The 57266-nt window shown below is 69.3% G+C and carries 54 protein-coding genes and 1 pseudogene (2 of these 55 only partly in view); 22 read left to right on the top strand and 33 right to left on the bottom strand.

The features are described from left to right. Positions 1-375 carry the 3' portion of a DUF6663 family protein gene (locus RYH80_RS17770; protein WP_370905423.1) on the top strand. 330 nt of this gene lie to the left of the window's left edge, so 375 of the gene's 705 nt are visible here — the last part of the coding sequence; its start codon lies beyond the left edge, outside the window; its stop codon occupies positions 373-375. Positions 376-449: 74 nt separating this feature from the next. On the opposite strand, the gene RYH80_RS17765 is transcribed toward RYH80_RS17770, so the two are convergent. Both RYH80_RS17765 and RYH80_RS17760 read right to left on the bottom strand, forming a co-directional pair. Further along, positions 450-920, bottom strand: a complete 471-nt coding sequence (locus RYH80_RS17765; protein WP_370905422.1) for a hypothetical protein — start codon at positions 918-920, stop codon at positions 450-452. 88 nt (positions 921-1008) lie between these two features. Continuing rightward, positions 1009-1368, bottom strand: coding sequence for a DUF5658 family protein (locus RYH80_RS17760; protein WP_370905421.1), 360 nt, complete (start codon positions 1366-1368; stop codon positions 1009-1011). 109 nt (positions 1369-1477) lie between these two features. On the opposite strand from RYH80_RS17760, the gene RYH80_RS17755 reads away from it, so the two are divergent. Together RYH80_RS17755 and RYH80_RS17750 are read left to right on the top strand one after the other, a co-directional pair. Continuing rightward, on the top strand, positions 1478-2707 hold the full coding sequence (locus tag RYH80_RS17755) for a sensor histidine kinase (protein WP_370905420.1): 1230 nt from the start codon (positions 1478-1480) through the stop codon (positions 2705-2707). Positions 2708-2812: 105 nt separating this feature from the next. Beyond that, complete coding sequence (locus RYH80_RS17750) at positions 2813-3658, top strand: hypothetical protein (protein WP_370905419.1); 846 nt, start codon at positions 2813-2815, stop codon at positions 3656-3658. A 119-nt stretch (positions 3659-3777) separates the two neighbouring features. Here RYH80_RS17750 and RYH80_RS17745 read toward each other — a convergent pair whose 3' ends face one another. Both RYH80_RS17745 and RYH80_RS17740 read right to left on the bottom strand, forming a co-directional pair. Beyond that, positions 3778-4182 carry a DUF4864 domain-containing protein gene (locus tag RYH80_RS17745; RefSeq protein WP_370905418.1) on the bottom strand — a complete coding sequence of 135 codons (405 nt, stop codon included), beginning with the start codon at positions 4180-4182 and terminating at the stop codon, positions 3778-3780. A 142-nt stretch (positions 4183-4324) separates the two neighbouring features. Then, positions 4325-5500: a hypothetical protein gene (locus RYH80_RS17740; protein ID WP_370905417.1), complete on the bottom strand. Its 1176-nt coding sequence runs from the start codon at positions 5498-5500 to the stop codon at positions 4325-4327. Positions 5501-5595: 95 nt separating this feature from the next. On the opposite strand from RYH80_RS17740, the gene RYH80_RS17735 reads away from it, so the two are divergent. Beyond that, positions 5596-5772 carry a hypothetical protein gene (locus RYH80_RS17735; protein WP_370905416.1) on the top strand — a complete coding sequence of 59 codons (177 nt, stop codon included), beginning with the start codon at positions 5596-5598 and terminating at the stop codon, positions 5770-5772. 109 nt (positions 5773-5881) lie between these two features. Here RYH80_RS17735 and RYH80_RS17730 read toward each other — a convergent pair whose 3' ends face one another. Beyond that, positions 5882-6289 (bottom strand): hypothetical protein, encoded by a 408-nt coding sequence (locus RYH80_RS17730; RefSeq protein WP_370905415.1) that lies wholly within the window; start codon positions 6287-6289, stop codon positions 5882-5884. A 238-nt stretch (positions 6290-6527) separates the two neighbouring features. Here RYH80_RS17730 and RYH80_RS17725 point away from each other — a divergent pair, with 238 nt between their 5' ends. Continuing rightward, positions 6528-6962: a hypothetical protein gene (locus RYH80_RS17725; RefSeq protein ID WP_370905414.1), complete on the top strand. Its 435-nt coding sequence runs from the start codon at positions 6528-6530 to the stop codon at positions 6960-6962. Between the two features lie 39 nt (positions 6963-7001). Here the strand turns inward: RYH80_RS17725 and RYH80_RS17720 are convergent, their stop codons facing one another. Then, positions 7002-7376, bottom strand: a complete 375-nt coding sequence (locus RYH80_RS17720; RefSeq protein WP_370905413.1) for a hypothetical protein — start codon at positions 7374-7376, stop codon at positions 7002-7004. A 119-nt stretch (positions 7377-7495) separates the two neighbouring features. Between RYH80_RS17720 and RYH80_RS17715 the strand changes: the two genes are divergently transcribed. Beyond that, complete coding sequence (locus RYH80_RS17715; protein ID WP_370905412.1) at positions 7496-10828, top strand: PAS domain S-box protein; 3333 nt, start codon at positions 7496-7498, stop codon at positions 10826-10828. 249 nt (positions 10829-11077) lie between these two features. Here the strand turns inward: RYH80_RS17715 and RYH80_RS17710 are convergent, their stop codons facing one another. From RYH80_RS17710 to RYH80_RS17680, 7 genes and pseudogenes are all read right to left on the bottom strand, one after another. Further along, entirely contained in the window at positions 11078-12061 is a 984-nt protein-coding gene (locus RYH80_RS17710) for a hypothetical protein (RefSeq protein WP_370905411.1), read from the bottom strand. Positions 12062-12238: 177 nt separating this feature from the next. Next, entirely contained in the window at positions 12239-13255 is a 1017-nt protein-coding gene (locus RYH80_RS17705) for a hypothetical protein (RefSeq protein WP_370905410.1), read from the bottom strand. A gap of 152 nt (positions 13256-13407) precedes the next feature. Continuing rightward, positions 13408-13635 (bottom strand): hypothetical protein, encoded by a 228-nt coding sequence (locus RYH80_RS17700; RefSeq protein ID WP_370905409.1) that lies wholly within the window; start codon positions 13633-13635, stop codon positions 13408-13410. A gap of 130 nt (positions 13636-13765) precedes the next feature. After that, positions 13766-14386 carry a hypothetical protein gene (locus tag RYH80_RS17695; RefSeq protein ID WP_370905408.1) on the bottom strand — a complete coding sequence of 207 codons (621 nt, stop codon included), beginning with the start codon at positions 14384-14386 and terminating at the stop codon, positions 13766-13768. A 113-nt stretch (positions 14387-14499) separates the two neighbouring features. Then, positions 14500-16275 (bottom strand): b(o/a)3-type cytochrome-c oxidase subunit 1, encoded by a 1776-nt coding sequence (locus RYH80_RS17690; protein WP_370905407.1) that lies wholly within the window; start codon positions 16273-16275, stop codon positions 14500-14502. A 200-nt stretch (positions 16276-16475) separates the two neighbouring features. Continuing rightward, positions 16476-16982: pseudogene (locus tag RYH80_RS17685) on the bottom strand (cytochrome c oxidase subunit II); the annotation flags it as partial. Positions 16983-16988: 6 nt separating this feature from the next. Next, a complete protein-coding gene (locus tag RYH80_RS17680) occupies positions 16989-18209 on the bottom strand; it encodes a halocyanin domain-containing protein (protein WP_370905406.1) in 1221 nt (406 codons plus the stop codon). A gap of 103 nt (positions 18210-18312) precedes the next feature. Between RYH80_RS17680 and RYH80_RS17675 the strand changes: the two genes are divergently transcribed. The 4 genes from RYH80_RS17675 (at position 18313) to RYH80_RS17660 (ending at position 23072) form a co-directional block, all read left to right on the top strand. Next, a complete protein-coding gene (locus RYH80_RS17675) occupies positions 18313-18531 on the top strand; it encodes a DUF8131 family protein (RefSeq protein ID WP_370905405.1) in 219 nt (72 codons plus the stop codon). Positions 18532-18733: 202 nt separating this feature from the next. Next, a complete protein-coding gene (locus RYH80_RS17670; RefSeq protein ID WP_370905404.1) occupies positions 18734-19504 on the top strand; it encodes a sulfite exporter TauE/SafE family protein in 771 nt (256 codons plus the stop codon). Further along, positions 19501-22359, top strand: a complete 2859-nt coding sequence (locus tag RYH80_RS17665; protein WP_370905403.1) for a heavy metal translocating P-type ATPase — start codon at positions 19501-19503, stop codon at positions 22357-22359. Before RYH80_RS17670 ends, RYH80_RS17665 begins: the two co-directional genes overlap by 4 nt. Beyond that, the gene (locus RYH80_RS17660) at positions 22356-23072 is read left to right on the top strand and encodes a DUF7546 family protein (protein WP_370905402.1); all 717 of its coding nucleotides are present in this window, start codon (positions 22356-22358) and stop codon (positions 23070-23072) included. Before RYH80_RS17665 ends, RYH80_RS17660 begins: the two co-directional genes overlap by 4 nt. A 59-nt stretch (positions 23073-23131) precedes the next feature. Here RYH80_RS17660 and RYH80_RS17655 read toward each other — a convergent pair whose 3' ends face one another. The 4 genes from RYH80_RS17655 to RYH80_RS17640 all read right to left on the bottom strand — a co-directional run bounded on the left by RYH80_RS17655 (position 23132) and on the right by RYH80_RS17640 (position 25905). Continuing rightward, the gene (locus RYH80_RS17655; RefSeq protein ID WP_370905401.1) at positions 23132-23512 is read right to left on the bottom strand and encodes a DUF7510 family protein; all 381 of its coding nucleotides are present in this window, start codon (positions 23510-23512) and stop codon (positions 23132-23134) included. Positions 23513-23659: 147 nt separating this feature from the next. After that, complete coding sequence (locus RYH80_RS17650; RefSeq protein ID WP_370905400.1) at positions 23660-23869, bottom strand: DUF7511 domain-containing protein; 210 nt, start codon at positions 23867-23869, stop codon at positions 23660-23662. A gap of 255 nt (positions 23870-24124) precedes the next feature. Further along, positions 24125-24451 carry a DUF7521 family protein gene (locus tag RYH80_RS17645; RefSeq protein WP_370905399.1) on the bottom strand — a complete coding sequence of 109 codons (327 nt, stop codon included), beginning with the start codon at positions 24449-24451 and terminating at the stop codon, positions 24125-24127. Positions 24452-24615: 164 nt separating this feature from the next. Further along, a complete protein-coding gene (locus tag RYH80_RS17640) occupies positions 24616-25905 on the bottom strand; it encodes a phosphatidylserine decarboxylase (protein WP_370905398.1) in 1290 nt (429 codons plus the stop codon). Positions 25906-26087: 182 nt separating this feature from the next. Here RYH80_RS17640 and RYH80_RS17635 point away from each other — a divergent pair, with 182 nt between their 5' ends. Both RYH80_RS17635 and RYH80_RS17630 read left to right on the top strand, forming a co-directional pair. Beyond that, on the top strand, positions 26088-27152 hold the full coding sequence (locus tag RYH80_RS17635; RefSeq protein ID WP_370905397.1) for a glycosyltransferase family 4 protein: 1065 nt from the start codon (positions 26088-26090) through the stop codon (positions 27150-27152). Between the two features lie 97 nt (positions 27153-27249). Continuing rightward, the gene (locus RYH80_RS17630) at positions 27250-27435 is read left to right on the top strand and encodes an HVO_2922 family protein (protein WP_370905396.1); all 186 of its coding nucleotides are present in this window, start codon (positions 27250-27252) and stop codon (positions 27433-27435) included. A gap of 45 nt (positions 27436-27480) precedes the next feature. Here RYH80_RS17630 and RYH80_RS17625 read toward each other — a convergent pair whose 3' ends face one another. Both RYH80_RS17625 and RYH80_RS17620 read right to left on the bottom strand, forming a co-directional pair. Continuing rightward, positions 27481-28173: a hypothetical protein gene (locus RYH80_RS17625; RefSeq protein ID WP_370905395.1), complete on the bottom strand. Its 693-nt coding sequence runs from the start codon at positions 28171-28173 to the stop codon at positions 27481-27483. A 7-nt stretch (positions 28174-28180) separates the two neighbouring features. Next, a complete protein-coding gene (locus RYH80_RS17620) occupies positions 28181-28816 on the bottom strand; it encodes a hypothetical protein (RefSeq protein ID WP_370905394.1) in 636 nt (211 codons plus the stop codon). A 207-nt stretch (positions 28817-29023) separates the two neighbouring features. On the opposite strand from RYH80_RS17620, the gene RYH80_RS17615 reads away from it, so the two are divergent. Further along, positions 29024-31093: a hypothetical protein gene (locus RYH80_RS17615; protein WP_370905393.1), complete on the top strand. Its 2070-nt coding sequence runs from the start codon at positions 29024-29026 to the stop codon at positions 31091-31093. A 23-nt stretch (positions 31094-31116) separates the two neighbouring features. Here RYH80_RS17615 and RYH80_RS17610 read toward each other — a convergent pair whose 3' ends face one another. From RYH80_RS17610 to RYH80_RS17590, 5 genes are all read right to left on the bottom strand, one after another. After that, positions 31117-31299, bottom strand: a complete 183-nt coding sequence (locus RYH80_RS17610; RefSeq protein ID WP_370905392.1) for a hypothetical protein — start codon at positions 31297-31299, stop codon at positions 31117-31119. A gap of 241 nt (positions 31300-31540) precedes the next feature. Then, a complete protein-coding gene (locus RYH80_RS17605; RefSeq protein ID WP_370905391.1) occupies positions 31541-33340 on the bottom strand; it encodes a hypothetical protein in 1800 nt (599 codons plus the stop codon). Continuing rightward, positions 33337-34659 (bottom strand): DUF58 domain-containing protein, encoded by a 1323-nt coding sequence (locus tag RYH80_RS17600; protein ID WP_370905390.1) that lies wholly within the window; start codon positions 34657-34659, stop codon positions 33337-33339. The genes RYH80_RS17605 and RYH80_RS17600 overlap by 4 nt, the downstream gene beginning before the upstream one ends. Then, positions 34656-35783 carry a DUF7269 family protein gene (locus tag RYH80_RS17595; protein ID WP_370905389.1) on the bottom strand — a complete coding sequence of 376 codons (1128 nt, stop codon included), beginning with the start codon at positions 35781-35783 and terminating at the stop codon, positions 34656-34658. Before RYH80_RS17595 ends, RYH80_RS17600 begins: the two co-directional genes overlap by 4 nt. Continuing rightward, the gene (locus RYH80_RS17590) at positions 35780-36892 is read right to left on the bottom strand and encodes a DUF4129 domain-containing protein (protein WP_370905388.1); all 1113 of its coding nucleotides are present in this window, start codon (positions 36890-36892) and stop codon (positions 35780-35782) included. The genes RYH80_RS17595 and RYH80_RS17590 overlap by 4 nt, the downstream gene beginning before the upstream one ends. Positions 36893-36948: 56 nt before the next feature. Between RYH80_RS17590 and RYH80_RS17585 the strand changes: the two genes are divergently transcribed. Further along, positions 36949-38109 carry a M48 family metalloprotease gene (locus RYH80_RS17585; protein ID WP_370905387.1) on the top strand — a complete coding sequence of 387 codons (1161 nt, stop codon included), beginning with the start codon at positions 36949-36951 and terminating at the stop codon, positions 38107-38109. Positions 38110-38153: 44 nt separating this feature from the next. Here the strand turns inward: RYH80_RS17585 and RYH80_RS17580 are convergent, their stop codons facing one another. Further along, positions 38154-38747 carry a hypothetical protein gene (locus RYH80_RS17580; RefSeq protein ID WP_370905386.1) on the bottom strand — a complete coding sequence of 198 codons (594 nt, stop codon included), beginning with the start codon at positions 38745-38747 and terminating at the stop codon, positions 38154-38156. A 227-nt stretch (positions 38748-38974) separates the two neighbouring features. Here RYH80_RS17580 and RYH80_RS17575 point away from each other — a divergent pair, with 227 nt between their 5' ends. Then, on the top strand, positions 38975-39709 hold the full coding sequence (locus tag RYH80_RS17575) for an endonuclease III domain-containing protein (RefSeq protein ID WP_370905385.1): 735 nt from the start codon (positions 38975-38977) through the stop codon (positions 39707-39709). Between the two features lie 64 nt (positions 39710-39773). Here RYH80_RS17575 and RYH80_RS17570 read toward each other — a convergent pair whose 3' ends face one another. Beyond that, positions 39774-40583 carry a carbon-nitrogen hydrolase family protein gene (locus RYH80_RS17570; RefSeq protein ID WP_370905384.1) on the bottom strand — a complete coding sequence of 270 codons (810 nt, stop codon included), beginning with the start codon at positions 40581-40583 and terminating at the stop codon, positions 39774-39776. A gap of 188 nt (positions 40584-40771) precedes the next feature. Here RYH80_RS17570 and RYH80_RS17565 point away from each other — a divergent pair, with 188 nt between their 5' ends. Further along, complete coding sequence (locus RYH80_RS17565) at positions 40772-42658, top strand: S9 family peptidase (RefSeq protein WP_370905383.1); 1887 nt, start codon at positions 40772-40774, stop codon at positions 42656-42658. A gap of 96 nt (positions 42659-42754) precedes the next feature. Here the strand turns inward: RYH80_RS17565 and RYH80_RS17560 are convergent, their stop codons facing one another. Continuing rightward, positions 42755-43465, bottom strand: coding sequence for a DJ-1/PfpI family protein (locus RYH80_RS17560; protein WP_370905382.1), 711 nt, complete (start codon positions 43463-43465; stop codon positions 42755-42757). Positions 43466-43811: 346 nt separating this feature from the next. Between RYH80_RS17560 and RYH80_RS17555 the strand changes: the two genes are divergently transcribed. Next, the gene (locus RYH80_RS17555; RefSeq protein WP_370905447.1) at positions 43812-45017 is read left to right on the top strand and encodes an SDR family oxidoreductase; all 1206 of its coding nucleotides are present in this window, start codon (positions 43812-43814) and stop codon (positions 45015-45017) included. Positions 45018-45120: 103 nt separating this feature from the next. Here RYH80_RS17555 and RYH80_RS17550 read toward each other — a convergent pair whose 3' ends face one another. Then, positions 45121-45753 carry a helix-turn-helix domain-containing protein gene (locus tag RYH80_RS17550; RefSeq protein WP_370905381.1) on the bottom strand — a complete coding sequence of 211 codons (633 nt, stop codon included), beginning with the start codon at positions 45751-45753 and terminating at the stop codon, positions 45121-45123. Between the two features lie 218 nt (positions 45754-45971). Between RYH80_RS17550 and RYH80_RS17545 the strand changes: the two genes are divergently transcribed. Next, a complete protein-coding gene (locus RYH80_RS17545) occupies positions 45972-47252 on the top strand; it encodes an ABA4-like family protein (RefSeq protein WP_370905380.1) in 1281 nt (426 codons plus the stop codon). Between the two features lie 47 nt (positions 47253-47299). Here the strand turns inward: RYH80_RS17545 and RYH80_RS17540 are convergent, their stop codons facing one another. Next, positions 47300-48985: an acetate--CoA ligase gene (locus RYH80_RS17540; RefSeq protein WP_370905379.1), complete on the bottom strand. Its 1686-nt coding sequence runs from the start codon at positions 48983-48985 to the stop codon at positions 47300-47302. 418 nt (positions 48986-49403) lie between these two features. Here RYH80_RS17540 and tatA point away from each other — a divergent pair, with 418 nt between their 5' ends. The 3 genes from tatA to RYH80_RS17525 all read left to right on the top strand — a co-directional run bounded on the left by tatA (position 49404) and on the right by RYH80_RS17525 (position 51366). Further along, positions 49404-49778, top strand: a complete 375-nt coding sequence (gene tatA, locus RYH80_RS17535) for a twin-arginine translocase TatA/TatE family subunit (RefSeq protein WP_370905378.1) — start codon at positions 49404-49406, stop codon at positions 49776-49778. 242 nt (positions 49779-50020) lie between these two features. Further along, positions 50021-50308 carry a hypothetical protein gene (locus RYH80_RS17530; protein WP_370905377.1) on the top strand — a complete coding sequence of 96 codons (288 nt, stop codon included), beginning with the start codon at positions 50021-50023 and terminating at the stop codon, positions 50306-50308. Beyond that, positions 50305-51366 carry an isocitrate lyase/PEP mutase family protein gene (locus RYH80_RS17525; protein WP_370905376.1) on the top strand — a complete coding sequence of 354 codons (1062 nt, stop codon included), beginning with the start codon at positions 50305-50307 and terminating at the stop codon, positions 51364-51366. The genes RYH80_RS17530 and RYH80_RS17525 overlap by 4 nt, the downstream gene beginning before the upstream one ends. Positions 51367-51428: 62 nt before the next feature. Here the strand turns inward: RYH80_RS17525 and RYH80_RS17520 are convergent, their stop codons facing one another. Both RYH80_RS17520 and RYH80_RS17515 read right to left on the bottom strand, forming a co-directional pair. After that, positions 51429-52520, bottom strand: coding sequence for a hypothetical protein (locus RYH80_RS17520; RefSeq protein WP_370905375.1), 1092 nt, complete (start codon positions 52518-52520; stop codon positions 51429-51431). A 1-nt stretch (position 52521) separates the two neighbouring features. Then, on the bottom strand, positions 52522-52752 hold the full coding sequence (locus RYH80_RS17515; protein ID WP_370905374.1) for a hypothetical protein: 231 nt from the start codon (positions 52750-52752) through the stop codon (positions 52522-52524). A gap of 230 nt (positions 52753-52982) precedes the next feature. Here RYH80_RS17515 and aceB point away from each other — a divergent pair, with 230 nt between their 5' ends. Continuing rightward, complete coding sequence (gene aceB, locus RYH80_RS17510) at positions 52983-54296, top strand: malate synthase AceB (protein ID WP_370905373.1); 1314 nt, start codon at positions 52983-52985, stop codon at positions 54294-54296. Positions 54297-54382: 86 nt separating this feature from the next. On the opposite strand, the gene RYH80_RS17505 is transcribed toward aceB, so the two are convergent. After that, positions 54383-55417 carry an alcohol dehydrogenase catalytic domain-containing protein gene (locus RYH80_RS17505; protein WP_370905372.1) on the bottom strand — a complete coding sequence of 345 codons (1035 nt, stop codon included), beginning with the start codon at positions 55415-55417 and terminating at the stop codon, positions 54383-54385. A 185-nt stretch (positions 55418-55602) separates the two neighbouring features. After that, positions 55603-57266 carry the 3' portion of an ATP-binding protein gene (locus RYH80_RS17500; RefSeq protein WP_370905371.1) on the bottom strand. The gene runs 523 nt beyond the window's last position, so the window shows 1664 of its 2187 coding nt (coding positions 524-2187); its start codon lies off the right edge, out of view; the stop codon is at positions 55603-55605.

The raw sequence follows: 57266 nt of genomic DNA, 5'->3' as shown, positions 1-57266 counted from the left end.
GCAGCGGCGGACGCCGAGAGTGCCGGCGACCCCGAACCGAGCTGTCGGACGATCCTCGACGACGGTGAGCCCGTCGGTGCGTGTTGTGTCCAGCCGCGCGATCCACTGCCCAACGGCGCGTTCGTCCCGACCGTCCTCGCGGGCCTGCTCCCGTTGGAGTCGCAGTTCGCCGCCGTCCCGGGCGTCGGAGACCCGGCGGCCGAGGCGCTGTTCCTCGACCCGGACCCGCCGGACGCGACGACCTACGAGTCCCCGTACGGAGTCGTCCTCCTGTTCACAGCGGCCGGCGCTGCGACGGCAGACCGGTTCCGAGAGGCCTACGACCTCCCGCGCGACACCGACACCCGCCCGGACTTCGATCCGTACGGAGTGTGAGTCCCCCCAATCTGCAGACTCCACCCCAAACTGCCGGAGGCAGTAGTGCCCTCCCGACCTGGTCGCCGATCAGATCAGAACAGCGACGACCCGACGGCGACGATGGGGACCGCGACGAGCACGTACACGGCCGCCGAGATGGCCCACCCGCGAGCGACGGCGGTGCGGCGGTTCGCGGAGAGACCGTCCGGTCGGGGCAACACCACGACGACGAAGAAGCCGACCATCAGCAGGAACAACACCGCTCCCGCGGCGACGACGCCGAGTGTACCCGGACCGAGCACGAACTCCGCGACGTACAGGAGGTAGACGAACAGCGGTCCGGTGAGGAGCCCGGCGAGGTAGTGGACGACCGAAGCGAGCCGTTCCGGTGCGCGATCCGGGTGGCTCAGCGTCAACACACCCGCCGCGACGGTCGGCGGCGTCTCACCCTCGCCGACGCGGGCCATCACCTGGTCCATCACCAGCGTCGCCACCACGCCGGCCACGAGTCCGATCGGGAACCGCACGACCGGCGAGACGACGGCGTCCGATTGGAGCAACATACGACGCGCTAACGTGGGAGCCGGTAAATCCGGTTCGATGGCGTTCCGGGACCGCGTCGTGCCGGAACCCCTCCGCGTCCGGGCCGCGCTACCGCAGGAACAGCCGGAGGTTGAACGCCGTCACGAACGCGCCGAACAGCGACAGCGTCACCGGCGGGAGGTAGTAGAGGAACCGGTCGCCGACGCGGTCGCCGTACACCGACACACCGATCGCGACGAAGAACACGAGCAGTTTCACCGCCACCAGCCCCCAGAGTCCGGCGGACTCGACCACGGACCGCAACAGGAGGTTCCCCTCCCGCACCCACGGGACGAACGAGACGAGTGCGAGCGTCGTCACCACGTCGCCGACGCCGTACGTCGTCGTCGCGACGACCCACAGCCGCGTGAACTGTGCCGGCTCGTGGTCGACGAGCCACTCGCGGTCCCAGAACCCCGACGGAGACATCTGCTCGCACCTCGCCGTGCGGGGTTGATACACCTTTCTCCCCGCGCTGCGAGCCGGCCACGACGGGGATTCAATCCGCCGGACGCCGAAGACGGCACCGAGAAGGCACGTGGACGAACACGACTACTTCCGCGACCTGTACGAACTCGTCGTCGACAGGTCACTCGACACCGACGAGACGATCGGACGGGTGTTGGCCGTCGGTTGCGAGCGCCTGGGTGCGGCCGACGGGTTCGTCACGTACACTGCCGACGGCGACTACGAGGTGCTGGCGTCGACGGTCGACGGCGGCGCGTTCGCTCCCGGGTCGGTGTCGGACCTCTCCGCGACGTGGTGTCGCCACGTCGTGGCCGACCGCTCGCCGCTCGCGGTCGCCGACGCGACGGAGACGGCGGCCGCAGACGATCCGGCGGTGACGGAGAGCGACCTCCGGTGTTACATCGGCGCACCGCTGGTCGTCGACGGGGAGACGTACGGGACGCTCTGTTTCGCGAGCGAGTCACCCCGTGCGGAGCCGTTCTCCGAGTCCGAGCGCCGGTTCGTCTCGCTGCTGGCGGCGTACGTCGGCGGCGAGATCGAACGCGACCGCCACCACCGCGAACTCCGCGCCGAGAACGAACGGCTCGACGAGTTCGCGGGCGTGGTCGCTCACGACCTCCGGAACCCACTCAGCGTCGCCCGCGGCTACACGGACTCGCTGTTGGCGCGCGCCGACGGGGAGGAGGCGGAACACCTCCGGACGGTCGACGAGTCACTCACACGGATGGCCGAGATGATCGACGACCTGCTCACACTGGCTCGCGAGGGGACGGACGTGGGCGAACGGGAGGTCGTCGCGCTCCGCGCCGTCACCCGCGACGCGTGGGACGGCGTCGCGACGGACGGGGATGAGGACGAAGACGGCGACGAGGACCACCGCTCCCCGACGCTCGTCGTCGACACCGAGGCGGTGATCTACGCGGACCGCTCGCGACTCCGGCAGCTGTTCGAGAACCTGTTCCGGAACAGCCTCGAACACGGTCCCGGCGACGTGACCGTGACCGTCGCGGACGCACCCGACGGCGACGGGTTCACGGTCGCAGACGACGCGGGTGGACTCCCAGCGGACGTGGCCGCGGACCCGTTCGGCGAAGCCGAGGGGTTCGGACTTGTGATCGTCGAACGGATCGTCGCGGGCCACGACTGGACGGTCTCGGTCGACTCGGACGACACCGGCACGACGTTCACCGTCGGCAACGTCGTCCACGCACCGGAGTCGGCCGGCGGCGTCGCCGGGACCGAGGGACGCGCGCCGTTCGAGGACTCGTCGGCCACGGACGAGTCGGCGCGAACCGACTGAGCGGAGCCAGCGTCACGCTCGCGAACGGCCACTCCCCGTCTCCACCGTCCGAGGGAGACGATCCGGCCCGAAACTACATACCTCTCCGTAGCGAACCCGAGAACGGTGAGAACGGCCGTTTCGAACGCTCTCCGCCGGGCCACACACGTCCTCGGGGCACGCAGCGGTGACGACTTCGAGCGGGTGTCGGCCGAACGAGTCGTCCGTCACTGGTTGACGCGCGAACTCGACGCGGCCGCGGACGACGAGCACGGAGGGCGGTCGACGGTGGACGACGAGCACGGAGTTCCGACACCGACGGGAACGGAACCACCACCGTCCACGGGGCTGGCGGACCGGCAACTCGGAGGACGGTCCACGGCGGACACGAGGGACCCCGACTCGCCTCGTGGCACCCCGAGTGGCGTCGGCGAGGACGGACAGACGAGGTACGCGGCGCTGGTGGACGCGTTGCTGTCGGTCAAACCGGGCGCGGCGACGTTCCTCGGACGACACCCGCCGTCGGCGTGGTACCGAACGACACTCTCCCCCGAGCGACTGTCGCGTCTCCACCCGGTCGCCGGACCGCCAGACCTCTCGTGGCGTGCGGTCGCGACGGACGGGACCCTGGCGAGCGTCGCCCGACGACGCCACCACGAGGGACCGGCACCGCTGCGACGCGCCGGGGTCGACGTCGAGGCCGTCGACCACTACACCGAGCGACTCGCCGCGGGCGACACACTCGACGCCGTGGTGATCCGGACCGACAGGGGAGCGACACCGTGGCTCGTCGCCGACGGCAACCACCGCGTCGTGGCTGCCGCTCGGCACCGACTGGCGAGCGGCGAGTACGAGCCACTCCCCGCATTCGTCGGTGTCTCGTCGAATTCCGTCCTCGAGCCACTCCTGGCCCGTCTGCGTGGCCTCCGTCGCCGACTCCGGGGACGACGCGTCGCGGAGCCGCGACGGTGATCGGTGGCCGGCACGACCCGGCGAACCGTGGCCGACACTCGCCGAAACCCTGCCGGTGATCCGGTGCTCCAGGTCGTTCCCACGCCGACGAGGCACGGCCGACGGTCCCAGACGACGCGTCAGTCGACGACGACGCGATCCGTCGTCCAACAGTCACGGAACTGGCCGGTCGACTGCAGTGAGAGGCCGAACAGGTACGTCACCGTCCGCCCGCGTGGGCCGGTGACCGTGACGCGCTGGCGAGCGACGTTGGCCGACCGCTCGACCGGCCCGGCGACCGCCTCCTCGTGGTCGATCATCGGCCGGTACTGGGGGCCGTGGACCATCTCGACGAACCGCTCACGGGGCCCGGTCACGCGCCGGTTGGCCGGGGAGGCGAAGTTGTAGGCGGTCGACACGCCGGCGTCCTCGAACGGGTCGTCGTTGTCTGCCAGCGCATCCAGTTGCCGAGCGACGGTCTCGCCGGGTCCCAGTTCCGGGTCGGGCGTCGGGAGGTCGTCGACCGGGTGGTCGGAGTCGGTCATCACCAGTGTCAGGGGCTCGACCGACTTCGGTACTTCGGCCACAGAACGGGCGAGAGTGGGATCCTGGGGGAACACCACCGACGAAGTCGAGGATCTGCTCCGTGACGGCAGGCCGCACCTCGATCGCGCGACCGCAGTCCGACTACGCCGTCCCGCCGACCGCGACTCCCTGCTCGAAGGGGATCCGGTCGAGGTAGACGTTGAACCGCGTGCTACCCTGCCAGGCACCGCTCACGTCGCTCGCTGCCGGCGGCTCGGTCGTCACCCGTCCCTGTTCGGTGCCGGCCTTCGAGACGTACAGCGAGTCGCCGACGCCGAACGTCCCCTGGTAGACCGACCGGTAGTACCCCGTGTCGTCGTACGTGTCGAGGTTCAGCTCGCCGCCGATCTCGGCGCCGTCCGCGAGTGTGATCTCCACGGCGGTCCTGTCGTTCACGAACTGCGAGGTGAACTGCGGGGCGCTGTCGCGTGCGGTGGCGAGCCAGTCCGGTTCCGACACCGTCGTCTCGCCGACGGCGGTGGTCTGGACGCCGAACTCCAGCGTCTCGGACTCGCCCGTCTCCGCCTCGTCGGCGGTCACGGTCGCGCTCAGCCGCCGGACGAACCCCGCCTCGGCGATCAGCCCGCGGCCGACGAAGCCGGTCACCTCGTACGGCTTCCGGAAGTAGCGGTCGATCGAACCCGCCGCCTCGAAGGCACTCTGCTCGGCGACACCCTCGCCGACGACCTCGAGGAGTCGACGTCCGTTCCGCTCGACGACACCCTCGACGGACCAGTTCCCCCCGGCGGCCAGCGCCGTGACAGTCTCCTCACCGACGGCACGCTCGCGACTGAACTCCGAGGGGATGTCCGTCTTGAAGTCGTACACACGTCCGCTCCCGACCAGCGCACGCAGGTAGTAGTTCCCGCCTTGGACGAACACGGTGCCGCCGAACCGGCCTGGCTGGATCGACATCCGGTCGGGCGTCACGCGGGCCGTGAACGACTCGAACGCCTGTTGTCTGTCCACCGTGAACGACTCGAACGCGAGTTTCGAGCCGTGCGCCCGGCCGAGCGCCTCGTCGAGCCCGTCTTCGCTCGTCCCCGGCGGGTACTCGAACGACTCCGGTGTCCCCTGGTCCGTCTCGGTGTCGGTCTCGGTCTCTGCGTCTGTCGCCGTCTCCGTCGGCGAGTCGGTCGGCGAGGCCGTCGCCGAGGCGGTCGCAGTCGCCGTGGCGCTCCGCGTCGGCGTCCCCGTCGCCGTCTGTCCGCCGGTCAGTCGGAGACACCCACCGGTGAGCCCCGTCCCGACCACTGCCAGCAGTCTCCGTCGATTCACGTCTCTGCGGTCGGCCCGGGGTCACTTGTATGGTCGGCCCCACCGATCAGAATCGAAAAAGACACCGAGTCGGCCGCCGTAGTGTAACTCGGACGATGGGCTTCCTCAAGCACTCGGTGAACGGACTGGTATCGCTCCTGATCAGCGTCGCCGTCACGGTGAAGTTGGCCGGCGACGACGACGGCCCGTGGGATCTCTCGGAGGTCGCACTCGCCGTGGCAATCTCGGCGTTCCTCTCCGGCTTCTTCACCAGCGTCTTCGCGAAGGACTGAGCGAGTCGCCGGTGCCGGGGACCCCCTTCGTCACACTCGGCACCGCCGACCGGTGGTGAGGCGGTCTCGGACAGTCGTCGCACGGTGCTCTCGCAGCAGCTCCGGACGGTCAGGGGAGTTCGAGTGTCCCCTCGTAGACGTGCGTCTCGCCACGACTCTCCACGTACCGGTACTCGCCCGGCGGTCGCACACCCCACGCGACCAGACGCTCGTCGATCGCGTCGACGATGGTGGTCACGTACGAGCCACGCCCACGCAGGGTCGCCGGTGTCTGTGTGTGTTCGGTGAGGAACCGACACCGAGCGGTCGCTGCCGCCGACGCAGGTTCGTCCGTCTCCGACGCGGGCTCGCGGCTTCCCGACGACACCGCCTCGCTCGCCCGTCCACGTTCGCCGGGGACGATCCGCACCCGCAGGTCGCTCCGGAGCCGCTCGCGCACCGGCGGCGGGTCTCCCTCCAGAATCCCACGCCCGAACGCGTCGAGTGCGGCCACTGCCTCGTCTGGCACGTGGTTCACGACTCACTCGACGACTGCGAGGGGTAAGTCACTCTCGGCGAGCCGCCACGCCCACCGCCACCGCCGATCCGACCCCAGTGCCGTGCGAGAACCCACGTGTGGGGCGCGCCTCGGCACCCAGTCCGAGCACTCGTGTGAGCGGCGCTCGGACACTGCGTCTGTGTAGTTCGTAGGTGTCCACTGTGGTGTCTCGGTAGTTAGCAACCGGTTGGACGTGGGTGGGCCACCGAGTAGTGTTGTGAGCAGCAGATCGCAGTACACCGCACGCACCGAGATCGAGACCGACGACGACACGGACGACACAGCCGAGATCGGCTACGACACGGACTCGGACGTGCTCTACGTCGACCTCTCGGGTCGACTCGACCGCGACACGGTCCGGCGAGCAGCCGACGAGGCGATCGCCGCCGCGGACCGTCTCGGCGAGACGTTCGACGCGATCACCGACCTCCGTGAGTTCGCCCCGCCCGCACCGGAGGCGGCCGAACCCATCGGCGAGGCACAGGCGGAACTGGTCGAGATGGGTCTCGACGAGGTCGTCCGCGTCACGGACGAGGACACCAGCGCGGTTGTCGTCAACGCCTTCGAGCGACGCTCGCGGAAGGCCGGCTACTCCGGCGACACGGCACCGGACCTCCAGACCGCAGAGCGACGATTGGGTGTCTCGAACTGAGTCGTGCCGAGCGGAGACGAGCGCCGCCTGCCGCGCCGGTCACCCGAACAGTCTGGCGAGTCTGTCGAGGAGCCCGGAGTCGCCGGACTCCGACTCGCCGTCCAGCAGCTCCGTCGCGAGCGCCTCGACTTCCGCGTCACCCAGCGTGTCGTCTTCGCGAGCCTCGGCGAGCCAGTCGCGCCACCCGGTCTCGTCGAGTCGACCGCTCTCTCCAGGCTCCCACTGGTCGGACAGCGCCTCACGGTCGGCGAAGGGGACGTCCATGTCGCCACCGCCCCAGTACAACGGCGACAGCAGGAAGGCGGGCTCGCCGTCCCCCTCGACCGGGACGAACCGGTAGGGGTAGCCGTTGTAGAGGAACACCTCGTCGACCCCGACGACGCTGCCGTCCGGCAGTTCCAGTGTCTCGGCCATTACCGACGAGTAGGGCCCCGACGGGCTTGAGTCCGTCCCCGAAGAGGTGTTTCGCCGACACCTAGAGACAGAGCCACACGGGCAAAACTTTTGTTCGCACATCGCAAGTCGACTGGCAGATGGGAACGGGTACGTCGACGAGCGGGGTGAGTGTCGTCGCCCTCGCGGACGACACCGGGAACTCGTCGATCGCTGCGGTGTTGTCGCAGGCAGACGGTGTGTCGGTTCGCCGCTGTGCGGACACTGCCGAGCTCCGAGAGACGCTGGAGACGGCGCCCCCCGATCGTGTGGTCGTCCACCACGACGCGGACGGCGTCGAGACCGTCGCCGCCGTCGGTGCGGTCCGAGAGGGACGACCCGAACTCCCGGTCACCGTCGTCACCGACCGCACGGTCCCAGACGGCGTGTTCGGACCGCGGACGACGGTCGTCCCCGCCGCCGACACGGACGGACTCGTCTCTGCGATCCGAGACACGGCCGCAGCGGGGAGACCCGCGGACGAGGGGCTCGCAGACGGCAGACACGCAGACGACGCCACAGACGGCAGACACGCAGACGACCTGGCCGCGTTCCGAGATCTCCACGAGATCACCGCCGATCCGGAACACGATGTCGACGAGCGGATCGACCGGCTGTTGCGACTCGGCGCGACACAGTTCGGGACGGACTACGCCTTCCTGGCACGAGCCGACCGCGACACCGGCGAGTACGAGGTGACGGCGTCGTTGAGCGGTCACGACCACCTCGAACCGGGAGCCGTCCACGACCTCTCGGACACGTACTGTCGACACGTGATCGAGGGAGACAGGGAGACGCCGGCGACGACACACGACACGCGGGCGGCGCTCTCGGCGACGGACCCGGCCCACGAGCAGTTCGGACTGGGCTGTCACGTCGCCGCCGAGATCGCCGTCGACGGCGAGGTGTACGGGACGCTGTGTTTCGCCGCCGACGAGCCGCGAGCGGCCCCGTTCTCCGCGACGGAGCGGCGACTCCTCCAGACGATGGCCGACTGGCTCGGCCAGACCTTCGAGCGCCAGCGCCGCGAGGCAGAGACACGAGAGACGCGCGACCGCCTCGCGCGGATCTCCGAACGTGTCACCGACGCGTTCTTCGCCGTCGACGAGGACTGGCACGTGACGTACGTCAACGAGGCCGGGGCGGCCGTGCTACGGGGTGCGATGGGAGCCGACTACACCGAGTCGGAACTGCTCGGCCGACACCTCTGGGAGGAGATCCCGCAGGCGGTCGACACGGAGTTCTACGCGCAGTACACCCACGCGATGGAGACCGGCGAACCGGTGTCGTTCGAGTCGGAGTACGCGCCGTTGGACACGTGGTTCGACGTACGAGCGTTCCCGGACGAAGACGGTCTCTCGGTGTACTTCACCGACGTGACGGACCGCAAGCGCCGCGAGCGCGCACTCGACGCCCTGCTCACGGCGAGCCGAGCGTTCATGCTCGCCGACGACGAGACGGAGTTGGCCGACCGCGTGATCGCGGCCGCACAGGAGGCGTTCGGCCACTCGCTCGCGTCGGTCAGACTCCACGACGAGGAGGCTGGGACACTCCCGCCGACACGCCTCTCCGAACACGCCGCCGAGGTCGTGCCGGACCCGCCGACGTTCGCCGACGACGAGGGGTTGGCCGGGCGCGCGTTCCAGTCCGGAGAGCCGGTCGTCGTCGACGACGTGACCGCGGAGACGACGCTGGACTACGGTCCGGTCGCGTCGGCGATGTACGTCCCGCTCGGCGACCACGGCACCGTCGCCATCGGCGCCGAGGAGCCCGCCGTGTTCGACGACCAACTCGTCTCGCTGGCAGAGTTACTCGCCGTGACCGCCGCCTCGGCGTTCGACAGACTCGCCCGCGAGACGGAACTGCGGGACCTCCAGCGGGCGGTCGCGAACGTCGACGAGATGGTGTTCCTGCTGGACGGTGACGGACGCTTCCGGCTCGCGACGGATCGACTGGCGGACGCGCTCGGCTACGGCGACGGTGACCTCGCCGGAACGCGACTGGCGGACGTGGTGGTTCCCGAGGACGCGGCCACGTGCGGCGACCACGTCGAGACGCTGCGCGACGCCGCGCCCCCCGCGAGCGTCTCCTTCGAGACGGGGTTCACGACTGCGACGGGGCAGGCGACACCCGTCGAGATCGAACTGTCGGCCGTCTCGACGCCACACGGTGGCGACCGGATCGCGGGTGCGGCGACGGACATCAGCGAACTCGCGGCGACACGCACGTCGCTGGAGACGGCACGCGACCGCTTCCGACGACTGTTCGAGAACCTGCCGGACCCGATCGTGGAGGTGGAGTACGTCGCGGGCGAGCCGATCGTGCGGTACCTCAACCCGGCGTTCGCGGACGTGTTCGGCTACGATCCGACGGCGGTGCGCGGCGAGAACCTCAACGAGTTCGTCGTCGGCGAGGCGGCGACGGGCGACCCGACGGTGATCGACGAGCGCGCGACCGCCGGCGAGACGATCCGGACGGAGGTGACCCGACAGACGGCCGTCGGCCCGCGGGAGTTCCTGTTGCAGGTGATTCCCCACCCGCGCGACGGCGGGACGTACGCTTTCGCCGTGTACACCGAGATCACCGAGCAGAAACAGCGCGAGCAGTACCTCCAGATCCTCAACCGGGTGTTGCGCCACAACCTCCGCAACGACATGAACGTCGTGACGATGATCGCGGAGGAGATCGCCGCGGAGTCGACGGACCCACGACTGTCGGCGTACGCCGACCAACTCGCCGACAAGGCGCGCGACGTGGCCTCCGTCTCGGAGAAGGCCAAGGAGATCGAGCGCGTCACGGGGGAGACGGTCGGCGAGATCCGTGCCGTCGACGTGGCCGCGCAGGTCCGCGAGGTGACCGCACAGGTCGCCGCAGACACCGACACCGAGATCGAGACGGACATCCCGCGTGAGGCCTGGGCGCGAGGGACACACGACCTCCAGCGGGCGGTGACGGAACTCGTCGAGAACGCGGTGGAACACGGCGCCGCGCCGACCGTGACCGTACGGACCGGCGAGCGATCGAGGACGGCGACCGACACCACCACGGCGATCGACGAGCCGACAGAGACCGCAGACGAGGTGGTGGAGACGACGACTGCGGAGCCCACCGAGGAGGTCGAGCCGACACCGTTCGCCGCAGTACCGGCCGACGAGATCGACCCGCCGGAGCCCGTCACCGACCCGGGTGAGACGGGTGATCCGGAGCGTCCCGTCCGGATCACGATTCACGACGACGGACCGGGAATCCCGGAGGCGGAGTGGGCGGTCGTCACCGGCGAGCGGACGATCACACAGTTGGAACACGGCAGCGGACTCGGCCTGTGGCTCGCGCGCTGGATCGTCGCCAGCGTCGGCGGCCGACTCGTCCGCCGCGACGCCGACGCCGACGGAACGACGATCGAAATCCGACTCGCGGCCGCCTCCCCGTCGTGAGTCGACCGGAGTGAGCGGAGGAGTCGAGGGAGCGCGAGGAAGGCGAGGAGGAGCGAGGGAGTCGAGGGAGCGCGAGGAAGGCGAGGAGGAGCGAGGGAGTCGAGGGAGCGCGAGGAAGGCGAGGAGGAGCGAGGGAGTCGAGGGAGCGCGAGGAAGGCGAGGAGGAGCGAGGGAGTCGAGGGAGCGCGAGGAAGGCGAGGAGGAGCGAGGGAGTCGAGGGAGCGCGGGAACCACGACCCCGGAGCCGACCTACAACAGCTTCTTCGCCATCTGCACGTAGCGGCCGGCGAGCGACCGGAAGTGGTCCAGGAACTCCCCACGCTCGTAGCTCTGCTCTGCCTCCTTCAGCCGCCGGTCGAACGCACGACTGTCGATCCTGATCCCCTCCGTCGTGTACTCGGCGAGCGTCTCCATGTCCGTCTCCGGACTCGGACGGTCGAAGGTCACGTCGTACTGTGCCACGTCCAGCGGCCACGACCCCTCGACGGAGGCGTCCCAGCGGGCGTACGCCACCGCGACGGCCGCGACGGACAGCCCCAGCCGCGCCTCCCCGATCGTCTCCAACGGACCGGGGATCGGCCGTAGTCGCTCGGCGGCGGTCTCCGTGTCCGGCAACACCTCGTCGTAGGCGGTCAGCGTCTCGACGACGAGCCGTGCCTGGCCGGGGTTCGGGAACGCCGGCAGCTCCGTGTCCGGGTCCGACGGCGACGGCGTCTCGTAACGGCCGTGGAGGAACGCACCCAGTTGGAGCAGGTGGTCACCGAACGGGATCATCACCGCCTTCTTCTCTTGGACGATGTCCTGTTTGATCAGCCGGTTCAGCGTGTCGCGACACTCCGAGAACTCCTCGCTCAGCCGCTCGACGCGGTCGTACACCTGTCGCCCGAGCGTGTACTTCCGGGCGACGTACTCGGCGAGGAGGTCGGCCGGGGTGTCGTAGGGATCGGGGAAGGTGCCCATCGCGTTCAGCGAGCGGTTCAGGTCCGCCATCACCTCGTCGTCCATGACGGTGCTGTGCTGGAACCGCTCGCCGTGAGTCCGGAGGTTGATCCGGTCGGCCGTCGGCTCGAAGAGGTCGTCGAGGTAGCCGTACGTCAGGTCGTAGTCGTCCGTCAACTCGCCGCCGAGCACTCTGGCCGTCGCCGGGTCGACGTCGTCGGTCACGAGGTCCGTCGCGTGTCTCGCCTCGTACCAGTGGACGGTCTCCTCGTCGTCCGACGCTCCGGTGCTCATCCGAATCCGCGTAACCGCCGCCCCGTCTTATGCGTCACGGTGGACGCACCCCGACGCCGGCTCGTACACTCGCGTGGTGCCCGAACAGAATCGCGTGTCGATCAGACGAGTGTCCCGTCGTCACGAGAGTGACACGTCACGTGTCGATCACCGCCGGAGTGACACGTCACGTGTCGATCACCGCCGGAGTGACTCCTCGTCGGGGTCGGTGACACGCGCCGCGATCTCGCGGTAGCGCTCGCCGATCTCGCGGAACCGGTCGAGGTAGACGCCGTCGTGGAACCGATCCGCGCTCTCGGCCAGTCGATCGTCGAACGCACGCAGGTCGTTGACGACTCCCTCCGTCTTGTACTCCGTCAGCGAGTCCATCCCCGTGACCGGACTCGGCTGGGCGAACGTCACCGGAAACACGTCGACACGCAGCGGCCACGTGTCCGGCGCCTGGGCGTCCCAGCGGGCGTACGCGACGGCGGCGAACGCGTGTGCGAGCGTCTCGCGGGCGGCGTCGACGCCGTCGACACCACCCGGTGGCGTCGCGAGCAGCGTCTCGTTGGCGCCCGCTCGCGGCAGTGCCTCCGCGTAGCCGGCCAACACGTCGGCGACGGCGCCGGCGCGCCGCGGGTCCGGGAACGACGGGAGATCACGCACCGGCGCCGCTCGTGGCTCGAACGTCTCGTACCGCTCGTAGAGGAACGCCCCGAGCGTCAACAGCTGCTCGCCCAACACGATCAGGACACCTCGAACCGCCTCGGCGGTCTCCTGGCGTGGGAGCCGGTCGAGTGCCTCCTCGCAGGTGGCGAGTCGCTCGTCGAGTTCTCTGATCCGCTCGAACTCGCGGCGACCCAGCGTGTACTTCCGGGCGACGTACTCCGACAGCAGGTCCGCGGGCGTCTCGTAGGCTCCGGGGAACGTCTCCATCGTCGCGAGCCCGTCGTCCAACTCCTCGTGTTCCGGTTCGGCGAGGAGGCCGGCGTGGCGGAGACCCCCGCCGTGTGTCGCCACCGACAACGCCTCCGCGGTCGGCGCGAGCTGTTCGTCGAGCCAGTCGTAGGTGAGTCGGAAGTCTCCGCCGAGTTCGACGCCCGCCACGCGGTCGGTCGCCGGGTCCGACGACTCGGGGAGTTCCGTCGACGCGTCGGGCGAGAGGAACCCCGGCGGCGACGCCACCTGTCCGGGGTCGTGATCCGACGCCATCTGTCACTCCCACCAGGAGAGCGAGCGACAAAGCCGTGACGGTCGGTGGTCGTCTCTTCCGGTGAACGTTCGTTCGAGAGCCGGTGACGAGGCGGTTCTCGTCTCGTCGCCACGCGGTGTCTGGAACGGACTTCGTGGCGCGGGCGGCCGGCTCAGGAGGCCTTGCGACTCTGCTGGAGGACGTGGCCGAGGAAGCCGACGCCCGGGACGAGGAACACACTGAGGTGGACCCACGACTCGTAGTCGACGTTCGTCGGCTTCGTCACGAGGAACAGGCCGTAGACGGCGGCCATCACCACGATCCACACGGCGGTCAGCGCCACGAACGGCACCGCGTCGCGCAACGCCTCGGCGGTCCTGTCACGGACGGTGTCTGTCACGCCCGGAGGATACCGTGGCGTGGTGAAAAACGACACGGCGACTGCGACGGTGTGCCGAGTCGCCAGATGCTGTGACGGCGTACGGACTCGCAGCCACCCGTCGATCCGGGACCACCGCTCTCGCCCGGAGTCACCCTTCGATAGGTGGCCGGGCGAGCGACACGTCGCGGTCGACGACGGTCTCGCCGCCGATTCGCTCGACGACTGCGACACGCTCGGGCATCGCGTCGGTCGGGAGTCGCCACGCGCCGGTCACCGCGCCCGACTCACCCGGCGCGATCGTACCGGTGCTCGATCGACTCGCGACGGTCGTCTCGTCGTACAGGACGAGTCGGCCCAACTCCACCGCGACCGGTTCGTCCGTCTCGTTCGCGACGGTGACGCGCAACAGGTAGGTCCGGTCGTCCGTCCCACGCACCACGGACCGGTCGACCGTCTCGACCGGCGCCGTCTCCGGCAGCAGTTCCGATCCGACGCCGACGGCGTCCGAGCCGGCGGCAGGCGTCACCGTCGCGGTCTGTGCCGTCCCGTCACGTCCGCCCTCGCCGTCGACCGACACCAGCCCGAGCCACTCCAGGATCATCGTCCCGAACGTGAACACCTCGACGACCACCGGGACCGCGAACGCCAGGATCGCGACCCACTTCAGGAGTCGCCGGCGGTCCGCCTCCTCGGGGTCGGTCGCGGCGTCTGGCGACGCCGAGTCGGTGGGGGCGTCCGTCTCTCTCGCGTCGTCTCCGGTCTCCGTCATGTGGTCTCTCTGCTCTCCGTCGTCGGTCGATCTCGGCTCGTCACCCGTCGTTCGGTTCCCGATCGCCACGGGGCCAGTGGTGACCCCGCGTGCGTGTCACCGACGGTGGCCGGTCACACCGGGAACGGTGCGCTCCCCGGGCCGAGGATGCCGTCGGCGACCATCGAGTACAGCGGCAGGCCGTACGCGAGGACCACCAACACGACGGCGATCCCGAACCACAGCTTCAGGTTGTCCAGCACCCGTGGGGAGTCGTCCGCCGTCGACATCGGCTCCGGCAGTTCGCCGTTGACGCGCAGTTTCGCGTTCGGCGGCGACAGCGTCCAGGTCGCGAGCATCACCGCGAGGAACATCGCGGCGCCGACGAACAGCAGCGTGCCGCCGACGGCGATCTGGGTCTGCATCTCAGCGATTCCCCCGACGACGGCGTCGTAGCTGAACTGCTGGTACTTCGGCTCCGCGGTCCGTCGTGGGACGCCGGCCAACCCGGCGCGGTGCATCGCGTTGCTCATCAACACCATCCCGACGAACCAGACGAACGGCTGGACCGCCGCGACGTTTCGCAACTGCAGCCGCTTGCCGGTGAGCTGTGGGACCAGCCAGTAGGAGATCGCCATCATCGTCAGGGCGAACGCCGTCCCGACTGTGAGGTGGAAGTGGCCCGGCACCCACAGCGTGTTGTGGATGAGGTAGTTGATGTTCATCCCCGCGTTGATCATCCCGGAGAACCCGCCGGCCGCGAACATGATCCCGGCGAGTGCGATTCCCGAGAACTCCGGCTTGTGCCACGGGAGCGCCTTGAGCCAGCCGAAGTACCCCTCGCCGCCGCGCTGGCGAGCGCCGTGTTCCATGCTCGCGACGACGGTGAACAGCGTCAGCAGCGACGGCAACAGCAGGAACATCGTGTTCGTCATCGCGACGAACTTGTACCCCGACGCGATGCCGGGGTCCGTGTACTGGTGGTGGAACCCGACCGGCGTCGAGAGGATCAAGAAGAGGACGAACACGACCCGCGCCAGCGGGTCCGAGAACAGCCGCCCACCCGACAGCTTCGGCAGCACGGAGTACCAGATCAGGTACGCCGGCAGCAGCCAGAAGTACACGACCGGGTGGCCGAAGTACCAGAACAGCGTCCGCGTGAGCAGCGGGTCGACCTGCCCGATCAGCCCCAGCGACCACGGGATGAGGAACACCACGACCTCGACGGCGACGCCGAGCGTCGAGAGGTACCACATCAACATCGTGGTCAACACCATGAACGACTGCAGCGGGATGCGAGCGTCCGGGTTCGCGGACCGCCACTCGCGGAACTGGCGGAACCAGTCCGCACCGGCGATCCACGACCCGACGATCAACAGCGCGGCACCCACGTAGAACAGCGGGTGCGCCTCCAGCGGCGCGTAGAACGTGAACAGGACGTCCGCGCTCGCCGGGATCTCGGGGAACAGCCCCGCCAGCACCGTGGAGGCTGCGAAGAGCGTCCCCAGCGACATCGTCCCGATCCAGGTCCACGTCAACCGCTTGCTGGTCGGTGCGACGCCGAGACTCCGGGTGTTGGCCCAGTGGAACAGGCCGGTGATGAGGAACGTCGTGAACACCAGCGCCAGCAACACGCCGTGGCCGGTGAGGATCGTGTAGTAGTCACTCGACGGGATCACCCGCACCACGTCGGTGCGGTGGAGTGCCTGGATCAGCCCGAACAGCGCGCCGATCCCGAAGGCGACGAACGCCACGCCGAACAGCACCCGGACCGCCTTCGCGGCGTCCGGGTAGCGGTCGACGAACGCGCGTCGCCGTCTCGTCCCGTCGTCCAACTCCGTGTACTGTTCGTCGGTCTCGCCGGCCGTCTCGCCCGGCGCGGTCACGTCGTCTGGGTGTTCGGTCGCCATCAGTCACCTCCCGACGCGCTCGTGGCGTCGGACTCGTCCGCGGTCGTCTCGTCTGCACTGGGCTGGTCTGCACCGTTCGTGTCCTCGGTCGTAGCACTCGTGTCGTCGCCGGTCGACTCGGCGGCCGCGCCGCCACTCTGCTCGACGGCCGCGGCGCCGCTCTGCTCGGCACCCACGTCGCCGCTCCGATCGGCCGGTGGTTCGAACTGTGACGCCGGCACGACACGGATCGTCCCGGCCATCTCGTGGTGAGCCGAGCCGCAGTACTCGTGACAGACGAGCCCGTACGTCTGGGTCTCGTCGAAGGTGACCGAGAACTCCGCGACCTGCCCCGGGATCACCATGCTGTTGACGTTCGTCCCGGCGAGGTTGAACCCGTGTGTCACGTCCGCGGACGTGACGTGGAAGGTCACCCGTTCGCCGGCCGGGAGCCGGAGCGGTTCGGTCGTGCCGGGTCTGAAGAGGAACTGCTGGGCCACGATGTAGACGTGGAGTCCGTCGTCTGCCTCGTAGACACCCGGCGCACGGAAGTTCTCGGTCTGATCGAACTCGCCGTTCGCGATCAGGCTGCTGTCGACGGTGCCGCCGGAGTCGTCGACCATCGCCACGCCGGGGCCGGCGGCTCCGTAGACGATGGTGGCGACGAACCCGACGATCAACAGCAGCGCGGCCCCGAACCAGAGCTTCTCGAACCTGTGTACGTGCATCCGTGATCACCCCGCGATAGACGGTCCGGCGAGGAACTCGACGAAGTACATGAACGCCCACAACAGCCCGATCAACACGAAGTAGCCCGCGACGAGCGCGGCCGTGCCGACCGGGTCGTAGCCGTCGTCGATCTCCCGGACTGTGTCGTCTGCGGGCGCCTCCGTGGCCGTCCCGCCCGCGGCGGCCGCCTTCTCCGCCGCGATCTCTCTGTACCCCGAGTACGCCTCGCCGCCCAGGATGGCCGTCGCCGCCAGCGCGACCGTCCCGCCGGTGAACAACGCGAGCCACCCCGCGAAGTCGTTCGGGACCGGCAAGAGGCTCCCGCCGGACTCGGCGGCTGCCTCGCCGTCCTCGCCACCACCGGAGTCGCCGCCACCGCCGACGTTGCCGACGACGACGGCCCCCTTCATCCCGAGCGCCTCGTGTGGTGTACAGTAGTACGTGTACACACCCGGCGACTCGAACGTCCGTTCGAAGGTGTGGCCCTCGTCCCCGACGAGTTCGCTCTCGAAGAGGCCGTCGGAGCTGACGACGTTGTGTGAGCCGCCCTTCCCGGTCCACGTCCACGTGACGGTGGTGCCCGGGGAGACGCGGACGGCGGCCGGGCCGAACCCGTACGCGCCGTCGCCGTTCTGGACACCGACCTCCAAGGAGACGGACTCCTGTCCGCGTCTGTCGACGGTCCCGTCGAAGTTGGAGACGCCGTCGAACCAGCCCTCGTAGTTCGGCTCCGACACGGCCGCGTCGGCCCCCGACCCACCGCCGGAGCCGCCGACGACGACGGCACCTTTCATTCCGAGCGCCTGGTGTGGCGTACAGTAGTACTTGTAGGTCCCCGCCGACTCGAACGTCTGCGAGAAGGTGTGACCCTCTTCCCCGACGAGTTCGCTCTCGAACCCGCCGCCGTCGGCGACGACGTTGTGCGAGCCACCCTTCCCCGTCCACTCCCAGACGACCGTCGTGCCTGGAGAGACACGGACTGCGGCCGGGCCGAACCCGTACGCGCCGTCGCCGTTCTGGACACCGACCTCGACCGTGACCTCGGACTGGCCGGTCCGGTCCACGACGCCGTCGAAGTTCGAGACGCCGTCGAACCAGCCGCCGAAGTCCGTGCCCGACTGCGCGGACGCGGCCGGGACGGCACTCCCGAGGAGCGCCGCCCCGGCGGCCACAGCGCCGCCGCGGAGCACCTGCCGGCGGGTCGGTGTGCGATCGGTACGTGGCATGTGGCTCGGCGTTTCCGACCCGTGTCGAAAAGGAGGGCCAGTGGTTCCCGCCGCGTGGGAACCGGGGCGACCGGATTAATCGGTCGGGAGTCACCTCTCGCGTGTGACCGTGCAGCCGAGTTCACTCGCGTTCCTGGCCGTGCTCGCGATCGTCCCGGTGTTGGTGTACAGTCTGACGGTCGTCGCGAACACGCTCGCGGCCGTGGCGGGCGTGCTCTCGTTGGCCGTGCTGGTCGCGACGTTCTACGTCCTGATCGGCGGGACCGACGACGCGGACCACGAGACGCACGCGGAGACACCCGACTCCAGCGGGAACGCCTGACAGAGGTGGTCGTAGATCGAATCGAGCAGAGCCGGACTGGATCGGACCGGGTGGAACCGGACCGGGTCGGACCGGGTGGAACCGGATCGGATCGAATCGGGTGGAACTGGTGGTGACCGCGAATCGAGTGGAGAGACACCACGGATCGAACTAGAGAGAACGGTGATCGAGAATCTGCCGTCGCTACGGGGGGTGATCGGGCGTGGGTAGCCTCGCGGCCGGCGTCGAGGTGGGGGCGTTCTTCCTCGTCGGCCTCCTCGGCGGCGCCCACTGTCTCGGGATGTGTGGACCGCTGGTGACGCTGTACGCGGACCACGGTGGCGGGCCGTCCGGCCGCGTGAGTCTCCGCGACGTGCGTCAGCAGGCGCTGTTCACGCTCGGCCGTGTCGGCGCGTACACTCTCCTCGGGGTCTGTTTCGGCGCACTCGGACGGCTCGTCGTCGCCGGTGGCGGCCTCCTGGGTGTGGTCGACGGGGTCCGTGCCGTGGTCGGCGTCGCCGTCGGCCTGGTGGTCCTCGGGATCGGCGTCGGCTACCTCCGCGGCGACCCGCTCGATCCGGGCGCGGCACCGATCCCGGGCGTCGCCGGACTGTTCGCACGCGTGACGGGTCGCGTCCGGGACCGGGCGACGACGTGGGCCGACGGGCCACGGGTCGCCGTCTTGGGTGCGGTCCACTCGCTGCTCCCGTGTCCACTCCTGTACCCGGCGTACCTCTACGCCTTCGCCCGTGGCTCGCCGGTCGCCGGGGGCGTCGCGCTGGCGACGCTCGGTCTCGGCACGGCCCCCGCGCTCGTGGGGTACGCCACCGTCGTCGGCGCGGTGCCGGTGAGCGTCCGGTCGCGGCTCCACCGGGCGCTCGGGGCCGCGTTCCTGCCGCTGGGACTCGTGCCGCTGCTCCACGGGCTGTCATTGCTGGGGCTCCCGGTGCCGACGATCCCGCTGCCTCACTACGGAGGTGTGCCGACGCCGTGACCGACTGCACGCTGTGTGGCCTCGAGACGCCCGCCGAGCCGGTGACCGACGACGAGGTCCCGGGGTCGTTCTGCTGTCGCGGCTGCCTGGAGGTCTCGCGGACGCTGGACGATCCGGCCGCCACCGACCCCGACGCCGCGCGGGAGCGGGTCGGTAGCGGATCTGCGGGCGAGCGGGACGTGGGCGTCGACGCAGACGACGAGACGGCCGCGCGTGGACCCGACGCGGACGACGCACCCCCGAGCGAGGAGGCGTACCTCCACGTCGAGGGGATGCACTGCGCCTCGTGTGAGGCGTTCCTGGAGTCGCGGGCGGAGGCGGTCGACGGCGTACTCGCCGCGGACGCCAGCTACCCCGCCGACGCGATGCGGCTCCGTCTCGCGAGCGAGGGCGACGCAGGTGAGGTGGCCGGCGCGGAGGGGGTAGCCGACGCGGAGGAGGTAGCCGACGCGGAGGGGGTAGCCGACGCGGCGGAGGTGGCCGACGTGGCCGAGGCGGTCGCGGGTGTCGGCTACACCGCCGAGCCGTTGGACACGGCGGAGTCGACGGTCGAGGAGACCAGTTCGGAGACGCTCGGACGCATCCTCGTCGGCGGCTTCTTCGGGATGATGGTGATGGCGTGGTACGTGCTGTTCCTCTACCCGACGTACTTCGGCCTCCCGGCGGACGCGCTGTTGTTCGACCTCCGCGGCGAAGCCGGCGGGTTCCTCCTCGCGAACGTCTGGGTGATGACCTCCGTCGTGCTCGGCTACACCGGCGCACCGCTCGTCCGTGGCGCCTACGTCGCCGTCCGGACCCGCGAGCCGAACATGGACTTACTGGTGACACTGGCCGCCGTCACGGCGTACTGTTACAGCACGCTCGCACTGCTGGTCGGCCGCGTCGAGGTGTACTTCGACGTGACCGTGGTCGTCGTCGTCGCCGTCACCGTCGGCACCTACTACGAACACCGCGTGAAGGCTCGTGCCGTCGCGGCGCTGACCGACCTGACACGGGAACGCGTCACGACCGCTCGACGGCGCGTCGACGGAGCCAGTAGCGAGCGGGACTCGGACGGAGAGACGGAGACCGTGCCGGTGTCGGCGGTCGCGGGCGGCGACGAACTCGTCGTGCGCCCGGGCGAACGCGTGCCTGTGGACGGCGAGATCGTCTCCGGCGAGGCGGGGATCGACGAGTCGCTCGTCACCGGCGAGTCGCTGCCGGTCCGGCGCGGGCCGGGCGACCGGGTCCGCGGGGGGACGCTCGTCACCGACGGCCGTCTGGTCGTGGCGGCGGACGCGGCGGGCGAGCGCACCCTCGACCGGGTGGTCTCGACGCTGTGGGACGCTCGCGGCGACGGCGGGACGCCACAGCGGCTCGCCGACGCGCTGGCGACGCTGTTCGTCCCCGCGGTGGTCTGTCTCGGCGTGGTCGCGTTCCTCGTCCACCTCGCCGTTGGCTCCTCGCCGACGGACGCCCTGCTCACCGGGCTCGCGGTCCTGGTGGTGTCGTGTCCCTGTGCGCTGGGGTTGGCGACACCGCTGGCCGTCGCCGCCGGGACGAGTCGCCTCCTCGCGGAGGGGGTCGTCCTCGCGGACGACACGGCCGTCGAGGCGGCCGCGAGTGTCGACACCGTCGCGTTCGACAAGACCGGGACGCTCACCACCGGCGAGATGACCCTCGATCGGGTCGAGACGGACGACGTCGACCGGGAGACGCTGCTCGCGTACGCCGCCGCCGTCGAGGCGCGGTCGAGCCACCCGGTCGCGGACGCCGTCGTCGACGCCGTGCAGGGTCAGCGTGCGACCGACGGAACGGATCTCGACGTGGAACGGGTGGAGACGGCAGCCGAGGGAGACCAGCAGTCTGCGTCGACCGCGACCGACGGCGGCGTCGGTCCCGACACGCGAGTCGAGAACTTCGAGACACACCCCGGTCGTGGCGTCACCGGCACCGTCGCCGGACGGCGTGTCACCGTCGGCGGCGCGTCGTTGTTCCCCGACGACGCCGTCCCCGACGACCTCCGCGCGGTGTACGAGCGGGCCGACGCAGACGGGGACCTCGCCGCCTACGTCGGGTGGCCCGACGACACCACCGACACCGAGGCGTCCGAACCAGCCCGCGTCCGCGGCGTGTTCGTGGCTCACGACGAACACCGAGACGGCTGGCGCGAGGCACTCGCCACGGTGGCCGGCGGGAGTTCCGACGGAGAGTCGGCCTCCGGTGACGACGGGGACGACGGCCGGCGCGTCGTCGTGTTGACCGGCGACAGCGGTGCCGCCGCGGACCGCGTCCGCGACTGCGAGGCGGTCGACGCGGTGTACGCCGGCTTGCCGCCGGAGGCGAAGACGGAGACGGTGCGCCGGCTCCGCCGCGAGGGGACGGTCGCGATGGTCGGCGACGGGAGCAACGACGCCCCGGCGCTGGCGGCCGCGGATCTCGGGGTCGCCGTCGCGACCGGCACCGAGTTGGCGGCCGACGCCGCCGACGCCATCCTGCTCCACGGTGATCTGGCGGCGGTCGACCGGACGCTGTCGATCCTCGCCGGGACGCGACGGCGCGTCCGCGAGAACCTGACGTGGGCGTTCGGCTACAACGCGGTGGCCGTCCCGGCGGCCGTGCTGGGTGTCGTGACGCCGCTGCTCGCGGCGGTCGCGATGGCCGCCTCCAGTCTCCTCGTCGTCGGCAACTCGACGCGGGCACTGATCGACCCCGACGGAACGGAGGCAGACGGAGCGGAGACGGACGGAACGGAGGCAGACGGAGCGGAGACGGACGGAACGGAGGTGGCTGGAGCAGGGACGGACGGAACGGAGGCAGACGGAACGGAGGCAGACGGAACGGAGGCGACGCACGAGGGGGTGAGCGACTCGTGACCGGCACCGCCGAAGACCGTCGGCTCCAGTCGTGGCTCCGGGTGCTCGTGACGGTGTGTGGCGTCGAGTCCGGGCTGGCGCTGGCGTACCTACTCGGGACGGACGCCGGGCTCGCCGCACCGGCGACGCTCGCGGTGCCGTTCGTCTGGCTCACGGTCGCCGCGACGGCCGTCTGGGTCGTCGACGTGCCACGCGTCCCGCGACGGGTCTGGCTCGGTGCCGCCGTCGTCGGCGGCTCGTACACGCTCGCACTCGCGTGGCTCACCGGTGTCGTCTCGCCGTCGTCGGGTGCGGCGACGGGGCTCGACCTGCTCTTCCTCCCGCCCGGGTGGGGACCGGCACTCGGCTGGGACGGTCCCGTCGTCGCGGCGCGACTGCTCCCGTACCGCGTCGCCGGCTACCTCGCGTTGGGCTACCTCGTCGCGGTCGCGGCCGCCGACGCCGCTGGGCCGGGCGACCGCGTCTGTTCGGCTGCCGGCGGCGTCGTGGCACTCTCGTCGTGTGCGGGCTGTTCGCTCCCGCTGGTGTCGTGGCTCGTCGGCGGACTCGGCTCCGTCGCTCTCGTGGGGAGCCTCGGCGTCGGTCCGGCGACGTACCTCCTCGCGACGGGGTCGTACCTCGCCGCCGTGGGCGCGCTCGTGTGGCGCGGTCGGATCGCGACCGCCGTCGACCGCCTCTGGGCGTCGCTCGGCAACGGTGAGACTCCCCGGTGACGAGCGAGCCGGTGTCGACTCCACTGCCGGAGCACGCCTCGACGACCCGACGGGAAGGACTACCGCAACAGTCGACAGTCGTCGACCGGTGCCGGGTGGACGATCCGGAAGCCGTCGGCCGTCGTGTGGACACCCGTCTCGTCGGACGTGTCACCCGTTCGCTGGTAGGCACTGTCGTCGACGACGGCGGACTCGTACGGACTCGCAGCCGACCGTGGTCCGTCGTACGGCGAGTCTCCCTGTCCGGTCGCGTCGTCTGGTCCGCCGTAGACCCCAGTCCGTCCCGCCGGGTCCTCGTCGAACCCCTCCGGCGGGAGGTAGATCCGCTGGTCGCCGTCGGCCCAGACCACGGCGGCGACCGCCCGGTCGCCGTGGACGTCGATCACCGTCCGTCCGTCGTCGATCCGCACCTCGTAGCTGACGGCCTCGTCGTCTGTCACGGTCGCACGGAGGTGACCCGATCACTTAACTCTACGTCGCGAGCGGTGACGCACTGGAGTGAGTCGCCCGACGGGGTCGTCGCAGCGAGCAGTGGAGAGCGGCCACGACGGCGTCACAGGCACCGCGGGAGAAACTGGCTGCGGCGATCACCGCATCTCGTCGAGGTCGACGACGGCGTCGGCGGAGACCGTGAGCCAGGTGGTGACGACCTCCGCCTCGTTCGCGCCGGCCGGCGCGACGGTGTACGTCTCCTCGCCGTCGCGGTCGGTCTCCGTGTACCCGACCAGCGCCGGACCGCGTCGGTCTGGTGTCCGTCCCGTCGTCTCGGCCTCGGTCGGAGTGGGTCCAACGGCCATCGGTCTCACCTACCCGTGTGTCGGTGCTCCTGGATGTAATATCGGACTCTCGTTCCCAGTCTCCGGTACTCGATCCCACCGGCGGAGAACCCACTCGTAGAGGCGTCGGCTCGGGAATCGGGCGTCGTGCGGCTCTGCGGCGTGCGACTCCACGTGGTGTGCTGTCGCGCCGTGCGTGACTATGTGTGGTGTGGCGACGCGTCGCGGGTAGGCGGAGCGTGCCGTCCGGGAGATCACCGAGCGGCACGTCGTCGGTCAGTTCCCCGTTCGACCGTCGGTGGTGCGGTCTGCCGGGCCCAACTGTGGGTCCGAGACGAACAACGAGTACGCCAGGGTACAGAACCCGGCGAGCAAGAGCAGACTGCTGAGCAGCAGTCCGGTCTCCAGGCGCAACCCGACCGCGCGGTCGAGCCCACCGCCCAGGGCGGCGCCGAGTGTCAACACTGCCGAGCCGACGGCGAGCAGTCGCAGCGCGACCGAACCGGTGCGACGCGAGGCGCGGTACGCCGCGGTCGTGACGAGGAGTCCGACCCCGGCAGCCACCACCTTCGCGACGACGACGAGTGGTGTCACGTCTGTCATTGTCGAGGGCTCGCGGTGTCCCGCGAGCGGCGTCACCTCTGTGCTCCGATTCACCCGGACGGGGCAAAACACCGGCCGGTCGTTCCCAGTGGCGTGGAACCGCCCTCACGACGAGACAGTGCCGTGGCCGCCGCCGACTGTGCCGCAGACGGCCCCCAGGCGACTCACGCGTCGACGTGTCCGTACGCCTCGCCCATCAGCAGATGCTCGTACTGGTCCGCGTCGTCGTCGTACGCGTCGGTCAACTCGAAGTTCGCCTCCGAATCGAACAGCATCGCGAAGTCCGAGCCGCCGAACAGGAAGTGCCCGAGCGGGTCGCCCTTCCGGAACGTCCGTCCGGACTCGACCGGGTCCGCGAAGTACACGTCCGACACCTCGGCCATCCCGATGGGGACCAACGCGACCACGCCGACCGTGTCGGTCTCGACGATCACGTACCCACGCGTCTGCGTGAACTGCCACCCAGTGGTGTCGACCGGCCCGTATCGTCCGGCGTCGCCGTCCCAGTGGGCCTCGATAGCCACGTTCTGTTCGAAGGTGTCGTGCTCTCGGACCACACCGCTCACCGGGAAGTGGTACCGGTGGTAGTCGTTGACGTTCAGGAACGTGTGGGTGAACCGCCCGCCGGCGAAGGCGTCGGCGTAGTCGCTCTCGCCGAGGAGATCGCTCACCGTCTGGTGTGACCGGTTCTTGATCCGGACGCCGCCGTCGCTCTCGGTCCCGTGGTCGCCGTCCGTCTCACCGCTTCCACCACCGCCACCACCGTTCGGGGCGTGTGGATCGACACGGTCGCCCAGCGACAGGTCGTCCTCGATCCGCCAGACACCCTGCGGGACGGAGTCGGCCGGGGCGGAGACGACGTCGTCGCCGGACGCGATCGGTCGCACGTCCGGCGTCCGGAGGTGTCGTGCGAAGAAGTCGTTGAACGAGTCCCACGCGGCGGGTGTCTCGTACCAGTCCTCCTGGAGCCCGAACCGCTCGTCCGCGTAGAACTCGCGGTAGATCCGGCGGTTCCACGACGCCTCGGTGTCGAGGAACTGTCCCCAGGCGTCGGCGTACGTCCGGAGCCAGTTCGAGAACGGCGGGTAGTACATCGGTGCCGGCCGGTAGAGGTCGTACCCCTCGAGTCCACGCAGCGCGTCGACCTCCTGGCCCACCAGGAAGTAGAAGTAGCAGATCGTCTGTTGGATCTCGTCGCGCAGGAGGTTCTCCGGGTTCTCCAACACGTCACGTGGAACCAGATCCACGGTCCGGTCGACGAACCGGTAGTAGTCGTCGAGGCTCCGTACCGGGTTCGTGTCCGGGTCCGAGTTCGCCGACGCCGCCGCGTCGATAGACTGTTCCAGCGCCCGCTTCGCTCGCGGGTCTCGTTCCAGCAGTCCGAGCAACTCCAGTGTCACCTCGCCGTACTCTCCGTCCGTCCGCTCGGGAGCCGCGATGGCTGTCGGTGCCATGTTCGTCTCTGCCACTCTACTACGAGTGTTTATACATTTTGGCCGTAAATATGTATCGCGGCGTACCTGTCTAGAGATTTATCGGGAACGTAGGTGAATCGGACGTGACGGACGGGGAGTCATGGTCTCTCCCCGTCCGTGCGGGGACCATTTTAAGTCCCAGTGCCGCCACGAGTCGGACGATGTCGTACACGGTGTTGATGCTCGGGTGGGGCTTCCCTCCGAACGTCACCGGCGGGCTAGACACGGCGGTGGGGGAGTTGTTCGACCGGTTCGCACCGCGGCAGACGGTCGACGTGGAGTTGGTGCTCCCCGCGGAGTACGCGCCGCCGGACCGCGAGGGGACTCAGGGCGTCGAGACGGGCGACGGCGACATCGTCACCCGGATCGGTCGGCTGTCGAACACCTTCGTCGAGCGTGCCGCCGACGCGGATCTGATCCACACCCACGACTGGTTCGGCTACAACCCCGGGTCGCGTGCGCAGTCCGAACACGGCGTGCCGTGGGTGACGACGTTCCACTCGCTGTCGTCGGACCGCAACGCCGACCCGCCGGACAGAGAGGTCCAGACGGAACAGCGCGTCGCGAACCGCTCGGACCACCTGATCTCCGTCAGCGAGTACACCGCCGGGAAGGTCCGCGAGGAGTACGACGCCGACTCCACGGTGATCCACAACGGGTTCCCGAGTGTCGAACCCACCGACCGCGACGTGGCCGCCGAGTTGGGTGTCGACGGGCCGATGCTGTTCTTCGTCGGCCGCCACACCGACCAGAAGGGGATCGAGTACCTGATCCACGCACTCTCGCAGCTCCGCCGCGACGACGTGACGCTGGTGATCGGTGGGACGGGACACCTCACCGCACAACTGGAGAAGTTCGCCGAGCTCGCCGGTGTCGCCGATCAGACGGAGTTCGTCGGCTTCGTCCCCGAGGCGGAGTTGGCCGACTACTACGCCAGCGCCGACCTGTTCGTCTCCCCGTCCCGCTCGGAGCCGTTCGGGATCACTATCGTCGAGGCGCTGTCCGCCGGCACGCGGGTCGTCACGACGGAGTGTGGCGCCGCGGAGGTGCTCCCCGAGGACTGCCTGATCCAGGTGGACCACGACTCCGACGCCATCGCGACCGGAATCGAACGCGGCCTGGCACGAGACGACCCCGTCGAGTACGACGCCCGCAGTTGGGACGCCGTCGCGGACGATCACGAAGAGTTCTACGAGTCCGTTCTGGCCGACGAGGACGGGTCCTGACTGCACCGTCCCGCGGTCCCGCCGGTCGGACACTCGACGACAGTTCGTCTGGTATCCGTCCCACAGTCTCTCGTGTGGGGTCTGTGAACGAGCGGCAATGGCGTCCACGTTCGAACTGTACCGCGACGAGGCCGACGAGTGGCGGTGGCGGCTCCGACACGACAACGGCAACGTGATCGCGGACAGTGGACAAGGGTACAGTGACAAGTCGGGGGCGACGGACGGCATCGAGAGCGTTCGCCGCGACGCGGCGGACGCGGAGATCGAGGAAGTAGACGGGTAGGTGTAGCAGAAGAGACCGGGGTTGAGTACCTTGGCCCGGTCCGCTTCACTCTCTGTCAGTCCCCGAGAGTAGCTCACGGTGTCGAGTGAATATCCTGTTCAATTCATCCTCCAACTTTCTATGTTTCCACTCGTACCCGACTGTTCCAGCGACCCCTGCTACCGTGAAAGCGACACCGACGGTCAACAATACGGCTAACGGAATACCTGAGGTGTCACCCACGACGAAGTAGAAGAACGCGTAGATGGCCACGCCCGCACAGGCCGCGACCAGACCGACGACGTAACTCAGGTCGCGCCGTCTCTGAATCCTCGGCTGTTCGTCCAGGATCCGCTCACACTGTCTGATATCACCCAGGATGTAGTCCATCTCTCTGTACAGGAACCTGGCGACCTCTTCTTCTCCGTCCTCCTCGTCGATAGAGTCGCTTATCTCGACATCGTCAGACTCGACGACATCCACCAGCGAGATATCGGTCATCTCCTCGCTGTCGAGCGCTTCGGACAGCGAACTGAACTCGTCGTCTCTGAGGATCTGTTCCTCGTGCCGCACGACGGCCGTCATAAGAGTCTCGACCGGCGAGACTGCTTCATTCTTACCATTTTCTATCAAATCGATGTACATATTTCTATATTTTTTATTAAAATATACTCTATCTGTCACCAGGCTACGGCCAGAAATTCCCACCGCAGTGAGAACGGTACTTATGAGTGCAAGAGCAGAGCTCGCCTCTACCATAGCTGTCTCACCGACGGACGAGTTCGCCCTCGAACGGCTCGCTGTCCTTCCGATATGCGTAGGTGATGAGATCGCCGAGATCACCACTGCTCAACCGTGACTTGATCCGCTCGATCTCGTCTCTCGCCTCGTCGCCGAGACTCTCCCAGGCGTTCCGGGCTCGATCACGACCTTCGTCTCCGACGAAGTATCGGTATTGGTCCAACTCGTGTTCCGGGTCTCGAATCGACTCGCTCCGCACGATGTCGTCTTGCAGTAACTGTCCCATATCTTCTTCGACAATTGTAGCCTTGGGACCAGCATCAGAACTATCGAAATCTAGGCCCACAGAGTAATCGAGATACTCTTCGAAGTTCTTCGCGAGAACGAACAGCGTCAGGTTCAGGGTCAGGTCACCGGAGACCGCAGCTTGATCGTTCTCGCCGTCGGAGGCGTACAACAGCGCCAACAGCCACTCGTCGCGTGAGAGCTCCCGCTGTACGACGGGGTCGAACTCGGTGTCTACCTCGTCGATCAGTCGCCCGACGATGGGTATCGCACTCGCGTCGAACCGAACGTCGGTCTCGAGTTCTCGCCTAGACAGTCCGTCGGGTCCGTCCCCGACTCCGTCCGTCGTGATACCGAATACGCGTTGCAGTGGCATAGTCTCGTGTGTTCCGTCGCCGCGTTGGTGGTACATCTACGTGGAGGTTATTATGTCTTACTATAAGGAATTTTGAATCTACGGGGCAACTGTGCCCCCAAACGCTGCAGGCAAGTTTGTTACGGCCCGTTCAAATATATTACTTTCTGTCGGATGTTCGTTCTGCTTTCGTGAGGCTTATTCTGTGTGGGGAACATAAGACAGACGGTGCAGTTCGACTTCGGCGATCAGGAACTACGTGTCACAGACCACGAAGGGTCGACACTCCGTGTCGGACTCAAGAATTGTGGTATCGACGGACTCGGAGGTCCGATCGTCGCCCGAGGCTACGAGACGGTGACGTTCACGGCCGAGAGTCTCTCGCTCCCCGACATCAACGTAGCAGTGCTCGACACGAGCGGCCGACAGGTCGACGCCACCACTGGCGACCGGGGTACGAAGCGGCACCGAACCCCGGTGCAACTCCGTGTCGACGGCGCAGTTCGGGCGCGGTGCTGGGTAGAGACTGGTGCCGGGGAACCGGTCGAGTTACTCGAGAGCAGTGACGGTGTCCGACTGGTCTGTGAGACACGCCTCCACGTGTGGCTCGGGTGTAAGCGGCCGAACGAACGGCATACGATCACCGTTCCTCGGTCGATCGCGGGCGTCGCGGACGCCCTCTCCCGAATTCACGGAGTGGCGGAGAGATTCGATTACGATCGAGCCAGTCCGTTCGCCAGCACGGCTCTGCCACGAGTCGAGTGGGGCGAACGGACCCCGCCGCCGGACGAACTTCGAATCGACGGTCGACCGGACGTTCTGTTCCGAGTTCCACGGCGACTCGACGAGTTGGCGCTGTTGATGCCGCTCGTGTACTACACGGGAGGAGTCGTGACGATCACGCCAGAGTCGGACCCGGTCGCGGAGTTCGCTGGCGACGAGTTCCAGATCGGTAGGCGAGTGGGGTACGATCCCGACGTCGTGTTCCGACTCCTCTTCAGGCTCGACCGACTCCTGGCACTCGAGGAGTCCTCGGACGAGCAGAAGGGGGCGGAGTACGAACTGGTCGACGCACCGTCACTCGACGAGCTCGGTCTCGACGCGTCGACGCTCGCCGACGATCCAGGTCCCCGCGCCAAGCAGTACCTCAGGATGGACGAGTCTCCAGACGACGTGCTCAGTCGGTTCCCAGACTGGCATCTCTCCGTGTCGATCAACCCGACGTTGGAGAACGTCCGACGAGTCGTCCCCACACTCTGTGATTGGCCGGTGATCCGGATCGCCGAACACGACGGGGTTGTCGTCGACAACCCGATGGAACGACCCGAAGAGGGACACGGTGGTGTCGTGGAGAAAGTGAAACGGGTGTCGGGGGAGGCACGCACGAACGGCTGGTTGGCCCAGGGCGTCCCCACAACCGGGTTCAAACTCTTCTCCGAGTGGACCGACCCCGGTGATCCCATCGACACCGAGGATGGAGAGTCAATAACGGTGACCGTGGCACACTGTTCGCGGAAGGCAGACGGGAGCTACGGAACGGGAGCGACGAGTGAGCAGGAGGCGGCGGCGGTCCGGCACGGGTTCGAACGCCACCCCGGCGACTTCGACACGACCGTCCGGACCGTCGAAGAGCCGACCGTCGACGAACTCGCCTCGGCCGTCGAAGACGGTCCAGATCTGTTCTACTTCGCCGGTCACGCGACCGACGAAGACGGGATCGTCTGTGACGACGGAACACTCGACGGGACGGTCCTCGACGACACCGGCCTGCGAGTGTTCTTCCTCAACGCCTGTGAGACGTACAGTGTCGGACGCGAACTGGTTCGATCTGGAGCTGCCGCCGGTGTCGTCACCGGGGACATCGCGGCGACGTTCGAGGCGAGCCCGATCGGGTCCGACTGGGCGCTGTTGATGGCACGCGGGTGGGCGATCCAGACTGCTCTGGACCGTGTCCAGTCCGTCTACGACAGTGACGACTACTTCGTCGTCGGAGACGGACGCGAGGTAGTCACTCAGAGCGACGCGACGCTCCCGCCGACGGTTCGTGTCTCCGACACCGACAGTGACGACACGTACCGTGTCGAGATAACGCACGACCAGCCGTTCGATCCAGGCGCGATTATGAACGGCACCTTCGACGACGACGGTCACGGCCGGATTCCGGGTACCGGGTCCGTCCACCACCTGTCGAGAGAGCGACTCTCGGAGTGGCTCGACGACCACCTCGACAGTCCGGTGTTCTACGACGACGATCTCTACTGGCCGCAGCAACGAGAGTGGTTGAACACGCCGGAGTAGCTGGTCTGGAGTTCTGTGCGTTACTATTCGCCCTTCCCGTCGCTACCGAGGATGGCCCTGCCCTCTTCGAGCGGAGAGACAGTGAGATCGCCGCCCTCGGCGACTGCACCCTGGCTGGCCAACAAGACGAGGAGGACTAGACTCACCACGAGTCGTGGTCGTCGTGCGAGTGCCGATACCGTCGCGTACGCTCGATCGCGTAGCATACCACTACCCTCTGCCACATGTCTTATAGTATTTTCTGTTTCTATATCAGTTTCAATTCTCTGCCAGTAGCCACGACCACACTCGTCTCGTATCGAATCGGGTGCCCGGCCCAGTGATCGTCTCACTCCACCGTACTGGGTCCGTCACGCCCGGTCACGACCTTGTCTGTACCGACAGCGAACGTCGCGAAGAGAAGAGGTATCGCTTCGACGAACCGTGGACCGTCCTCAGATCGATCCGTCAGGACTCCTCCAGCGACCGCCCGACGGTGACCCGCGCGACGACCGCCAGCGCGGCGACGGCGAGCCCCGCCACGGCGGTCGCGGCCGACGCGCCGTCGGGGAGCCACGCCGGTGGCCCGCCGACGTACGTCACGAGCGACACGACCAGCGTCGCGGCTCCCACCACGAGACTCACGGCGACGGCGTGGGCCACTTCGCCGGTCGTCGTGTCCGCCTCGCGGCCGAGGTGGTGACCGAGACCGGTGCCCAGCTCGCCGGCGTACCAGGTGACCAGCGCGGCGGCGACCGCGACGTAGACCGCCGCCGCGGGCCCACCGGCGAACGCGGCGACCAACCCGACGGCGACGGTGGCCCCCGCCGCGACTGCGAAGCCGCCGGCCCGTTCCGGCAGGACACCGAGCCGCGAGACGGCCCAGATCCCGTCGCCGGTCGCCCGGACCGCCCCGAGTGCCACGGCGACGCCGACCGGCGTCGCGACCGGCGCGATCAGGGGCTCCGCGCTCGGCACCGCGAGCACCAGTGTCCAAACGACCGCCGCGACCGGAACCAGCGTCGCCAGCGTCCGGACGGCCAGCGGGCCGTCCTCGCCGACGGCGGCGACGGTGAACGACTTCACCACCCACCCAGCGACGACGGTCGCCGCCAGCGTGCCCAGCGCGAGTGCACCCAGCGGCAGGAGCTGTCCCACCACCACCCCCGCGAGGCCGGTCGTGAGTGCGGTCGTCGGTAGCGCGACGCCGTTCGCGACCGCCGTCACCTGGAGGAACAACGCTAGCCAGTACCACCGCGGCACCTCGCTGGGTGCACGAGACAACCAGTCGAGTGCGGCCGGTCGTTCGTACCGCTCGCCACCCAGCAAGTCCTCGAAGGCACTGTCGAGCAACGGTACGGTCACCCCGACTCCGACTGCGACGAGCTGGAGCACGAGTGCCGTCGCGAGCGGCGACAGTGGTCCCGAGTCGAGCAGGAACTGCCCACCCGTGACCACCACCGCACCACCACCGGCGAACACGGTCACGGCGGTGGTCACGGCGACGACGGCACCCAGTGCGGGCGTCGTCGCCTTCGCGAGCACGCCGTCGTCTCCCGTCGGACCCGCGAGTACGCCGTCGTCTCCCGTCGGACCAGCGAGTACGCCGTTCGCGCCTCCCGACCCGGTCGGTCCGACACCGACGGTCGCGTTCAACGCCACGGCACCGACGGCCACGGCGCCGAGCGTGACGGTCGCCGAGGCACCGACGCCACCGACGAACGCCAGGACGTACGCCGGGGAGCCAGCCAGCAACGCGACGCTCGTCCCGAACGTGAGTCCGACGACGACCGCGGCGAGGCCCCTCGCGAGTGCGGACCGGTGTTCTGGCCGGTCGACGGTCGTCGCACGATCCGACTGGTCGGCGACCCCCTCGTGTTCCGCCCGCTCGACGGCCGCTTCGCTCGTGTCTACCGCGTCCGCGACCGTGGCGACGAGCCCGTCCGGGTCCCGCAGCAACCGGAGGGCCGGCCACAGTGCCGCGCCGCCGAGGACGACCCCCACGGCCGGCAGCAGGACGCCGAAGCCGGCGCCGGCGACGACTACGGCCAGTGCCGTCGCGAGGAACGCGATCCGACTCCCGGCCGGACTCGGCGTCCTCTCCGGCGGTTCGGTCGTCCGCTCCGTCGTTCGGTCGGCAGTCTGGGCGGTCGTCCGGGCGGTAGCCGTGCCGGCACCCACCGTAGAGTCGTCCGTCTGGGCACCAGTCACCGGGTCGTCCAGCGTGGACGTGTCGCGAGCCACGCCGGTCTCGCTCGCGTCGCTCATCGACTCACCTCCGCGCGAGCGACGGCGGCGTCGAGCGTGTCCCGTCCGTCCCACTCGACGACGGTCGCGTCGGACCGCCGCAGATCGTCGAGTCGCTCGTCGCGCTCGACGGTCGCGAACCGTCCGCCGACGCCGGTCCCCGTCGGGTCCGGCGCGAGCACGGTGACCGGGTAGCCACGGGCCAGCCACGTCTCTACGGCGGCGACGGCGTCGTCGTCCGCGAGCGGCGAACAGAAGACGAGTTGTGCGTCCTCCGGCAGGTAGTCTGCCAGATCCCCCGCGAACCAGAAGTCGTCGACGCGCAGCGGGAGGTCACTGCGGCCCTCTCCACGGCGGTCGAGGTACTCGCGGACGGCCGTCTCCTGTGCGGCACCGGCGCCACGTGGTGGGAGGTACCCCTCCTCCTCGTGACGGTACGCCGTCGGCGACACCTCCAGCGAGTCCTCGCTGCGCGGCGGCGTGAACCCGCCACCGGCGTCTTTCACCGCCACGCCGACGCGGTCGCCCGCGTTCAACAGTGCCGTGGCGAGTTCCGCGGCGGCACGTCGTGCCCGCTCCCCGGCGTCGAGTTCACCCGGCCGAGCGACACCCCGGACACTCACCCGGTCGTCGACGACCAACACGACCGTCGCCGCCTGCTCCTCGTGGAACTCGACGGTCGACAGCTCCCCCGTCGACGCGTAGCGGTTCCAGTCCACACGGTTGATCGGGTCGCCGGGGCGGTACTCCCGACTGGAGTGGAACGCGATGCCGGTGCCGGCGTCGTCCGTCTCGATCCGGCCGCCGACCGTCGCCGTCCGGTCGTCCAAGGGGAGTGGATCGGCACCGACCGGCACCCGCAGTTCCGTCTGTGGACCCGTCGCGGTCCGTCGTTCGGCCGTCCCGGCGAGCGAGCGAACGGTCACGCCGGCGGGGTCGAAGGTGTACTCGCCGCGTGCCGCCCGCACCGCGTACTGCACCGTCTCCGACTCGCCCGGTGCGAGCGTACAGTGGGCACGCGGCGATCCGTCGAGCACGGCCAACTGGTCCGGCACCCCGTCGACGACGCGCACGTCTGGCAGGTAGCTCTCCGAGTCGTTCGTGACGGTCACGGAGACCGCCAGTCGTTCCCCGGCGCGTGGCGCGTCGGGTGTCACCGTCCGTTCGACGCTGACGGCGTCCTCGGGTGGTGCGACCACTAGGGCTCCGTACGCCACGAGCGACAGCGGGATGGCGGCCGCGAACAACACGACCGGGTTCCCGGTGACGACGCCGGTCGCCGCCAGCCCGACCGCGAGCAGTGTCGCCGGCGCGTACCGCGCCCGCTCGGCGAGCGTCATCGGTCCACCTCCCACGAGAACGCGCCACGACCGGCACCGGCACGGAGCGGCGGTGCGGTCTCTTCGGCACCCGCCACCTCGGACGCCGTCGTCTGGGTGTCGCCGTCGTCGTCTCCCGTGAGACTGGGGTCGGCGACCGCCGTCTCGGCGACGCCGTCGGCGGGCCGGCCGTTGTCGGCGTCGGTTCCGACTGTCTCGGGACCGGGCGTCTCGACGGTTCCGGTCCGTTCGTCGGCGGTTCTCACGGTACCCGTCGGGTCCGTCGCACTCGTGGCACCGGGCGCGAACCGGGTCCCGTGTCCGCCCTCGTCGGGCGAGGCGCGGCGCTCGATCTCGCGAACCGTCGCCCGAACCGTGCGTGGCGTCCGCTCGCCCGCGATCCAGTCGCGCAGCGCCTCGCTCGGCGGGACGGTCGGCTCCTCGCCGTCGGCCAGCAGCGCCGCCGCACGCGGGTCGTCGGTCCACGATCCGTCGGCGACGCGCTCGGCAGCGACGGACTCGTCGACACCAGTGTCGCGCACGACGGCAGCGACTGCCGCCTCGCGGAGTCGCTCCTCGACGCTCTGGCCGCCGAACTCGCGTCTCGTCGTCGCACGGGCGATCCGGTCGTCCTCGCCCGCGGCCAGCGCGACACGCGCGCCCGGCGGGACGCCGTCGCCCGCCGGTACCCGTTCCGGCGGTGCCGGGTGTGGCGGCACGCCGAACTCGTGGTGGTCTGGCTCGTCTGCGTCCGTCCCGGAGCGGTTCCACGTCACCAACACGAGGACGGCAGTGAGGAGACCGAGCACACCCAGTGTCGGGCGTGCGACGCCGGCGAGCGTGCGGACGACGGCGTCCGGCACCACCCCGGCGAGCGTCGCCGCGGCGCCGACGAGCGCGAGCAGCGCCACCGCGTCGAACGCACGCACCACCCGACGGCGACGGCTTCCGTCGGTCTCCGCCACCTGGACCCCGCGGAGTCTCGTCGTCAGTCGCCCGCTCGACTCGCGGGTACGAACCTTGCGGAGCCGTGTCGCGAGTCGTTCCTCGCCGCGTCCGAGGCGTCGGAGTAGCCACACGGCGCCTCCGACGGCACGTCCGAGGAGGTAGCCGAGACCACGGATCACCCGTCGCGTCGGCTTCACGACGACTCACCTCCGTCGGTGTCCGACGAATCGTCGCCGTCTCCTCGCTCGGCGGTGTCGACGCCACGGAGCTCCTCGAAGGCGTCCAGCGCGGCACGGCGGCGGGACTCGTCGACGCCGCCGGCGTACCGGACGCGACGGAAGGCGTCGGTCAACGTCTCGACCGCGTCGTCCGGGAGCCCGGCCGCGACGCCGCGGCGAGCCAACTCGCCGGGCGTCCGCGTCGACACGCTGTCGACACCGGGCACGTACGCCGGGAACCGCGACCACGCCTCGCGGACCGTCGTCGGCCCACCCGTCGGCCCGCCGGCGTCGGCAGACGGAGCCGTCGGCCGTTCCGCGGACTCACTCGCCGTCACCGACCCGGTGCCGCCACTACCACCCGCGCCGCCGCTCTCGTCCGTGTCTGCACGAGACAACGACACCTCGCCGGTGAGACTCGCGAGTGAGAGGCGCGGCAGCGACAGCCGCGCGAGGCCGCCCACGATCGTACCGACGGCACCCGTCAGTCCCCGTGTCACCGCGCCGACACGCCGGAGCGATCCACCGCCGAGTCGTCCGAGCGCGGCCCGCAGGCGACCGCCGAGCGTGCCGCCCAGACTCCCCGTCCCGACGAGCACCGCGACCGTCGCGCGGGGGATGGCGGCCAAGAACAGACGCACGCGCGGCAGGCGACCGCTCGGCACGTCGTCGACTGCGGCGGCCATCCGCGTCGCCGTGACGCTCACGACGCTGCCGAAGGCGACGACGAACAGCGTCCCGAGCAACAGGAGTCCGGCGACGAAGCCGATCTCGGACGCCAAGCCGGCTCCGATCGTCGGCCGGTCGCCGGTCGTCGCCCCCGTCGCCCCGTCGTCGTCCGGTTCGGGCGTCGGCGTTGCGGTCGGCGTCGCGGTCGGCGTGGCGGTCTCCGTCTCGTCGTCCGGTGTCGTCGTCTCGCTCGGGGAGTCGAGCAGTCCACTGTCTACGGCCGGGCCGGTTCCGTCGGTGTCGGTCCCCTCCGCGGCGGGGTAGCTACCGAACCCCCCGACGGGGAACAACGCCGCCGTGAGGAGGAGGAGGAGGGCGAGCGCGCCGACGGTCGCGGCGCGAGCGGGGTCGTGTCCCATCGTCTCGGTCGTGGGAGGCACGAAGTATATGTTTTTCCGGACACCAGACGGGGACGATGGTCTCCCGCACTCGCAGACGGTCGCTCCGCGTCGCCGCCACGCTCGGCGCCGCGTTGGCCGCCACCGGTCTCGTCGCGGTCGGACTCGCCGCGCTGTTGGCACCGTGGTTCGGTGCCCTCCTCCCGTCCGGCTCGCTCGGTGTCGCCGCATTGACGCTCGGCCTCGCGGCCGTCCTCGTCGTCGTCCAGCTCGGGTACGTCCGCTCGGAACTCCTCGCGACGGTCGACGCGACGGTCGTCGACCGCGAGACGTACCCCGACCTCCACGCGCGACTCACCCGCGTCGCGGGGCTCGCCGACGCCCCGGTCCCGGACGTGGCCGTCGTCGACTCGCCGGTCCCGAACAGCTGTTCCGTCGCCGGGGCGACCGGCGGGACGGTGGTCGTCTCGACCGGGCTCCTCGAGGAACTCGACGACGAGGAGTTGGACGCCGTCCTCGCACACGAACTGGCACACCTCCGCAACCGCGACGCCGTCGTCCTGACGCTGGCGTCGTTCCTCCCGGCGCTGGTCGCCGGCTCGTACACCCCGGTGGCGTCGTCGCGACTCGACGACCTCCCCGCGACGGCACAGTGGACGCTGGGTGGGCTGGGACTCGCGGTCGCCTACGGACTCGCCGTCCCCTCGCTCCCCGGTGGGCCGCTGTCGCTCGCCTCGCTGTCGACGTTCGTGGTCGGCGCGGTCGCCGTCGCCGTGTTCGGCGGCGTGGCACTCGGTGCCGCGGCGACGCTGACGGTGTACCTCGCGCGTTCGCTGGCGCGAGAACGCGAGTTCGGCGCCGACCGTGCCGCGGCCCGACTCACGGGGTCGCCCGCGACGCTGGCCGACGTACTCGAACGGCTCGCCGACGCCGGCGCTCCGGCACGCGACGGCCGCGAGACAGCCCAGACGGGCCCCGGTGGTGCGACGGAGGGTCACGTCGCGGAGCTGTGTCTCCTCCCGCACGGGTTCGACGCCCCCAGCGAAGACGGTCCCGCCACGAGGGAGGCGGGGACGGTCGCGGAGCGTCCCACCGGACCGGTGCGGACGACCGGCGACCTGCTCTCGTCGTTCGCGTTGGAGACGCGGGCACACCCACCCGTCGAGCGTCGTCTCGCCGCCCTCCGAGCGTTGACCGACGAGCGAGCGCGGGCCCGCGGCGTCGAGACGGAGGCCTGATCCGGACTGACGGCAGAGTCGGTACCCCGGCCGTCACCTCCCAGTCACCGATCACCCGCCACCGGCTCGGCGTTCTCCGCGAGCCACCTCGCGTTGCCCAACTGTTCGTCGAACCGCTGGAGGTGTCGCGACACGTCCCCGCGGTTGTTCGGCCCCGACTCCCCCGTCGCCTCGCAGATCTCGCTGTACGTCAACCCGCGCTCGCGCAGTGCCACCACCTCCGCACGGCGTTCCGGTACGCCGTGGCGACGGAGTTGTGCGGCGCGTTCCTGCGGGTTCTTCTCGCGGACGAGCACCGTGTGGCGCCCGTCGACGGCGTCGGGGTCCGCCACCTCGATCCTCGGCTCGGCGTCCACCTCGTGGACGTGGAGGATCGTGTACGACTCGTCGTACCACCGGTCGACGTACACGCCGGCGTCCGGGTCGTGGCGCTCGTGATCCGCGCCCGTGTCTTCGACCGGGTACACCTCGAACGCGAGGCGTCCGGCGGGTGTCGCCACGTCCATCCCGTTCGAGGCAGCGTGAGCGTCGTCCGGTGTCGTGTCTACCTCGACCTCGCCCTCGTCGGCGAGGGCGGCCAGTACCGTCTCGTCCGGCCCGTCGTCCGGCTGGACCGGTGGGTCCGTCTCCTGCGACATCGTGCGTTGGTGTGTGGAGGCCAACAGCTTGAACGTTGGGGTGTGTTGGCCAACAGTGGCACACTGGTGTCTCCTCGGGCGACCGGTTCGAGAGTCACTCGCCCGTCACGACACCGACCCGCGTCCGTGGTCGAGAGACTCGACGCGCAAGACGCGAGACGACCGGCGTGGTCACGGTCGACCTCGGGACCGACGTGTTGAAACTGCCGCCGTCCCAGTGATCGTCCGTGTCTACCGAGTCCGACGAGTGGACGGCCGCGGCCGTCCGCGAACTCCACGACGAACTGGTCGCGCTGTACGAACCCGTCGAGCGCGAGGCCGGCGAGAGTCAGGACACCGGGGCGGACCCGGAAGGAGAACACGGGACGACCGCCGACGCGCGCGGCGTCCGGCAACTCGTGACGACGATCCTCTCGCAGAACGTCGCCGACGAGAACACCCGTCGCGCGGCCGAGAACCTCTTCTCGACGTACGAGGACTACCGCGCCATCGAGGAGGCGCCACTGGAGGAACTCGCCGAGACGGTCCGGGTCGCCGGCCTCCCGGAGACGAAGGCCGAACGCATCCAGCGCGCACTCGCCGCCGTCCGCGAGGAGACTGGCGGGGCCTACTCGCTGGCGTTCCTCGACGCGATGGCGACCGAGGACGCGAAGGCGTGGCTCACCGAGATCAAGGGGATCGGCCCGAAGACCGCCAGCGTCGTCTTGAACTTCCACTTCGGCAAGCCGACGATGGCCGTCGACACGCACGTCGAACGTGTCTCGAAGCGGTTCGGACTCGTCCCCGAGTCCGCGAACAACCAGCGTGCACACGACGTGCTCGACGAGGTGATTCCGGACGAACTGAAGTACCCGCTGCACGTGCTGCTCATCCGACACGGCCGGAGTTTCTGCACCGCCCGCTCGCCGGACTGCGACAACCCGGTCTGCGAGCGCTACTGTGAGTGTGAGGGGTGCGTCTGAGCCGATCGAGATCGTAATTCGTCGTCAGCGAGCGCTACTCACTCCGCCACGTGGTCGAGTTCGGTCACTCCGTCGCGTCGTCGAGCGCCGTCGGGCCCTCGTCGCCGAACACGCCGACCACCTCGCGTTGGTCGCGGAGCACGGCCTCGTCCACCTCCGTCACGAGATCTCGCGGCTGCCGGTCCAGTTCCCGGTGGACGCCGCCGTCGGGTCGCGCCACGAGCGACCGGCCGCCGTACGTCGTCGGGTCCGCGTCGGCGACGCGTTTCGTCCCGGTCCGCCCCGCACCGACCACCCAGCGGACGCCGTCCAGCGCCCGAGCACGCAAGAGCAGTCGCCAGTTCTCCGTGTAGGCGGCGGGCCACGCGCCGCCGACCAACAGCGCCGCCACGTCCGGCTCCGCCAGCGCGGCGCTCTCGTCGACGAAGTTCAGGTCGTAGCAGGTGACGATCCCCGCCCGTCCGACGGGTGTCCGAACCGTGACACGCTCCGAACCGGGAGTCAGGACGCGGTCCTCTCCGCCCCAGAGGTGCCGTTTGCGGTACACCGTGCGGTCGTCCGGTCCGCCCGGGTCGAGGTACGCCGTCGCGTTGTACAGCTCCTCCTCGTCCGGTGCGGCCTCGACGAACCCGACGGTGACGGCCACGTCGGCGTCCGCGGCCGCCTCGTGGATCGCGTCCAACGCCGGTCCGTCGCGGGCGACCGCCCCCGCTGCGACGCGCTCGTCGGCGACGAACCCCGTCAGCGCGTACTCCGGGAAGACGGCCACGTCGACGGACTCCGGGAGCCCGACGAGTCGCTCCGTGATCGTCTCGCGGTTCGTCTCCACGTCCAGGTCGGCGACCTCGATCTGACAGGCGGCGACTGTCGGCACGCACCCAACTTCGGGCCCGACCGAATCGAAGCTTGTGGATCGCGGCGAGGTCGCGGTTCGTGGCTCGTGGTCGGTCCCGTGCCCGGACCCAGTCGACGATTGCACCCGTCGTCCGAGACATATCGAAATTCAGACAGAATCGGACTTCTGCGAGAACTTACGTGTCGTGCGTTCCAGGGTGGTCGTGTATGTCAGACGAAGAGCCGGACGACATCCTCCACGCACTCGCGGAACTCCCGACGCTGGCGGCACCGGCGGTGTCGCCAGACGGCGAACGGATCGCGTACTACTACGACGTGACGGGTCGCAACGAGATCCACCTGTACGACGTCGAGACGGGCGAGTCCGAGCAGTTGAGTGACGGACAGGTCCCCCGATCGGTGAAGGCCGGCTTCCAGTGGCACCCGGACGGAGACCGACTGTTCTACCACCGTGACGAGAACGGTGACGAGCAACACGACCTCCACGTGATGACACTCGACGGAGAGAGCGAGCCGGTCGTCGAGGTCGACGGCCAACTCCGTCTCCACGCAGTGGGTGACGACGGGGAGACGATCCTGTTCGGGTCCAGTCACGAGGGCCAGATGAACCTCTACCGTCACGACCTCGCGAGCGACGAGACGACGAAACTCACGGACTACGACCGTGCGATCAACGGGGCGGAACTGTCGCCCGACTGTGACCGGATCGCGTTCGCCACGAACGAGCGCGACGACTACGACAACGTGGACGTGTACCTCGCGGACGTCGACGGCTCGAACGTCCGCAACCTCGAGGTCGGCGAGGTCGGGGCCGAGGCGATCCCTGTCGACTTCTCGCCCGACGGCGACCGTCTGCTGTTCGTCGACAACTCCACAGACCTCGGACGTCCGGGCGTGTACGACCTCGAGACCGACGACGTGACGTGGTTCGACGACGAGGCGTACGAGGAGGGTGCGAGTCACTTCCTCGGCGACGGCGACCGATTCCTCGCGTCGCGCACACGGGACTCGGTGACAGTTCCGGTCGTCTACGACACCGAGACGGGAGAGGGTCGAGAGCTCGATCTGCCGGCCGGGACCACGCGTGGTGTGGACACGGAGTTGGCCGACGACCGTATCCTGCTGTACCACACCGCGTCGAGCACCCGCGCGGAACTGGTGGCGTACGACCTGACGGCCGACCAGACGGAGACACTGGTGCGGGCCGACTACGGACCGTTCGACCCAGAGGACTTCGTGGAGCCGGAGACGATCCGGTTCACGTCCGACGGTGTGCCGGAGACGCCCGCCGAGGCCGTCGAGCACGAGCCGTACGAAGAGTTCGAGATTCAGGGACTGTTGTTCGACTCCGGCGAGCGACCGTCGCCGCTGCTCGTCAACCCGCACGGTGGCCCGCGGTTCCACGACATGCGTCGGTTCAACTACCGGGTGCAGTTCCTCCTCTCGCGCGGGTTCTCCGTGCTGCAGGTGAACTACCGCGGCTCGACGGGTCGGGGCCGCGAGTTCGTCCGCGAACTGTACGAGGACTGGGGTGGTGCAGAGCAGGGCGACGTGGCGACCGGTGTGGAGTACGTCTTGGAGGAGTACGACTGGCTCGACGAGGACCGCGTCGTCGTCTACGGCGGCTCCTACGGCGGGTTCTCGACCAACTGGCAGGTCGTCCAGTACCCCGAGTTGTACGACGCGGCCGTCACCTCCGTCGGGCTCTCGGACCTGGAGGACATGTACGAGAACACGATGCCACACTTCCGGACGGAGCTGATGGTGAAGAACCTCGGCCACCCCGAGGACAACCCGGAGCTGTACGAGGAGCGCAGCCCGGCACGGTACGCCGAGAACCTCTCGTGTCCGCTCCTGATCGTCCACGGCGTCAACGACCCGCGCGTGCCGGTCTCGCAGGCTCGCATCCTCCGTGACGCGCTCGAAGACGCCGGCTTCGAGCAGGGTGACGACTTCGAGTACGAGGAGTTGGGCGAGGAGGGGCACGGCTCCAGCGACATCGACCAGAAGATCCGCTCGCTGGAGTTGCTCGACGACTTCCTCGACCGACGCGTCGGGACGACGCGGGCGGCCGTCGCGGCGTCCGACGACTGAACGCCGACTGGTGACCGACCGTGGCACCGTCCACGTCGGCGTCACGCCGACGCTGCGCCGTACGGTGTCTGGACACCGTCGTCCCTCGGTCGCCCGTCAGTCTGCGGACTGCGCCCGCTCGGGGATCTCGTGGCCGAGTTCTTCGACCAACACGCGAGCGGCGGCAGTACTCGACTCGGGGCCGCGCGCCGTCACCAGGTCCCCGTCGACTGTGACGCTCGTGTCGGCGTCGAGTTCCGCGTCCCACTCGCCGCCGGCCGCTCGGACCACGTCCTCGACCCAGTACGGGAGCTTGCGGCCGTCTGGCATCCGGTCGTGGTCGTCGACGATGTCCGCCTCCCACTCGTTGGGGAAGCCGGTGACGGAGCGACCCGCGACGAGGAACTCGCCGTCTGCGTCGCGCGCGAACCCGAGGATCCCGACGGCGTGACAGACGACGAGTGCGACGCCGTCGTCGCCGGCCACTGCGGTCCGCAGTGCCGCCCACGCGTCGCGGTCCTGGTTCACGTCCCACTCGGTTCCGTGTCCACCGGGGAACACGACGGCGTCGTAGTCGGCGGCGTCGACCGCCGCGAGCGGCTCCGGATCGGCCAGCCGCTCGTCCGTCTCGTCGACCTCGCGGACGAGTGCGGCGGTCTCCTCGCCCACCGTCTCCGGGTCGACGGACCGCTCGTCGACCTCTGGCGGCTCGCCGGTCGGGGTCGCAACGTCGATCTCGAAGCCGGCCGCGTCCAGCGTAGTCAGCGGCTCGACACACTCTTCTCCCCAGTACCCGCGCTCGCTGACGACGAACAGTGCAGTCGGCACGGTCGACACGAGGGGCCAGACGGACAAGAGGCGGACGCTACCGGGCAGCGTTCGCCGGTGAGCGTGCGGCACTGCGACAAGCTCCCGTGGCACACGCGACGGACGACCGGAACTCGGCCGAGCGGGTCTCGACGAGACCACGTCGCCCAGTCGCGTCCGCGACGGCTGTCGACCCCACGCTCCGGTCGCCGCGACGGCAACGTTCATGCCGCAGGGTGGAGTGGTGTGTCGAGACGTGACGAACACAGCGCAGTCGGCGGCCGGCGAGTCTGCCGCCGACACCACGACGACCGCGAGAACCACTACGGCGACCGCGGGCGACGACGGAGGAGCGTCACGGACACTCCTGACCGGGTTCCCCGGGTTCCTCGGTTCGGCGTTGCTCCCGCGGCTGTTGGCCCGTGGGGACGGTCCGATCACCTGTCTGGTCCAGCCCGCCTACCGCGAGACGGCCGCGCGGCGGGCCGAGGCGGTGGTCGGCGAGGCCCGCGAGATCGCCCGCGAGAGTAGTGCGGACGACACCGACGGGGACACCGACGAGGGCAGTCGCGGCGGCGACACCGTCACCGGCGCCGCACGGCGACCGACGGAGACGACACCCGGTCCGACGGCGTTCGACCCGGCGGCCGAACCCGGACGCCACCTCCGGCTCGTCGAGGGCGACATCACGGAGCCGGATCTGGACCTGGACCCGACGGCCGCCGACCGACTCGGAGCGGTGAACTCGGTGTACCACCTCGCCGCCGTCTACGATCTGGGCGTCTCTCGCGAGGTGGGTGAGGCGGTGAACGTCGACGGCACGCGACACGTCCTCGGGTTCGCTCGGGAGGCGGGCGTCGACCGGTTCCACTACGTCAGCACCTGCTACGTCAGTGGCCGGTACGAGGGTGTCTTCGCGGAGTCGCACCTGCGCGAGGGCCAGTCGTTCAACAACCACTACGAGGCGACGAAGTACCGCGCCGAGGTGCTCGTTCGCGAGGCGATCGCGTCCGGCTTCCCGGCGACGGTCTACCGCCCGTCCATCGTCGTCGGCGACAGCCGGACCGGCGAGACGGAGAAGTACGACGGGCCCTACTACCTGCTGCGACTGCTCGCCGCCCAGCCCGCGTGGCTCTCCGTCTCGCCGTCGCTCCCGGGCGCCGCGCGGACGGAGATGAACGTCGTCCCGCGCGACTTCGTCGTCGACGCGATCGCGGCGCTGTCGGCCCAGCCCGACACCGTGGCCGGCACGTACCACCTGTGTGACCCGGCGCCCCTGACCGTCCCCGCGTTCCTCCGGACGCTGGGCGATGCACTCGGCCACCGGACGCTCGCCGTCCCCGCCCCGAAGCGACTGGTGCGTCGGGGGATGCGGGCCCTCGCAGATCGTGGCGTCGTCACGGAACCGGCGACGGTGGACTACTTCGACCACCCGACGCGGCACGCCAACCCGGCGACACAGCGCGCGCTGGCCGACACCGGCGTCTCGTGTCCGCGGTTCCCCGAGTACGCCGACGCGCTCGTCGCGTACTTCCGCGAGCACCCGGACGTGCGTGTCGACGCGATGCAGTAGTCACTCGGGAGACAGTTACCCGGGGGACGGTGACGCGGTGGACAGTCACTCGGTGGACAGTCGACCGTCGGCGGCCACTCGCCGGTGCGATGTCGCGGCCGACTCACTCGTCGGGTGTGGTGAGGAACTGCGCGGTGACTCGCTGCAGCGCACGACGGAGCGTCCGGCTGGCGGTCGACTCCGTCACGTCGAGTGCCGCCGCCAACTCCGAGAGCGTACACTCGCGTGGCACTTCGAGGTACCCCAGTCGGAGCGCGGTCGCGAGGACGGTCCGCTGACGCTCCGACAGCAACGCCTCCGAGTCGGTCTCGTGAACGAGTGAGAGCAGTTCGTACGGGCGGTCGTGTGCGCTCAGCGTGTCGCGGAACCCCTCGAACTCGGCGCGGGTGCCGACGAAGTCCACCCGATACCACCCGTCGCGGACGACGACCGGGAACTGGACTGGGACATCCGACCGCGCCATGAACTCGTACAGCGCAGTGTCCCTGGTCTCGTACTTCGCGAGCCCCCGCTCCTCGTCCACCTCCAGCCACTCGTAGGAGGTGACCAACTCGTGGTCGGCGATGGCACCGCCGGCCGCCCGCGGGTCCCCCGCGACGACTTCTCCGAGTTGGACCGCGGTCTCCCCCGCGTTGACACCCGAGAGGAGCCGGTAGGTCGCCTCCGGGAACGCCGTCGACACGTCGCAGATCATCGTGTCTGCCGGGAGTTCGACGTCGAACCGTGCCGCGATCACGATGTGATCACCCCGAGGAGAGCCGGTGGCTGCATCCGTTCGTCTCGTCTCTGTGTGATCCGACGACAAAACGGTAGGGTCCGCGACTGGTGCGGTCGAGTCTGTGATGGGTGTCGGTGCGGTCGGGTTTGTGACGGGTGTCGGTGTCGAGAGACACGGCAGGTGCCGGTGCAACAGGTTGCACGAAGGACCAATCACCTGGCTGGAGACGATCACGTATGGCATCGACGACGCAGTTCGCGGAGGAGTCGGTCGGACGGGCGGTCGCCGTCGGCGTTCGCGACTTCGTGGGAGAGTTGTCTCGTCGGAACCGTCTGCTGTTCGCGGTCACCGCCCTCAACGTCGTCCTCGCAGTGGTGTTCACCGTCGGGATGGTGGTCGACCCGCGGACACTGCTCGGCCGGAACGTCTGGACGAAGCCGTGGAAGTTCGCGGTCTCGATCGCGATCTTCACCGGTACGATCGGGTGGATACTGCCGTCACTCTCGCTGTCGGACGGACTCGAACGTCGCGTGAGTCGGATCGTCGGGAGTGCGATGGTGATCGAGATCACACTCATCGCCGGGCAGGCAGCTCGCGGCGTCGAGTCTCACTTCAACAGATCGACGGTCTTCGACACGGCGATCGGTCTCGTGATGGGGCTGACGATCACAGTGAGCACACTCGTCGTCGCGTACGTCCTCTACCGGTTCGTCAGAGATCCGCCGTCGCTCGCCCCCGCCTACCGGTGGGGACTCGGACTCGGACTCGGTGTCTTCGTCGCTGCGAGTCTCGAGGGTGGTGTGATGCTCGCCCAGATGGGGCACGCGGTGGGCGCACCGGAGGGTGGTCCCGGACTCCCGCTCCTGAACTGGAGTCTGACCGGCGGCGACCTCCGGATCGCACACTTCGTCGGACTCCACGCGCTCCAAGTGCTCCCGCTCACGGGGTACCTCGCGACGCGCTGGGACCGACTCTCGACGCGGGGCGCACTGTCTACTGTCGGAGTCGTCGGAACACTGTACGGCGCTCTCACGGTCGGGCTGTTCGTGCTCGCGATTCGAGCCGTCCCGCTGGTGTCGTCGGTCCCCGAGGTCACGACGGCGACCGTGTTCGGCGGGAGTTTCCTCCTCGTCGCTCCGGTGTGGGCGTTGGTGATCCTCGCACCGACGTGGCACGTCACCGAGCGGGTCGCACGGTCGCGGCTCGTCGTGCTCCCGGCGGCGCTGCTGTACGTCGTCCTGATCGCGTCCCAGTTCGAGACCGCGGCCGCGACAGTTCTCTCGCCGTCGGTCGCGGGTGTGACGGCGCTGTTCGCGACGAACCTCGGGGCGACGGCCGCGTGGGTCCACTTCCTCGCGTTCGACCTGTTCGTCGGCCGGTGGGTGTACCTCGACGCCCGTCGCCGAGAGCTGTCGCCGGTCGTCGTCTCCCCGGTGTTGTGTCTCACGCTACTGTTCGGCCCGGCCGGGTTCGTGGCGTATCTCACCGTCCGCGCAGGCGCAGCGGCGTGGCGGTGATCGGGTCCTCCAGTGGCACGCCGCTGGGAGACCACGCCCGCGACTCCTCAGGGCGTGTCCACGTCCGCCTCGGCGGCGGCCTCGTCCTGCAACTCGGTGCGCCGGATCTTCCCCGTCACCGTCTTCGGCAGCTCCTCGCGGAACTCGATCTCTCGGGGGTACTCGTGGGCCGAGAGCTCGGTCTTCACGTGCTCTCTGATCTCGTCCGCCAGCCCCTCGGACGGCTCTGCGTCGCCACTCGGGACGACGAACGCCTTCACGACGTTGCCGCGCTCGCGGTGAGGCTTGGGCACGACGGCGGCCTCCGCGACCGCCTCGTGTTCGCCGAGTGAACTCTCCACCTCGAAGGGGCCGATCCGGTACCCCGACGAGAGGATCACGTCGTCGGCTCGCCCCTCGAACCAGAAGTAGCCGTCCTCGTCGACGTGTGCGAGGTCACCCGAGAGGTACCACTCCCCGTCCGGGCCGTCGACGAAACAGGCCGCGGTTTTCTCGGGCTTCTCGTGGTAGCCGGCGAAGAAGCACGGGTAGTCGCCGCGCTGGGCGATCTCCCCGGTCTCGCCCGGCGGGAGCACCTCGCCGGTGTCCGGATCGACGACGGCCGCCCCGACACCGGGGAGTGGCTTCCCCATCGACCCCGGCCGGAGCTCCTCCGTCGGGTAGTTGTTGATCACCATGTTCCCGGTCTCCGTCTGCCCGTACGTGTCGAGGATCGTCACGTCGAGCGTCTCCTCCCCCCAGTCGACGACCCCAGCACTCAGCGGCTCGCCGATGGACAGCGCGTGGCGCAAGTCGAGGTCGACACCCTCGAGGACCGACTCGTTCTCTCGGAGCATCCGGTAGGCGGTCGGGACGGAGAACAACACCGAGATCGGGTACTCGTCGAGCAACGCGGCCCAGGTCTCGGGGTCGAACTCCCCCTCGTACGTGAACAGCGGCGTCCCCCAGAACCAGGCACCCAGGGTGTTGATCGCGCCCGTCAGCCACCCCAGGTCCCCGGTGCTCCAGTAGAGGTCACCCGGCTGGAGGTCGACGGCGTACCGCTGTGTGGCTGCGACGCCCGCGATCCAGCGGTGGCGGTGTGACACCCCCTTCGCCGGTCCGGTGGTCCCGGAGGTGTAGTACAGCATCGCGTCGTCCTCGCCGCCCGTGTCGGCCGTCTCGTAGTCCGTGTCGGCCCCGTCCAGTGCCGGACCGAACGCCACGTCGCTCGGCGGTGCGCCGCCGCCGCGGTCGACCGTGATCACGTGCTCGACGGTCGGTGCGTCCTCGAGTGCGGCCGCCACGGTCTCCCGGTTGTCAGTCGTCGTGACCACCGCTCGGGCGTCACAGTCGGCCAACCGGTAGGCGATCCCGTCTGGACCGAACCGCTCGTTGACACTCCCCCAGACGGCACCGCGTTTCAGTGTGCCGACCAGCGCGACGTAGTGCTCCGGAATCCGTGGCATGTACGAGACCACGGGGTCGCCGCGCTCGACCCCCAGCGTCTCGAGGACGTTCGCGAACTGGTTCGAGCGCTGGGAGAGTTCCCAGAACGTCGTCTTCGAGAGTTCGCCGTCCGTGCCGACCTGGTAGAGCGCGACGGTCCCGCGGTCGTCGGCGTGGCGGTCGACCGTCTCGTGGGCGACGTTCAGCGACTCCGGGGCGTCCCAGTCCGCCTCGTCGTGCACGTCCGTCCACTCGAACGTCTCGTACGTCTCCGTGTAGTCCGTCAGGTTGTGTTGGAGGGACACGGTCGCCCCCTCACCGGGGGACGACATGAATCCGACGGCCGATTCCCTCACACTGGGGGCGACACACCCCGTGTGCGAGAAGAAACTGTGGGCCACTCGCGACGTGTTTCCTCCGCGAGGGGCTCTCGCACGGAACGCGACGAGACGACCGCAGGTCCACGGAGAGAGACCGACGTAGGATTTTAGTGTGTCACGATGCAGTCGTCTCCTGTCGACGGCAGGGTGGTACGGCCCGTGCCGTCGGCGAGTGGGACTTGTCGTCACGTGCGCCCACGCAGCACGCACGTGACGGCCCAGAGGAGACGCGACATGGGTACACTCCTCTCCTCCCACTCGGCAGTCACCGCGTGAAACCGGCGATTCTCCACGTGTGAGTGTCGTACTCTACAGTTATGTCCTCTGGGTGCGTACGACCACCATGGTAGGTGTACCGCTGTTCGGGATGTTACCAGGTGGACCGGAACTGATCGTGATCTTGCTCGTCGTCGTACTCCTGTTCGGCGCGAACAAGGTGCCGAAGCTCGCCCGTGCCAGCGGGCAGGCGATGGGGGAGTTCCGCCGTGGCCGCGAGGACATCGAGCGCGAACTCCGCGAGTCGGCCGCCGTGGGGGCCGCGTCGAGTGCCGTCGGAGCCGAGGCAGCGTCGGGTGTCGACACGGAGGAGGAGGTGGATCTGGACGAGGTCGTCGACTCTGAGGAGACGATCGACTCGGACGCGGACGACCCCGTGGCGGACGAGTCGGTGAGTGAGACCGACGGCACGGAGACGGATCGCGAGTCGGCAGAGCGGTGAGAGTCGACCGCCGGTGAGTGGGTGACCCCGGACGGCCAGTCTGGCACGCACGAGACCGACTGTTCTTCCGCACCACCGACACACGTCGAACCCTCGACTCGACGATAGTACGGTAGTACGACTACCCATACTCGAAACGGTGTCAACGTATCACATACAAGGACTGCCCCACACTGCCCCAGACGTTTATCATGAAAGTTCATTACAGTCAAGTGGGTGGCGCCGTTCTCTCCACCCGAGTCATGTCGAGCACGCACGACGCGACGCGACCCGGCGAGACGCGACGGACGACCGAACCCCAGGTCGGCGGCGACCGAGACGACCCACTCCCGACTCGCGGCACGGAGTGTGAAGTGCCGGCGGAACGGCCGACGCCGACCGTCGGCGAGACTGAGGCGCCGCTGGTGCCGGACCTGCGTGGCCTCGGCGACCGCGCGACCGGGGAACGCGAGCGGACCGACGAGGGTGGCCGCGGCCGCCGCGTCGGGCGGGACCCGCTGGAACGTGCCCTGATGGAGGACGCCGAATGAACCCGACCGAACTCGACCAGGACGTCTTCGAGCGCGACGTGGACAACCCACAGGGGGCGGAGTTCCGTCGGCTCTTAGAGACGGAAGACTTCGTGTTCGCGCCGGGGCTGTACCACGCGCTCGACGCCCGACTCGCGGAGATGGCCGACCTCGACGCGGTGTACATGTCCGGCTACTCGACGGTGTTGGGGCAGTTCGGGTTCCCGGACCTGGAGATGGTGACGATGACCGAGATGGTCGAGAACGCCAAGCGGATCGCGGAGGCGACGAACCTCCCCGTCGTCGCCGACTGTGACACGGGGTACGGCGGCGTCCACAACGTCCGCCGGGCGGTCCGCGAGTACGAGAAGGCCGGCGTCGCCGCGATCCACATCGAAGACCAGACCACGCCGAAGCGGTGCGGCCACGTCGCCGGCAAGCAGATCGTCGACCGCGAGGAGGCGGTCGCCCGCTTCGAGGCCGCCGTCGACGCCAAGCAGTCCGAAGACACCGTCATCATCGCGCGGACGGACGCCTACGGCTCCGCGAACGGGGACTGGGAGGAACACCTCGAACGCGGCCGGCTGTACGCCGACGCCGGCGTCGATCTCGTCTGGCCCGAGATGCCAGATCCGTCCCGTGAAGACGCCGTCGAGTACGCCCAGACGCTCCACGAGACGCACCCGGAGGTCGATCTCGCCTTCAACTACTCCTCCTCGTTCGAGTGGAGCGCCGAAGAGGACCCGCTGACGTTCGCGGAACTCGGGGACTTGGGGTACAAGTACATCTTCGTCACGCTGTTCGCGCTCCACTCCGGCGCTCACGCCGTCTACGAGGACATGGTGCGGGCCGCCGAGGGCGACGAGGAGGCGCAGTTCGCGCTGGAGGATCGCTACGTCGGCCACGAGACGGAGAGCCACCACGAACTCTCCTTCGTCGACCGGTTCCAGGACATCGAACGGCGGTTCGACCCCGCCGCGGCAGAGCGGATCGAGAACTCCGCCGGCTTCGCGGAGGATCAGACCGATCCCATCTCGACGGACGACCGCGAGGAAGAGGAACTGACGAGCGACGACTGATCACCTGGCCCGTTCACACGAACCACCCGTGTGGACGGCAGTCGAGATTCTCGACGCCCCGCTCACATGTCCAGGACGGGCGTGTCCTGGGTGGCACGGATGACGAACACGTCCGCGTCCGTCGCCAGCGACGGGACGTAGACGCTCGTGTTCAACTCCTTGCGTGCCTCGGTGACGACCTCGCCGACCGGGAGGTAGGCGGTCTTCACCGGGACGCCCGCGGCGTTGGTGAACCGCACCGCCACCTCCGCCTTCGCCGTGTCGCCCTGGTTGTGGACGGTCGCTTTGATCCGCACCTGCTGACCCTGCTGGTCGGCGACCTGTGTCTGAACCCCGTCTTGGAAGAACGCGTACTCCGTGACGACGATGTTGTCGACCGGGTCGGCTTTGATGTACGCGAACAGCCGGTCGCCCATGTCGTCGACCATCTCCTCCAACTCCTCGTCGTCGACGAGCGCGCTGATCGGGTTCAACGCGGCCCGGAGACTGCCGGCGACGACCTTCCGGTTCTTCGAGGTGGACTTCAGCTCCTGGTACTCCGTGAGGAACGAGTCCATCTGGCGGGGCAGTTCCCCGTCGAAGTGCTCGCGCAGTCGCTTGATCTCCTGGTCGAAGTTGATCTGTTTCGGGAGCGGGACGTTCGGCTTCGCACGAACCGCCTCCAGCTGTTCCGGCTCCGTGTGCTCGTCGTCGTCGGTGAGCACCCGCGCGTCGTCGGAGAAGTACCCGAGCAGGTCGAGCACCATCCCGATGATCAGCGTCACCACCGTCACCGAGAGCACGATCCCCGCGAAGTACTGGTTGATCGGCGGCGGGAACGCGAACGTGAAGATGGCGACGAACATCGCCGTCACGCCAGTCACCGTCAACAGGAACGCGCCGAGGTTCTCGAACTCCTCGCCGCCCGAAGCCGCCGCGGCTGCCTCCTCTGCGACCGCGCTCGGGTCCGCGAGGTCGACGTCGTCGTCCGACTCCGATGCGGGTGCCGAGCCGGTCGCCGACGCGGGTGAGGAGTCGGTCGTCGACTCGCCCGACGCCCCGGTCGCACCCGTCGACTCGCTCCCGACGGTGCCCTCCCCGTTCACGCCGGTACTCGGATCGCTCGTCTCGGCCGTGTCACCCGTGTCGCCGGGTGATCCGTCGGCGTCGCTCATCTCACTGCGCAGTCCCTCGCTGCAGGTCCGCGGTCGTCTCGTACACCATCGACAGCAGGTGCGAGAGCCACAGCCCGATGGTGATACCGAACGCCACGCCCGCCCCGAGAATTCGGATACGCGTGCCCAGCGGCGGCGCCAACGCCAGCACGGCGGTCAACGCGCCGAACACGACCATCATCACGTACTGTAACTTCGTCAGGTAGTCCACGTTCTCGAGTCGCGGTATCATGGGGAGAATCACGGGCGTCGAAGGGATAAACCCCACCGATACGACGACTTCGCCGGACGGAGACGGGCCACCGCCGGCGGTCGCCGCTCGCAGTCGTCGCCGACGACCGCCCGACGGTTCGATCTGCCCGCCGAGAGAACTACTCGGAGTCGAATTCCCGGGACGGCGCTCGGGCGAAGTTGGTCGCTTCCACGAAGGTTTATGCGAGTTCCGGCGGTGTCTCGGGACACATGACGGTCACCGACCGCCACTACGACCGCGAGTTCGTGCGGACGTTCTTCACCTCGCCGACGGCCGTCGAGGGCGAGGAGGACTCGGCACGACTGCTGGAGAGCGCCGCCCGACTGCGCGGGATGGAGGCCCCGGACGTGTGGGTGCCGGACAACGAGGACGCCACCGCGCCGTCGATGCGCGAGGAGGGTGTCGAGAATATCGTCCGCGTCGTCGGCGAGCACGGCGACGAGTTCCCCGGCGAGATCCACCCGCGTGTCGTCTGGCACCGCGACGACCCGGGGACGCGCCACACCGGGTTCGAGCACATGCGCGCCATCGCCGACCCCGACGAGGGTGCCGGCGAGCAGGTCGACGGGTTCGTGATCCCCGAGGTGGGCGACCTGGACGACTGGAAGAAGGCCGACGAGTTCCTCACCATCGTCGAGTCCGAGCACGGCCTCCCGGAGGGAAGTCTCTCGATGTCGGTGATCGTCGAGAGCGCGGCCGCCGAGATCGGACTCAACCGGCTCCGCGAAGAGATGGGGAAGCCGTCGAACAACCTCGAACGGCTGTTCCTGCTGGTCGACGGGGAGGTCGACTACACGAAGGACATGCGGGCGATGACGCCGACCGGTGCGCTCCCGGAGTGGGAGACGCTGCGACACAACACCTCTCGCGGTGCGAGCGCAGCGGGGCTGATCGCCGTCGACGGCCCGTACGACGACATCCGCGACGTGGCGGGCTACCGCGAGCGGATGGAGGCGAATCGCGCACTCGGGATGACGGGCATCTGGTCGCTCACGCCGGGCCAGGTGGAGGTGGCGAACCGCGCCCCGCTCCCGCCGGCGTCCGGCCACTGGCTGCTGGAGGTGGGCGACGAGAGCGTCGAGTTGACGACCGACGACTCCGGGACGCTGGTGTACGAGGGTGACGACGCCGACTTGGAGCAGACCGCTGCGGACACTTACCGGCTCACGATCGACGGCCGCACGGAGGAGGTGGACGCCGACGAACTCCACGAGCGGCTGGTCGACCGCACCTCGTACGTCCCCGGACTCGACGACATCGTCGACTCGATGGAGGAGTTCGAGGCCGCCAAGGAGGCGGGGAAGGGTGCCATCGCGATGACGCGGGACGCGACGCTGCAACTCGGGGACACTGCCGTCGACGTGAGTCGGGACCGGATGTGGGACGAGGCGACGTACCAGGCCGCACAGACGCCGATCCTCGTGTTCCAGGACGTGTACGAGCACCGCCCGGACCAACACGACGAGTTGGCGGAGACGTACGGCGCCGACGTGGTCGAGCGGGCGACGCAGGTCGGGAACTGAACGGCGCAGGGGGAACTCGCACCGCCGCGGGTCGAGGGCCGTTTCGCGTCGCGGGCCGAGGCCGCTGTGGGGCCCGTGACCGGTCGTCAGGGCTCGAGGACGGCTCTGAACCGCGTCCGATTCTCTGCCGTCCGCCGGTACGCCGCCGCGGCGTCCGCCAACGGGAACTGTTCGACGACGGGATCGAGCGCACCCTCGACACCCAGCGCGAAGGTGTCCTCGGCGTCGACCGGTGTCCCCGAGGACCACCCGCGGACGGAGGCGCGTCCGGCCACCAACCGCCCCACGTCGACCGGGACCGGGCCGTCCGGCGGCGCGACGAGGAGAAGTTGGCCGTTCGGTGCCAGGCCGTCGACGACGGCGGCGATCGCACTGCGTGAGGGCGCAGTGCCGAGGAGCACGTCCGCGCCACCCAGTTCCCGCAGTCGACTCGCGGGGTCGTCGTCCGTCGTGTCGACGTAGTGGTCCGCACCGAACTCGAACGCCGCCTCGCGCTTGTCGGTCCCCCGCGAGAGGGCGACGGTCTCGAACCCGGCGTGTGCGGCGGTCTGGACGGCGAGGTGGCCGACGCCGCCGATCCCCTGGACGGCGACGGTGTCGCCCGGCCGCGCTGGACCGTGCCGGAGCGCGTTGAACGCCGTCGTCCCCGCACAGACGAGCGCCGCGGCGTCCGTCGCCGCGAGTCCGTCGGGGACGCGTGCCAGCGCGTCGCGGTGCGCCGTCGTGTACTCGGCGTAGCCGCCGTCACGGTGGATCGCGGTCACGCGCTGCTCCGGACAGTTCGTGTGGTCGCCGCGCCGACAGGGGTCACACCGACCGCAGTGGCCCGCGTGCCAGCCCACCGCGACCCGGTCGCCCGACTCGACGGCCGTGACGCGCTCGCCGGTCGCCACGACGCGACCGACCACTTCGTGGCCGGGGACGCGCGGGTACGTCGTCGCTGCGCCGTCCGCCACCGCCGCCGTATCGCCGCCACAGATGCCGCAGGCGGCGACGTCGATCAGCACCTCCTCGATCCCGGGTGTCGGTCGCTCGCGCTCGACGAGTTCGAGGCGATCGGCGGGGGTCGTCGCCGCGGTGTCGCCGTCCGGCTCGGGCTCGCTCACGACGACGGCGCGCACGGCGGCCACCTCCCGAACGTCCGCGTCCCGGCTGCTCGTGTCGTCGACCCACGAGCGAGTCGGAGGAGAGCATCGGTCGGTACGGTGGTCCCGCTGGGTGGTAGCTGTCGGCTCACGGTCGTAAGACTGACGGGCGAGATAGGTAAGTGCAATCTGGAGACCGTTACAGTAGTGACTCCGACAGGTCACTCCTCGTGGTCGACGACACCACCGAACGGGTCGTCGGTGTCGTCGTCCACACGAGTCTCCCCGCCCGGATCGTCGTCCACTCGCTCGCCGGTCATCTCGGGGCCCGCGTCCCAGTCGTCGGTCGCGCCACCGTGATCGGTGTCGACCGGCGCCGCCCCGCCCGCCCGCTCCAGTTCGACGACGAACACGGCGCCGCGTGGCTCGTTGTCCTCGACCCAGACGCGCCCGTCGTAGCCGTCGACGAGCGTCTGGACGAGGTACAGCCCGAGCCCGCTTCCGTCGCTGTCCAGCGCCGTCTCCCCCTCGTCGAACACCCGGTCGCGGTCCGCCGCCGAGACCCCAGGCCCGTCGTCCGCGACGCGCAGGCGGACCGAAGCCCCCTCGACCGTCACGGACACTTCCACCGTCGGCTCCGCACGGTCGTTGTGTGACACCGCGTTCGACAGCAGGTTCCGGAGGACGGCGTCCAGCATCTCCCCCGCCAACACCTCGACCTCGGGGACCGGCTCCGCGATCCGGAACGTGGCGTCGCGGTACGTGGCGCGAGCGCGCTGGACGCTCTCGGTCACCGTGCGGTCGACCGGCACCGGGACGCGGGCGCCGTCCGACTCCAGTGTCGCTCGGGCGATCTCGCGGGCCGACTCCGTGAGGTCGACCGCGTTACGCGCCGCCGACCGCAGTTCGTCCGCGTGGGTGACCGCCTCGTCGAGGACCGACCGTGGCGTCTCCACCGGCGCCTCCGGGTCGTCTCCCTCGCTGTCTCCTCCTCCCGCAGTGTCGGCTTCGTCACCGGCTCGGGGGTCAGCCTCGTTCGTGGCCTCCGACAGCGTCTCGGTCAACTGGTGGTCGAGCACGTCTGCACGAGAGACCACCACCTGGAGGTCGTTGCGCACGTCGTGAGCGACCGTCCGGTTGAGCAGTTCCAGCGTGTTCCGCTGCTCGCGGAGCCGACGCCGGTCGGCGACACGCTCGGTCACGTCTCGGAACACCAGCGCGGCCCCCTCGCCGGAGCCGGTCCCGGTCAACGGCGACACCGTCACCTCGAAGTGTCGCTCGCCGGCGCGATCGACGCTCCCTGAGCCGCCACCACCGTCGTCGGGTGCGACCGCCTCGCCGCCGTCACCACGGGCGGGGGGCTCACCACCTCCGCCACTAGCGGGTGGTTCGCCGTCGTCGTCGCCCGCGAGTGGTTCGCCGTCGTCATCCGCGAGCGACTCGTCGTCGCCCCGGGTGGCCGCCCCACCCCGTGTCACCGTCGTGGTCGTCCGTCCGGGTGTGAGCGTTCGGACGTGATCGTCCGTCGTGATCCCCGGCGGCAGCGTCTCCAAGACCGACTCGCCGAGTTCGAACCGCCCCGGGAGCCGTGCGGCCGCCGTCTCGTTGTAGTCGACGAGACTGTGGTCGTCACTCACCACGAGAACCGCGTCGTCGATCTCGTCGAACACCGCCGCGCGGGCGGTCGCGACGAACTGGCCCGTGTCCGTCCCGTAGACGACGACGAGAAACGCCGCCGCGACGGCCGTGGTGCCGACGACGGAGGTGTCGATCCCCGGTGTCGGCGAGATCGCGTCCATCCCGGCGGGGTCCGAGAGCACGACGGCCGCCGCGGAGGCGACGAACAGCCCCGCCCGCCACCGCCCGACCGCCTCCGACCGGAACA

Origin of the sequence: Halobaculum sp. MBLA0147 (assembly GCF_041361345.1) — an archaeon.
In the GTDB taxonomy this organism is placed as follows: Archaea; Halobacteriota; Halobacteria; order Halobacteriales; family Haloferacaceae; genus JAHENP01.
This window is presented reverse-complemented; position numbering and strand designations above follow the sequence as displayed.

What these genes read in the sequence shown, in the direction of transcription:
- RYH80_RS17765 (WP_370905422.1), bottom strand. Translation starts at nt 920, where the DNA reads ATGTTGCTCCAATCGGACGCCGTCGTCTCGCCGGTCGTGCGGTTCCCG.
- RYH80_RS17760 (WP_370905421.1), bottom strand. Translation starts at nt 1,368, where the DNA reads ATGTCTCCGTCGGGGTTCTGGGACCGCGAGTGGCTCGTCGACCACGAG.
- RYH80_RS17745 (WP_370905418.1), bottom strand. Translation starts at nt 4,182, where the DNA reads ATGACCGACTCCGACCACCCGGTCGACGACCTCCCGACGCCCGACCCG.
- RYH80_RS17735 (WP_370905416.1), top strand. Translation starts at nt 5,596, where the DNA reads ATGGGCTTCCTCAAGCACTCGGTGAACGGACTGGTATCGCTCCTGATC.
- RYH80_RS17720 (WP_370905413.1), bottom strand. Translation starts at nt 7,376, where the DNA reads ATGGCCGAGACACTGGAACTGCCGGACGGCAGCGTCGTCGGGGTCGAC.
- RYH80_RS17715 (WP_370905412.1), top strand. Translation starts at nt 7,496, where the DNA reads ATGGGAACGGGTACGTCGACGAGCGGGGTGAGTGTCGTCGCCCTCGCG.
- RYH80_RS17710 (WP_370905411.1), bottom strand. Translation starts at nt 12,061, where the DNA reads ATGAGCACCGGAGCGTCGGACGACGAGGAGACCGTCCACTGGTACGAG.
- RYH80_RS17705 (WP_370905410.1), bottom strand. Translation starts at nt 13,255, where the DNA reads ATGGCGTCGGATCACGACCCCGGACAGGTGGCGTCGCCGCCGGGGTTC.
- RYH80_RS17695 (WP_370905408.1), bottom strand. Translation starts at nt 14,386, where the DNA reads ATGACGGAGACCGGAGACGACGCGAGAGAGACGGACGCCCCCACCGAC.
- RYH80_RS17690 (WP_370905407.1), bottom strand. Translation starts at nt 16,275, where the DNA reads ATGGCGACCGAACACCCAGACGACGTGACCGCGCCGGGCGAGACGGCC.
- RYH80_RS17680 (WP_370905406.1), bottom strand. Translation starts at nt 18,209, where the DNA reads ATGCCACGTACCGATCGCACACCGACCCGCCGGCAGGTGCTCCGCGGC.
- RYH80_RS17650 (WP_370905400.1), bottom strand. Translation starts at nt 23,869, where the DNA reads ATGGCCGTTGGACCCACTCCGACCGAGGCCGAGACGACGGGACGGACA.
- RYH80_RS17645 (WP_370905399.1), bottom strand. Translation starts at nt 24,451, where the DNA reads ATGACAGACGTGACACCACTCGTCGTCGTCGCGAAGGTGGTGGCTGCC.
- RYH80_RS17640 (WP_370905398.1), bottom strand. Translation starts at nt 25,905, where the DNA reads ATGGCACCGACAGCCATCGCGGCTCCCGAGCGGACGGACGGAGAGTAC.
- RYH80_RS17635 (WP_370905397.1), top strand. Translation starts at nt 26,088, where the DNA reads ATGTCGTACACGGTGTTGATGCTCGGGTGGGGCTTCCCTCCGAACGTC.
- RYH80_RS17630 (WP_370905396.1), top strand. Translation starts at nt 27,250, where the DNA reads ATGGCGTCCACGTTCGAACTGTACCGCGACGAGGCCGACGAGTGGCGG.
- RYH80_RS17625 (WP_370905395.1), bottom strand. Translation starts at nt 28,173, where the DNA reads ATGGTAGAGGCGAGCTCTGCTCTTGCACTCATAAGTACCGTTCTCACT.
- RYH80_RS17620 (WP_370905394.1), bottom strand. Translation starts at nt 28,816, where the DNA reads ATGCCACTGCAACGCGTATTCGGTATCACGACGGACGGAGTCGGGGAC.
- RYH80_RS17610 (WP_370905392.1), bottom strand. Translation starts at nt 31,299, where the DNA reads ATGCTACGCGATCGAGCGTACGCGACGGTATCGGCACTCGCACGACGA.
- RYH80_RS17605 (WP_370905391.1), bottom strand. Translation starts at nt 33,340, where the DNA reads ATGAGCGACGCGAGCGAGACCGGCGTGGCTCGCGACACGTCCACGCTG.
- RYH80_RS17600 (WP_370905390.1), bottom strand. Translation starts at nt 34,659, where the DNA reads ATGACGCTCGCCGAGCGGGCGCGGTACGCGCCGGCGACACTGCTCGCG.
- RYH80_RS17590 (WP_370905388.1), bottom strand. Translation starts at nt 36,892, where the DNA reads ATGGGACACGACCCCGCTCGCGCCGCGACCGTCGGCGCGCTCGCCCTC.
- RYH80_RS17585 (WP_370905387.1), top strand. Translation starts at nt 36,949, where the DNA reads ATGGTCTCCCGCACTCGCAGACGGTCGCTCCGCGTCGCCGCCACGCTC.
- RYH80_RS17580 (WP_370905386.1), bottom strand. Translation starts at nt 38,747, where the DNA reads ATGTCGCAGGAGACGGACCCACCGGTCCAGCCGGACGACGGGCCGGAC.
- RYH80_RS17565 (WP_370905383.1), top strand. Translation starts at nt 40,772, where the DNA reads ATGTCAGACGAAGAGCCGGACGACATCCTCCACGCACTCGCGGAACTC.
- RYH80_RS17545 (WP_370905380.1), top strand. Translation starts at nt 45,972, where the DNA reads ATGGCATCGACGACGCAGTTCGCGGAGGAGTCGGTCGGACGGGCGGTC.
- tatA (WP_370905378.1), top strand. Translation starts at nt 49,404, where the DNA reads ATGGTAGGTGTACCGCTGTTCGGGATGTTACCAGGTGGACCGGAACTG.
- RYH80_RS17530 (WP_370905377.1), top strand. Translation starts at nt 50,021, where the DNA reads ATGTCGAGCACGCACGACGCGACGCGACCCGGCGAGACGCGACGGACG.
- RYH80_RS17525 (WP_370905376.1), top strand. Translation starts at nt 50,305, where the DNA reads ATGAACCCGACCGAACTCGACCAGGACGTCTTCGAGCGCGACGTGGAC.
- RYH80_RS17520 (WP_370905375.1), bottom strand. Translation starts at nt 52,520, where the DNA reads ATGAGCGACGCCGACGGATCACCCGGCGACACGGGTGACACGGCCGAG.
- RYH80_RS17515 (WP_370905374.1), bottom strand. Translation starts at nt 52,752, where the DNA reads ATGATACCGCGACTCGAGAACGTGGACTACCTGACGAAGTTACAGTAC.
- aceB (WP_370905373.1), top strand. Translation starts at nt 52,983, where the DNA reads ATGACGGTCACCGACCGCCACTACGACCGCGAGTTCGTGCGGACGTTC.